The organism is Streptomyces sp. NPDC090108 (assembly GCF_044747185.1).
Classification (GTDB): Bacteria; Actinomycetota; Actinomycetes; order Streptomycetales; family Streptomycetaceae; genus Streptomyces.
Map to the genome: position 1 here is coordinate 260,852 of NZ_JBIVDQ010000008.1, position 55,444 is coordinate 316,295.

General features: G+C 71.6%; 53 protein-coding genes, 1 tRNA gene, 1 pseudogene and 1 riboswitch (1 of these 56 only partly in view). Of the genes and pseudogenes, 23 read left to right on the forward strand and 32 right to left on the reverse strand.

The features are described from left to right. The 3 genes and pseudogenes from ACIPRD_RS27535 to ACIPRD_RS27545 all read right to left on the reverse strand — a co-directional run. On the reverse strand, window positions 1-1,036 hold a 1,036-nt coding region (locus ACIPRD_RS27535; protein WP_401566849.1), incomplete at its 3' end, for a hypothetical protein. Between the two features lie 682 nt (window positions 1,037-1,718). After that, complete coding sequence (locus tag ACIPRD_RS27540) at window positions 1,719-2,807, reverse strand: ROK family protein (protein ID WP_401567052.1); 1,089 nt, start codon at window positions 2,805-2,807, stop codon at window positions 1,719-1,721. A gap of 288 nt (window positions 2,808-3,095) precedes the next feature. After that, window positions 3,096-3,257 (reverse strand): annotated as a pseudogene (locus ACIPRD_RS27545) (ROK family transcriptional regulator); the annotation flags it as partial. An 83-nt stretch (window positions 3,258-3,340) separates the two neighbouring features. Between ACIPRD_RS27545 and ACIPRD_RS27550 the strand changes: the two are divergent. The 3 genes from ACIPRD_RS27550 (at window position 3,341) to ACIPRD_RS27560 (ending at window position 5,902) form a co-directional block, all read left to right on the forward strand. After that, on the forward strand, window positions 3,341-4,408 hold the full coding sequence (locus ACIPRD_RS27550) for a Gfo/Idh/MocA family oxidoreductase (protein WP_356396824.1): 1,068 nt from the start codon (window positions 3,341-3,343) through the stop codon (window positions 4,406-4,408). Next, window positions 4,408-4,908 carry a heme-degrading domain-containing protein gene (locus tag ACIPRD_RS27555; protein WP_356396821.1) on the forward strand — a complete coding sequence of 167 codons (501 nt, stop codon included), beginning with the start codon at window positions 4,408-4,410 and terminating at the stop codon, window positions 4,906-4,908. The genes ACIPRD_RS27550 and ACIPRD_RS27555 overlap by 1 nt, the downstream gene beginning before the upstream one ends. Window positions 4,909-5,008: 100 nt before the next feature. Continuing rightward, entirely contained in the window at window positions 5,009-5,902 is an 894-nt protein-coding gene (locus ACIPRD_RS27560) for an LLM class F420-dependent oxidoreductase (RefSeq protein WP_401566853.1), read from the forward strand. Between the two features lie 197 nt (window positions 5,903-6,099). On the opposite strand, the gene ACIPRD_RS27565 is transcribed toward ACIPRD_RS27560, so the two are convergent. The 4 genes from ACIPRD_RS27565 to ACIPRD_RS27580 all read right to left on the reverse strand — a co-directional run bounded on the left by ACIPRD_RS27565 (window position 6,100) and on the right by ACIPRD_RS27580 (window position 9,265). Then, on the reverse strand, window positions 6,100-7,101 hold the full coding sequence (locus ACIPRD_RS27565; protein ID WP_401566856.1) for a fumarylacetoacetate hydrolase family protein: 1,002 nt from the start codon (window positions 7,099-7,101) through the stop codon (window positions 6,100-6,102). 163 nt (window positions 7,102-7,264) lie between these two features. Then, window positions 7,265-7,993: a membrane protein insertase YidC gene (gene yidC, locus ACIPRD_RS27570; protein ID WP_356396812.1), complete on the reverse strand. Its 729-nt coding sequence runs from the start codon at window positions 7,991-7,993 to the stop codon at window positions 7,265-7,267. A 151-nt stretch (window positions 7,994-8,144) separates the two neighbouring features. Further along, window positions 8,145-8,435, reverse strand: a complete 291-nt coding sequence (locus tag ACIPRD_RS27575; RefSeq protein ID WP_356399018.1) for a DUF6412 domain-containing protein — start codon at window positions 8,433-8,435, stop codon at window positions 8,145-8,147. Between the two features lie 302 nt (window positions 8,436-8,737). Beyond that, a complete protein-coding gene (locus ACIPRD_RS27580; protein WP_356396809.1) occupies window positions 8,738-9,265 on the reverse strand; it encodes a helix-turn-helix domain-containing protein in 528 nt (175 codons plus the stop codon). A 68-nt stretch (window positions 9,266-9,333) separates the two neighbouring features. On the opposite strand from ACIPRD_RS27580, the gene ACIPRD_RS27585 reads away from it, so the two are divergent. From ACIPRD_RS27585 to ACIPRD_RS27600, 4 genes are all read left to right on the forward strand, one after another. Continuing rightward, window positions 9,334-10,809, forward strand: a complete 1,476-nt coding sequence (locus ACIPRD_RS27585; protein WP_401566859.1) for an MFS transporter — start codon at window positions 9,334-9,336, stop codon at window positions 10,807-10,809. A 273-nt stretch (window positions 10,810-11,082) separates the two neighbouring features. Beyond that, entirely contained in the window at window positions 11,083-12,099 is a 1,017-nt protein-coding gene (locus tag ACIPRD_RS27590; protein WP_401566861.1) for an SEC-C domain-containing protein, read from the forward strand. A 163-nt stretch (window positions 12,100-12,262) separates the two neighbouring features. Continuing rightward, complete coding sequence (locus tag ACIPRD_RS27595) at window positions 12,263-12,718, forward strand: very short patch repair endonuclease (protein ID WP_401566864.1); 456 nt, start codon at window positions 12,263-12,265, stop codon at window positions 12,716-12,718. Between the two features lie 327 nt (window positions 12,719-13,045). Continuing rightward, on the forward strand, window positions 13,046-14,419 hold the full coding sequence (locus tag ACIPRD_RS27600) for a DNA cytosine methyltransferase (protein ID WP_401566867.1): 1,374 nt from the start codon (window positions 13,046-13,048) through the stop codon (window positions 14,417-14,419). A gap of 96 nt (window positions 14,420-14,515) precedes the next feature. Here ACIPRD_RS27600 and ACIPRD_RS27605 read toward each other — a convergent pair whose 3' ends face one another. From ACIPRD_RS27605 to ACIPRD_RS27620, 4 genes are all read right to left on the reverse strand, one after another. Then, window positions 14,516-15,295 carry a protein NO VEIN domain-containing protein gene (locus tag ACIPRD_RS27605; RefSeq protein WP_401566869.1) on the reverse strand — a complete coding sequence of 260 codons (780 nt, stop codon included), beginning with the start codon at window positions 15,293-15,295 and terminating at the stop codon, window positions 14,516-14,518. Beyond that, window positions 15,276-17,105, reverse strand: a complete 1,830-nt coding sequence (locus ACIPRD_RS27610) for a DEAD/DEAH box helicase (RefSeq protein WP_401566871.1) — start codon at window positions 17,103-17,105, stop codon at window positions 15,276-15,278. Before ACIPRD_RS27610 ends, ACIPRD_RS27605 begins: the two co-directional genes overlap by 20 nt. Continuing rightward, complete coding sequence (locus ACIPRD_RS27615; protein ID WP_401566874.1) at window positions 17,102-18,517, reverse strand: transcriptional regulator; 1,416 nt, start codon at window positions 18,515-18,517, stop codon at window positions 17,102-17,104. Before ACIPRD_RS27615 ends, ACIPRD_RS27610 begins: the two co-directional genes overlap by 4 nt. A 90-nt stretch (window positions 18,518-18,607) precedes the next feature. After that, complete coding sequence (locus ACIPRD_RS27620) at window positions 18,608-19,288, reverse strand: hypothetical protein (RefSeq protein ID WP_401566875.1); 681 nt, start codon at window positions 19,286-19,288, stop codon at window positions 18,608-18,610. Between the two features lie 766 nt (window positions 19,289-20,054). On the opposite strand from ACIPRD_RS27620, the gene ACIPRD_RS27625 reads away from it, so the two are divergent. After that, complete coding sequence (locus ACIPRD_RS27625; protein WP_401566878.1) at window positions 20,055-20,357, forward strand: hypothetical protein; 303 nt, start codon at window positions 20,055-20,057, stop codon at window positions 20,355-20,357. Between the two features lie 197 nt (window positions 20,358-20,554). Continuing rightward, complete coding sequence (locus ACIPRD_RS27630; RefSeq protein ID WP_401566881.1) at window positions 20,555-20,857, forward strand: hypothetical protein; 303 nt, start codon at window positions 20,555-20,557, stop codon at window positions 20,855-20,857. A 103-nt stretch (window positions 20,858-20,960) separates the two neighbouring features. Here ACIPRD_RS27630 and ACIPRD_RS27635 read toward each other — a convergent pair whose 3' ends face one another. Both ACIPRD_RS27635 and ACIPRD_RS27640 read right to left on the reverse strand, forming a co-directional pair. Next, window positions 20,961-22,412, reverse strand: a complete 1,452-nt coding sequence (locus ACIPRD_RS27635) for an MFS transporter (protein ID WP_401567056.1) — start codon at window positions 22,410-22,412, stop codon at window positions 20,961-20,963. Between the two features lie 813 nt (window positions 22,413-23,225). Next, window positions 23,226-24,572 carry a DUF445 domain-containing protein gene (locus tag ACIPRD_RS27640; protein WP_401566883.1) on the reverse strand — a complete coding sequence of 449 codons (1,347 nt, stop codon included), beginning with the start codon at window positions 24,570-24,572 and terminating at the stop codon, window positions 23,226-23,228. A 198-nt stretch (window positions 24,573-24,770) separates the two neighbouring features. On the opposite strand from ACIPRD_RS27640, the gene ACIPRD_RS27645 reads away from it, so the two are divergent. Further along, window positions 24,771-26,105, forward strand: coding sequence for an SGNH/GDSL hydrolase family protein (locus tag ACIPRD_RS27645; RefSeq protein WP_356396770.1), 1,335 nt, complete (start codon window positions 24,771-24,773; stop codon window positions 26,103-26,105). 158 nt (window positions 26,106-26,263) lie between these two features. After that, entirely contained in the window at window positions 26,264-26,866 is a 603-nt protein-coding gene (rdgB, locus tag ACIPRD_RS27650) for an RdgB/HAM1 family non-canonical purine NTP pyrophosphatase (RefSeq protein ID WP_401566886.1), read from the forward strand. Window positions 26,867-26,937: 71 nt separating this feature from the next. On the opposite strand, the gene ACIPRD_RS27655 is transcribed toward rdgB, so the two are convergent. Together ACIPRD_RS27655 and bcp are read right to left on the reverse strand one after the other, a co-directional pair. Beyond that, window positions 26,938-27,020 (reverse strand) — tRNA-Leu (locus ACIPRD_RS27655). A gap of 190 nt (window positions 27,021-27,210) precedes the next feature. Then, a complete protein-coding gene (gene bcp / locus ACIPRD_RS27660; protein ID WP_356396765.1) occupies window positions 27,211-27,678 on the reverse strand; it encodes a thioredoxin-dependent thiol peroxidase in 468 nt (155 codons plus the stop codon). A 96-nt stretch (window positions 27,679-27,774) separates the two neighbouring features. Here bcp and ACIPRD_RS27665 point away from each other — a divergent pair, with 96 nt between their 5' ends. The 3 genes from ACIPRD_RS27665 (at window position 27,775) to ACIPRD_RS27675 (ending at window position 29,091) form a co-directional block, all read left to right on the forward strand. Further along, window positions 27,775-28,104, forward strand: a complete 330-nt coding sequence (locus ACIPRD_RS27665; protein ID WP_356396762.1) for a DUF3618 domain-containing protein — start codon at window positions 27,775-27,777, stop codon at window positions 28,102-28,104. Window positions 28,105-28,278: 174 nt separating this feature from the next. Then, window positions 28,279-28,581, forward strand: coding sequence for a co-chaperone GroES (locus tag ACIPRD_RS27670; protein ID WP_356399002.1), 303 nt, complete (start codon window positions 28,279-28,281; stop codon window positions 28,579-28,581). Window positions 28,582-28,667: 86 nt separating this feature from the next. Continuing rightward, a riboswitch (guanidine-III (ykkC-III) riboswitch) is annotated at window positions 28,668-28,735 on the forward strand. Between the two features lie 35 nt (window positions 28,736-28,770). Continuing rightward, a complete protein-coding gene (locus ACIPRD_RS27675) occupies window positions 28,771-29,091 on the forward strand; it encodes a multidrug efflux SMR transporter (protein WP_356396759.1) in 321 nt (106 codons plus the stop codon). Between the two features lie 91 nt (window positions 29,092-29,182). Here ACIPRD_RS27675 and ACIPRD_RS27680 read toward each other — a convergent pair whose 3' ends face one another. Next, window positions 29,183-31,726, reverse strand: a complete 2,544-nt coding sequence (locus ACIPRD_RS27680; protein WP_401567059.1) for a transglycosylase domain-containing protein — start codon at window positions 31,724-31,726, stop codon at window positions 29,183-29,185. Between the two features lie 1,483 nt (window positions 31,727-33,209). On the opposite strand from ACIPRD_RS27680, the gene ACIPRD_RS27685 reads away from it, so the two are divergent. The 4 genes from ACIPRD_RS27685 (at window position 33,210) to ACIPRD_RS27700 (ending at window position 36,813) form a co-directional block, all read left to right on the forward strand. Next, window positions 33,210-34,010 carry an ABC-2 family transporter protein gene (locus ACIPRD_RS27685; RefSeq protein WP_356396756.1) on the forward strand — a complete coding sequence of 267 codons (801 nt, stop codon included), beginning with the start codon at window positions 33,210-33,212 and terminating at the stop codon, window positions 34,008-34,010. A gap of 187 nt (window positions 34,011-34,197) precedes the next feature. Next, complete coding sequence (locus tag ACIPRD_RS27690; protein WP_401566890.1) at window positions 34,198-34,989, forward strand: ABC transporter permease; 792 nt, start codon at window positions 34,198-34,200, stop codon at window positions 34,987-34,989. A gap of 3 nt (window positions 34,990-34,992) precedes the next feature. Continuing rightward, window positions 34,993-36,066 (forward strand): ATP-binding cassette domain-containing protein, encoded by a 1,074-nt coding sequence (locus tag ACIPRD_RS27695; protein ID WP_401566892.1) that lies wholly within the window; start codon window positions 34,993-34,995, stop codon window positions 36,064-36,066. A gap of 9 nt (window positions 36,067-36,075) precedes the next feature. Next, entirely contained in the window at window positions 36,076-36,813 is a 738-nt protein-coding gene (locus ACIPRD_RS27700) for a DUF1707 domain-containing protein (RefSeq protein WP_356396750.1), read from the forward strand. A 49-nt stretch (window positions 36,814-36,862) separates the two neighbouring features. Here the strand turns inward: ACIPRD_RS27700 and ACIPRD_RS27705 are convergent, their stop codons facing one another. The 3 genes from ACIPRD_RS27705 to ACIPRD_RS27715 form a co-directional block, all read right to left on the reverse strand. After that, window positions 36,863-37,270: a hypothetical protein gene (locus ACIPRD_RS27705; RefSeq protein ID WP_401566894.1), complete on the reverse strand. Its 408-nt coding sequence runs from the start codon at window positions 37,268-37,270 to the stop codon at window positions 36,863-36,865. A 148-nt stretch (window positions 37,271-37,418) separates the two neighbouring features. Continuing rightward, entirely contained in the window at window positions 37,419-38,156 is a 738-nt protein-coding gene (gene rph, locus ACIPRD_RS27710; protein WP_356396744.1) for a ribonuclease PH, read from the reverse strand. A gap of 78 nt (window positions 38,157-38,234) precedes the next feature. Then, entirely contained in the window at window positions 38,235-38,468 is a 234-nt protein-coding gene (locus ACIPRD_RS27715) for a PTS glucose/sucrose transporter subunit IIB (RefSeq protein WP_356396742.1), read from the reverse strand. A gap of 181 nt (window positions 38,469-38,649) precedes the next feature. Here ACIPRD_RS27715 and ACIPRD_RS27720 point away from each other — a divergent pair, with 181 nt between their 5' ends. Continuing rightward, a complete protein-coding gene (locus ACIPRD_RS27720) occupies window positions 38,650-39,960 on the forward strand; it encodes a PTS transporter subunit EIIC (protein ID WP_401566898.1) in 1,311 nt (436 codons plus the stop codon). Window positions 39,961-40,043: 83 nt separating this feature from the next. Here ACIPRD_RS27720 and ACIPRD_RS27725 read toward each other — a convergent pair whose 3' ends face one another. Beyond that, window positions 40,044-40,796 carry an MBL fold metallo-hydrolase gene (locus ACIPRD_RS27725; protein WP_356396736.1) on the reverse strand — a complete coding sequence of 251 codons (753 nt, stop codon included), beginning with the start codon at window positions 40,794-40,796 and terminating at the stop codon, window positions 40,044-40,046. A gap of 285 nt (window positions 40,797-41,081) precedes the next feature. On the opposite strand from ACIPRD_RS27725, the gene ACIPRD_RS27730 reads away from it, so the two are divergent. Continuing rightward, the gene (locus tag ACIPRD_RS27730) at window positions 41,082-41,540 is read left to right on the forward strand and encodes a type II toxin-antitoxin system PemK/MazF family toxin (protein ID WP_356398996.1); all 459 of its coding nucleotides are present in this window, start codon (window positions 41,082-41,084) and stop codon (window positions 41,538-41,540) included. A 49-nt stretch (window positions 41,541-41,589) separates the two neighbouring features. Here ACIPRD_RS27730 and ACIPRD_RS27735 read toward each other — a convergent pair whose 3' ends face one another. From ACIPRD_RS27735 to clpS, 9 genes are all read right to left on the reverse strand, one after another. Then, complete coding sequence (locus ACIPRD_RS27735) at window positions 41,590-42,144, reverse strand: hypothetical protein (protein ID WP_401566902.1); 555 nt, start codon at window positions 42,142-42,144, stop codon at window positions 41,590-41,592. 144 nt (window positions 42,145-42,288) lie between these two features. Further along, window positions 42,289-44,085 (reverse strand): hypothetical protein, encoded by a 1,797-nt coding sequence (locus tag ACIPRD_RS27740; protein ID WP_356396730.1) that lies wholly within the window; start codon window positions 44,083-44,085, stop codon window positions 42,289-42,291. Between the two features lie 308 nt (window positions 44,086-44,393). Then, window positions 44,394-45,344: a cysteine synthase gene (locus ACIPRD_RS27745; RefSeq protein ID WP_356396727.1), complete on the reverse strand. Its 951-nt coding sequence runs from the start codon at window positions 45,342-45,344 to the stop codon at window positions 44,394-44,396. Window positions 45,345-45,361: 17 nt separating this feature from the next. Further along, on the reverse strand, window positions 45,362-45,640 hold the full coding sequence (locus tag ACIPRD_RS27750) for a MoaD/ThiS family protein (protein ID WP_356396724.1): 279 nt from the start codon (window positions 45,638-45,640) through the stop codon (window positions 45,362-45,364). 98 nt (window positions 45,641-45,738) lie between these two features. After that, window positions 45,739-45,834 (reverse strand): putative leader peptide, encoded by a 96-nt coding sequence (locus ACIPRD_RS27755; protein WP_356396721.1) that lies wholly within the window; start codon window positions 45,832-45,834, stop codon window positions 45,739-45,741. 123 nt (window positions 45,835-45,957) lie between these two features. Next, entirely contained in the window at window positions 45,958-46,380 is a 423-nt protein-coding gene (locus tag ACIPRD_RS27760; RefSeq protein WP_356396719.1) for a M67 family metallopeptidase, read from the reverse strand. Window positions 46,381-46,524: 144 nt separating this feature from the next. Beyond that, window positions 46,525-47,943 (reverse strand): amino acid permease, encoded by a 1,419-nt coding sequence (locus ACIPRD_RS27765; RefSeq protein WP_356396716.1) that lies wholly within the window; start codon window positions 47,941-47,943, stop codon window positions 46,525-46,527. A gap of 341 nt (window positions 47,944-48,284) precedes the next feature. Further along, entirely contained in the window at window positions 48,285-48,896 is a 612-nt protein-coding gene (locus ACIPRD_RS27770; protein WP_356396713.1) for a DUF2017 domain-containing protein, read from the reverse strand. A gap of 12 nt (window positions 48,897-48,908) precedes the next feature. Further along, the gene (clpS, locus tag ACIPRD_RS27775) at window positions 48,909-49,226 is read right to left on the reverse strand and encodes an ATP-dependent Clp protease adapter ClpS (protein ID WP_356396710.1); all 318 of its coding nucleotides are present in this window, start codon (window positions 49,224-49,226) and stop codon (window positions 48,909-48,911) included. 57 nt (window positions 49,227-49,283) lie between these two features. Here clpS and ACIPRD_RS27780 point away from each other — a divergent pair, with 57 nt between their 5' ends. Both ACIPRD_RS27780 and ACIPRD_RS27785 read left to right on the forward strand, forming a co-directional pair. Next, window positions 49,284-50,630, forward strand: coding sequence for a nicotinate phosphoribosyltransferase (locus tag ACIPRD_RS27780; RefSeq protein ID WP_356396707.1), 1,347 nt, complete (start codon window positions 49,284-49,286; stop codon window positions 50,628-50,630). Window positions 50,631-50,755: 125 nt separating this feature from the next. Further along, a complete protein-coding gene (locus ACIPRD_RS27785; protein WP_356396704.1) occupies window positions 50,756-51,349 on the forward strand; it encodes a nicotinamidase in 594 nt (197 codons plus the stop codon). Window positions 51,350-51,642: 293 nt separating this feature from the next. On the opposite strand, the gene ACIPRD_RS27790 is transcribed toward ACIPRD_RS27785, so the two are convergent. Together ACIPRD_RS27790 and ACIPRD_RS27795 are read right to left on the reverse strand one after the other, a co-directional pair. Continuing rightward, entirely contained in the window at window positions 51,643-51,975 is a 333-nt protein-coding gene (locus tag ACIPRD_RS27790; RefSeq protein ID WP_356396701.1) for a hypothetical protein, read from the reverse strand. Window positions 51,976-52,096: 121 nt separating this feature from the next. Then, on the reverse strand, window positions 52,097-54,451 hold the full coding sequence (locus ACIPRD_RS27795) for an immune inhibitor A domain-containing protein (RefSeq protein WP_401566909.1): 2,355 nt from the start codon (window positions 54,449-54,451) through the stop codon (window positions 52,097-52,099). A 359-nt stretch (window positions 54,452-54,810) separates the two neighbouring features. Between ACIPRD_RS27795 and ACIPRD_RS27800 the strand changes: the two genes are divergently transcribed. Then, on the forward strand, window positions 54,811-55,113 hold the full coding sequence (locus ACIPRD_RS27800) for a hypothetical protein (RefSeq protein ID WP_356396695.1): 303 nt from the start codon (window positions 54,811-54,813) through the stop codon (window positions 55,111-55,113). Window positions 55,114-55,249: 136 nt separating this feature from the next. Here ACIPRD_RS27800 and ACIPRD_RS27805 read toward each other — a convergent pair whose 3' ends face one another. Next, window positions 55,250-55,444 carry the 3' end of an RDD family protein gene (locus ACIPRD_RS27805; RefSeq protein WP_401566912.1) on the reverse strand. Its footprint extends 600 nt past the window's final position, so only the last 195 of its 795 coding nucleotides appear in the window; its start codon lies off the right edge, out of view — the gene reads right to left on this strand; it ends in the stop codon at window positions 55,250-55,252.

Below are 55,444 nucleotides of genomic sequence, written 5' to 3' on the forward strand. Positions count from 1 at the left end.
CGGTACGGGCGAGTTCCCGGGCGCGCTGCCCTGCCTCCTGCGCCTCCTGCGCGAGCGGGAGCGCGGGGGCCGGGGCGGTGCCCGTGGCGGAGGGCGCGGCGGAGGGCGTGGCGGAGGGGGAGCCGCTGGGGCGGGGGGCGGCGGCGGAAGCGCCGGGTGACGCCGTGGCCGCCGTACCGGAGTCGTCCTGGGTACGGCCGCCCTGGGTGCGGCCGCCCTGGGGGTGGTCCGTCCGCCCGTCGTCGGCGCGGGGCTGTCCCGTCCGGGTGGCACCGCCGGACTCCCGGCCGGCCGGGTCCTCTCCGGTCGGGTCCTGGCCGGCCGGGTCCTGGTCGGCAGGCGTACGGCCGCTCTGGGCCGCGCCGTCCGGGACGGTGTCGTTCCGGGCGCTGTCGCCCTGATCCGTGCCCGGCGGATCCGGGGCGTCGGCCTTCTCCGAGGCGCCGGCCTCCTGGTCTCCCCCGTCCTCCTGGTCGCCGTCGGCAGCGATGGCGAACCGGTAGTCGTTGGACTCGCCGACCCACTCGCCGTCCTCGCCCCGGCGCTGGACGACGGCCGCGTTGATGGTGGCCTTCTCGGGAGCGGTGCCGGAGGCGAGGGAGAACCGGACCTTGACGGTGACGGTCTTCCCGGGCGCCACGGTGAACCCGGCGAACCCCTGCGCGTCGAACACGCCGACCAGTTCCTGTTCGTCGGTGCTCTCGAAGCGCACGGGCAGGGCCTTGGCGCGGTCGAAGAAGTCCAGGCGGGGCTGGGCCGGTTTCAGGGTGTGCGCGTCGTCGGCGATGACGACGACCGGGTGGACGCCGGTGCAGGGCCGGGTGGTGGTGTTGGTGAGGTCGATGTACCAGTTGGCGTACTCGCCGCCGGCCGCGTAGGACGAGGGGCCGCCGTGGATGCGGGTGGCCAGCGGGAAGGCGCGGTCGCCGGGGGGCGCGCAGGACGGGGTCGCGTCGGCGGGGGCGGCGACCGGCGCGGTGACGCCCAGGAGGGCGCCTGTGGTGAGGCAGAGGGACAGGGACGTACACAATCGCATGAACACATGACCATGCCGGTCCCGTGCGGTTTCCCCGGGCAGCCGCTCCGTCCACGCACCCCAAGTCCGCTCGATCAGCGCAGGCGCGTGACTCCCGGGGGTGGGCGGCACGGTTGATCAGGGGCGCGAGGACCAGCGGGCCCTGCGCCCCGGCGCGCCCCTGACGAGGCCCGGAGCCAGAGGGCCTGGGGGGGGAGGGGGCAGATGGCTTGAGTGGCAGGGGCCAGAGGGCATGAGGACACGTCACTTCAGGGGCGTGGGGCACGCGTCTCGGGGGCGCGGGAAACGGTGCGCCGAGCGCCCCGGCGCACCCTCAGCAGGGCCCGGGATCAGGAGGCTCTGAAGGTCTGTCATCTGGGGGCGCGGAAGCAGCACGCCCAGCACCCCCGCACACCCTCAGCAGAGCCCGGGACCAAGAGGCTCTGAAGGTCTGTCATCTGGGGGCACGGAAGCAGCACGCCCAGCACCCCCGCACACCCTCAGCAGAGCCCGGGACCAGGAGGCCCTGAAGGTCTGCCATCTGGGGGCACGGAAGCAGCACGCCCAGCACCCCCGCGCACCCTCAGCAGAGCCCGGGATCAGGAGGACCCTGAAGGTCTGTCGCCTCAGGGGGCGCGGGGAACAGCGCGAGAGGCCCCCGCCACCCCCGTCCGGTAGACGCCCGCAGCCCCGAGGGCACCCCTCACCCGTCCGCCCGCCCGAACATCGGCGCCAGCAACAGCTGGGCGGCCCCCTCGGCCACCCCCCGTTCCCCGCCCGGGGCCACCCGTACGGGAACCGTGCCGCCAGGCGCCCCCTCCCGCCGGGCCCGCGCGGCGAGAACCCCGGCGACACCGCTCACGTACGCCTCCGGCGCCCCGGCCACGGTCCGGCCGCCGAGCAGGACGAGGTCGATGTCCAGCAGGCCGGCCAGATTCCCGGCGCCCACCCCCAGCACCCGGGCCGCCTCCGCCACGTCGCCCCGCTCCACGGCCGCGAGGCACAACGCCTCCATGCACCCCCGGTCCCCGCATCCGCACGGCACCCCGTCCAGTTGGAGCACCTGGTGCCCGAACTCCCCCGCCCCGGTGCGCGTCCCGCGGTGCACGCTCCCGCCGATCACGAGGCCGGCCCCGAGTCCCGTACCGAGGTGCAGGTAGGCGAACGAGCCGCCCTCCCCGCCCACGGACAGCCCGAGCGCCGCCGCGTTCGTGTCCTTGTCGACCACCACGGGCACCCCGAGCCGCTCGGCGAGCGCGTCGCGCAGCGGGAATCCCTCCCATTCCGGGAAGCCGGTGACCCGGTGCAGCACCCCGCCGACGTGGTCGAGCGGGCCGGGCAGCGCGACCCCGACCCCGAGCAGCGTTCCGACACCGGCGAGCCCGTGGACACCGCCGCCCCCGACACCGCCCGCGCCACCGTGGCCCGCGTCGCCCGTTCCGGGGGCGTACCCCGACCCGTCCGCGCCCCCCTCTTCGCCCGCGCCGCCGCCATCGCCACGGCCGTCGCCATCGCCACCGTCGTCGCCGTCGTCGCCGTCGTCACCGAGGACCTCGGCCACCAGGCCCGCGATCTCCCGTGCGACCGCCGCCACCACGTCCTCGGCCCGCCCCCGCGCCGATTCCCCGGCCGCACCGGAAACCTCGCCGTCGCCCGCAAGGGACGACACACCCCTGCGCCCGGCCTCAGCGTCGACCCCGGCCCCCGACCAGGCCGGGCCCTCGACCCCGACCTCGGCCTCAGCACCAGCACCAGCACCAGCAAGGGCACCGGCACCGGCACCGGACGCCACGCGGTGTCCAGACGTGCCGTCCCCCGACCGCGCCCCCGCGTCGGCCCCGGCCCCGGACCCCGCCGCGAAACCGAGCCCGACCGCCACCCGCCGTTCCCCCACCACCGTGCCGTCGAGGTCGACCAGCACCAGCCGCAGCTCGTCCCGGTCCAGGTGCACCCCCACCGCGTGCCCGGCCTCCGGCACGAGACGCAGCACCGTGCGCGGCTTGCCGCCGGTGGACGCCCGGCGCCCGGCCTCGGCCGCGAGGCCCGCCTCCCGCAGCCGCGCGGTGATCTTGCTGACGGCCTGCGGGGTCAGCCCGGTCCGCTCGGCCAGCTCCAGCCGGCTGATCCCCTCCGCCCCCGCGCCGCGCAGCAGATCGAGCACGAGCGCGGTGTTGTGGGACCGCAGCGCGAGCAGGTTGGCCCCCGCGGGACCGCTCGTCGTCCGGTTCCCGGTCCTGTTCACGCGATGCCGCCGTTCGTCCTGTTCACACGACCCATTGTCCCCGCCGCTTGCACTTTGGCAACAGCGTTGCGAAAGTAGGAGGCATGACTGGTACCCCCCTTCGCGTCGGCCTCATCGGCTACGGCCTCGCCGGCTCCGTCTTCCACGCCCCGCTGATCGCGGCCACCGAGGGCCTCGCCCTGGACACGATCGTCACCGCGAACCCGGAGCGGCAGGAGCAGGCCCGCGCCGAGTTCCCGGACGTCCGCATCGCCGGCACCCCCGAGGAGCTGTTCGCCCGCGCCGACGAGCTGGACCTGATCGTCATCGCGTCCCCGAACAAGACGCACGTCCCGCTCGCCACCACCGCCCTGAAGGCGGGTCTGCCGGTCGTGGTGGACAAGCCGATCTCCGGCACCGCCGCCGAGGCACGCGAGCTGGCCGCCCTCGCCGAGGAGCGCGGCCTGCTGCTGTCGGTCTTCCAGAACCGCCGCTGGGACAACGACTTCCTGACCCTGCGCGAGCTGATCGAGGAGGGCGCGCTCGGCGACGTCTGGCGCTTCGAGTCCCGCTTCGAGCGCTGGCGCCCGCAGCTCAAGGGCGGCTGGCGCGAGTCCGGCGACCCGGCGGAGATCGGCGGTCTGCTGTACGACCTCGGCAGCCACGTCGTCGACCAGGCCCTGGTCCTCTTCGGCCCGGTCACCGAGGTGTACGCCGAGACCGTCGCCCGCCGCGCCGGCGCGGAGACCGACGACGACACCTTCATCGCGCTGACCCACGCGAGCGGCGTCCGCTCCCACCTGTACGTCTCCGCCACCACCGCCCAGCTCGGCCCGCGCTTCCGCGTGCTCGGCTCGGAGGCCGGCTATGTGAAGCACGGCCTGGACCCGCAGGAGGCGGCGCTGCGCGAGGGCCTGCGCCCCGGCCCCTCCTGGGGTGCGGAGCCGGAGACCCTGTGGGGCCGGATCGGCGCCGGCGAGTCCCCGCTGACCGACGGGGGCCGTCCGGTGAAGACCGTGGCCGGCGACTACCCCGCGTACTACGCGGCCGTGGCGGCCGCCATCACCGGCGGCGGCGCCAACCCGGTCACCGCCCTGGAGGCGGCCGACGCCCTCGACGTGCTGGAGGCGGCCGCCCGGTCCGCCCGCGACAAGGTGACGGTGACCCTCTGATGCATCACCCGCAGATCACCCCGAAGTTCGCCCCCGAGATCACCCCGAGCGTGGAGGAGCTGGAGGCGCAGGAACGCCGTCTGGTCTTCCCCGGTTTCACGTACGAGGACGCGTGGGCCCTCGGCTCGCTCCTGGTCGAGATGGGCCGGGAGCGCCAGGCGCCGATCGCCATCGACATCCACCGCGCGGGCCAGCAGCTCTTCCACGCGGCGCTGCCCGGCTCGACCCCGGACAACGACGCCTGGATCGCCCGCAAGCGCCGGGTGGTGGAGCGCTACAACGCCGCTTCCTACCTGGTCGGCGCCCGGTTCCGCGCCAAGGGCACGACGTTCGAGGACTCCTCGCGGCTGGACGCCGACACCTACGCGGCCCACGGCGGCTCGTTCCCGATCCACGTCGAGAACGCGGGCGTGGTCGGCTCGGTGACCGTCTCCGGTCTGCCCCAGCTGGAGGACCACCGCATGGTCGTCGAGGCGCTGGAGCGGTTCCTGGGCCTGTAGCCCGCCCGGCGGCTCCACCGCGCGGCTCCCTCCGGCGGGAGCGGGCGTGTCCGACGATCAGGTCGGCACAGCACGTACCCCACCGGAGGGAAGGGCCCCGATGAGCGAGTCGGCGGACAGCACGAGCGGCACGGGCATCAGCAAGGAGGCGATCGGCCGGTACGGCGTCTGGAGCATCGGGCTCCGCTCGGACGACCCGGCCCGGCGCGGCGAGATCGCGCAGGCCGCCGCGGAACTGGAGGAACTGGGCTACGGCACCGCCTGGCTCGGCGGCAGCAGCGCGCCCCTCAACGCCCTCCCGCTCCTGGAATCGACGTCCCGTCTGATCGTCGCGACCAGCATCACGAGCATCTGGCAGCACAACGCCGCCGCCAGTGCGGGCGGTTACTCCGACGTGGACGCCGCGCACCCCGGCCGCTTCCTGCTCGGGCTCGGCATGAGCCACGCCAAGCTGGCCGAGCAGTACCGGCGCCCCCTGTCGGCGCTCGTCGCCTACCTGTACGAGCTGGACGGGGCCGGTGTCCCGGCGGACCGCCGTGTCCTCGCGGCCCTCGGCCCGAAGGCGCTGATGCTGTCCCGGGACCGTTCCCTAGGCGCGATCCCCTACCTGACCACGCCGGAACACACCGCCCACTCCCGCGAACTGCTGGGCGCGGAGCCGCTGCTCGCCCCCGAGCTGGGGGTCGTCCTGGAGAGCGACCCGTCCCGCGCCCGCGCCCTGGCCCGCGAGCACCTCGCCTTCTACCTCACGCTCCCCAACTACACCAACAACTTCAAGCGCCTCGGCTTCACCGAGGAGGATCTGCGCGACGGGGGCAGCGACCGCCTGATCGACGCGCTCTACGCCTGGGGCGACGACGACCGCGTCCGCGGCCACGTCGACGCCTTCCTCGACGCGGGCGCCGACCACGTGGCCCTCCAGGTGGTGGACGACAACGCCCCGGAGGATCTTCCCCGGGAGGCATGGCGGAGGCTGGCGGACCTGCTGGGCTGAACGGCCCCTGCCGCGAACCGCGCGGGGAACCCGCCGCCGGTCCTGGTCCTGGTGCCGGTCCTGGTGCCGGCCTTGGTCCCGGCCTTGGTCCCGGCCTTGGTCCCGGTGCCGGTCACAGCCCGGGGCTGGCCGGGGGGCTGGGGCCGGGGGCGCGGGATCGGCCGGGGCGCTCTCCCGCGAACGCCGCGAGCGGAGCGCTACGCGTCCGCGAACTCCTGGCGCTGGCGCCCCAGTCCCTCCACCTCCAGTTCGACGACGTCCCCGGCGCGCAGGTACGGCTTCGGTTCGGGGTGGCCCAGCGCGACCCCGGCGGGGGTCCCGGTGTTGATGACGTCGCCGGGGTAGAGGGTCATGAACCGGCTGACGTACCGCACGACCTCGCCCACGGGAAAGATCTGCCCGGCCGTCGAACCGTCCTGCTTCAGCTCGCCGTTCACCCACAGCCTGAGCGAGAGCCGCTGCGGGTCCGGCACCTCGTCGGCCGTCACCAGCCAGGGCCCGAGCGGGCTGAACGTCTCGCAGTTCTTCCCCTTGTCCCAGGTGCCGCCCCGCTCGGCCTGGAACTCCCGCTCGGACACGTCGTGCGCCACCGTGTACCCGGCGACATGGGCGAGGGCCTGCTCGGCCGACTCCAGGTAGCGCGCCGTCCGCCCGATGACCACGGCGAGCTCCACCTCCCAGTCGGTCTTCACCGAACCGCGCGGCACGAGCACGGTGTCGTTCGGCCCGACGACCGTGTCCGGCGCCTTGAGGAACACGACCGGCTCGGCGGGCGGTTCGGCGCCGGTCTCGCGGGCGTGGTCGTGGTAGTTGAGCCCGATGCACACGATCTTGCCGATCCGGGCGAGCGGGGGCCCGATGCGCGGGCCTGGTGCGTACGGGGCGTGCGGGGCGTCCGGGGCATCCAGGGCGCCCGGGGTGTCCGGGGCCTGCGGGGTGCCCCCGGCATCTGAGGCGGCCCGGGCGGACGCCGTGTCCGTCGCGCCCGCCGCGCCTGCCGCCGGTGGAGCGAGCAGCACGGGCAGTACGGGCAGCTCACCGGCCGCCTCCGCCGCCCTGATCCGCGCGAGCGCGGCGTCGTCGGCGAGGAGCGCGCCGTCGATGTCGTCCACGAGGGCCGACAGATCGCGCAGGACGCCCCCGGCGTCGAGCAGCGCGGGCCGCTCCGCTCCGGCCGTACCGACTCGCAGCAGCTTCATCGTTCGTCCCGTCCTTCTCGCTCGCACGCACCGGCGCCCCCGTGCCGTGCGGTCACCGGGGACCGGTCGATCCTCTGGTCCGGCCGTCCGCTCCACAAGACCCCGTTCACGTACTGGACCGGGGACGGCCCGGCGGCAGGAGCGGGCGGCGGGGGCCGGCGGCTCAGCGGTACAGCACGGCCCGTTCCACCGTGCTCCAGAGCGTGCTGGTGACGACGTAGAGAGCGGCCGCGAGCGGCACCACCGCCACGGTGACGAGCGTGAAGAAGGACATGAACGGCATGACCTTGCCGACCGCGGCCAGCCCCGGCACGGCGTCCCCGCCCGCGGCCGCGCCCCCGGCCGGGACGGCCATCGCGCTGTCGGCCATCGTCCGCCTGGTGCGCCGGTAGTTGAAGGCGGCCACGGCCGCGACGAGAGCGAAGAGGCCGAGGTAGACGACGCCGGCCGCCCCGAACACCCCGCCGGTGTCGAGCGCGTCGGAGAAGTGGCCGCCGAGCGGGGCGGCGAACAGCCGGTGCGTCAGCAGTCCGCCGTGGCCGCCGTCGGCCGCGGGGCGGGAGAAGAGGTGGTAGAGGACGAAGAACGCGGGCAGTTGGAGCAGGCTGGGCAGGATTCCGGAGAACGGCGACACCTTCTCCTCCCGGTGCAGTTCCAGCACCGCCTTCTGCAGCCGCTCGGGATTCTTGGCGTGCCGTACGCGCAGTGCGGCGATCCTCGGCTGGAGCGCGGCGCGGGCCCGCTGCCCCCGCGCGGCGGCCCGGGACAGGGGGTGCACGAGGAGTCGTACGAGTGCGGTGAACAGGACGATGGCGGCGGCTGCCGCCGAGGCGTGGAACAGCGGCTGGAGCAGGTCGGCGAGCTGCTCGACCAGGCGGGCGACAACGGACATGGCGGAGACCTCCGTGCAGGGGTGCGTCGTACCGGGTGACACCGGGGTGGTGTGCCGGGCGGCATGACGACCGCGCGGGGGCAGGCGGGTGGAACCGGTGGGACCGGTGGGCCGGGGCGGCTCCGGTTCAGCGGAAAGAGTGCGGGGTGCCCTACGCGCGGAACGTCGCGGGGGCGTGTCCGGGTGCCCGGGGCCGGCGGCGGCCCCGCGCGTCGGGGTCGCGTTGGGGCAGGAAGGCCGTACGCCGGTCCCGGTCGCGTATCGCCGTGCGTACGGCGGTGGGCGGGACGGCGGGCGCGCAGCGGGCGGCGACGAGCGAGCGGACGGCGAGCGCGGAACCGGCCACGGCGGTCGCGGCCAGCGCGACGGCGGCGGACAGGCTCCCGCCGCCTGTACCGAGAAGGGCTGCCTGCAGCAGGAGCAGTTGGGCCAGGAGCAGCAGCCCGACGACGGTGACGGGGGCGGTGCCGGGGCGCGTCGACGGCACGGTCCGCACGGACGGCACGGCCCGTACGGGCCGCTCAGGACGCCCGAACCGCTCAGGACGCACGAGCCGCTCGGGACGTACGACGGCGAAGGCGGCGAAGGCAGCCGCGGCGGGGCGCATGACGGCGGCACCACTGCGCACCTGCACCATCACCTGCTCCCCTCCCCTCGCCTGCGCCGCTCCGGCCTGCCCGACCCGGCTCACTGCCCCTCTTCCCGTCCCCCGCACCGGCGCCCGGTCCCCCGGACGCCTCTGCCCTACGCCGGATCGATCTCCAGCGGCTCCAGGAGCCGCTTCGGCCTGAGCAGTGCCCGGCTGACCGGATCCGCCGGTTCGGGATCGAGTCCCGGACCCGGCACCATGACAACGTCCGTGACGGGCACGATGGTTCCGCACGCGGGACATTCGCCGTAGGAACCGAGTTCGGTGCCGCAGTCGGCGTGCCGGAAGTACCGCAGCTGGGCCGCCCGGAAGTTCTCGCGCCCCCACCGCGACAGCGCCCGCAGCGTCGGCCACAGGGCGATGCCGCGCTCGGTGACGACGTACTCGTCGCGCGGCGGCGACTCCTGGTACCGCCGCTTCTCCAGGATGCCCTCCTCGGTGAGCGCCTTGAGGCGGGCGGAGAGAACGGCCCGGGGGATGCCGAGGTGGACGAGGAAGTCGTTGTAGCGCCGTACGCCGTAGAGCGCGTCGCGGACGACGAGCAGCGTCCACCGCTCACCGACGACCTCGAGCGCGCGGGCGATCGAGCATTCCTGCGTCGCGTAGTCCTTGCCCAGTGCCATGCGGTCCACTGTAACCATTCCCGACAGCAGGGTTCAATGAACGAACCTACTCGTGTACGCTGCGAGGCATGGCTAGGTTCAATGAAAGAACCCTCAAGGCGGCAGTGTCGGCAGCGGCGGCGGAGCCGGAGGCGCCCGACGCCGGTGCGCCCCCGCGGCCCGCACCGCCCGGGGCCTCCCCGGCACCCGCACCGCGCCCCTCGCCCGCGGGTTCCCCGCACGCCCGCGCCACCCTGGCCCTGACCAGCGCGGCGACCGCCGTGGCCCTGATGACGTACACGGCCCCGATGGTCACGCTCCCGGACACGGCCGCGGCCCTGCACACCCCGCTCTCCGCGCAGGCCTGGCTGCTGAACGGCACCCCGCTGGGGCTGGCCGCCCTGCTGCTGGTGGCCGGCAGCCTGGCCGACGACTACGGCCGCCGCCGCGTCTTCCTCGCCGGCACGCTCGCCCTCGGCCTGACCACGGCCCTGGGCGGCCTGGCCGGCTCGACCTGGCTGTTCACCCTCGCGCGCATCGCCCAGGGCGCGGCGAGCGCGGCGATCCTGGCGAGCAGCCTCGGCCTGCTGGTGGCGGCCTTCCCGAGCCCGCGCGGCCGGCTGCACGCGACAGGCGTGTGGGGCGCGTTCGTGAGCGGCGGGATAGCGGCCGGGCCGCTGATCGCCGGCGCGCTGCCGTCCTGGCGGATCGCCTACGGCACCCTCGGCGCCGCGGCCCTGCTGGTGGCGGCCCTCGGCGTCCGCCCGCTGACGGAGTCGAAGGCGCCCCGGGGCGGTCGCCCCGACATCCCCGGCGCCCTGACCTTCGGCGCGGCGCTGGTGGCCCTGGTGGCGGCGCTGACCCTGGGGCGGGACGGCTGGCTGCGCACCCCGGTGGCGCTGCTGCTGGTGGCGGCGGTCGCGCTGGGTGCCCTGTTCACCCTGGTGGAGCGGCGCACCCGGACCCCCATGATCGACCTGTCCCTCCTGCGCCGCCCCCGCTTCCTGGCCTCCTCGGCCGGCGGGCTGTTCACCGGCCTCACGGTCATCGGCCTCTTCAGCTACCTGCCCGCCCTCCTCCAGCAGACCCTGCGCCTGTCCCCGATGAACACGGCCTGGCTGCTCCTGCTCTGGTCCGGCCTGTCCTTCACGGTGGCCCTCCAGGCCAAGCGGCTGGCGGGGCGGATCACCCCGGGCCGCCAGCTGGCCATGGGCTTCCTCCTGCACGCGGCGGGCGCCCTGACGATGCTCGGCGCGACGGCCTCGGGCTCCTGGGTACGGCTGCTGCCCGGCCTGCTGATCGGCGGCGTGGGCAGCGGCCTGCTGAACGCCGCGCTCCCGCTCCTGTCCGTGGAGTCGGTCCCGCCCGCCCGCGCCGCGATGGGCTCCGGCGCCCAGCAGACCTTCCGCTACATCGGCTCCTGCGCCGGCGTGGCCCTGACCATCGCCCTGGTCACCTCCTCGGGCGGCGACCTGGCACGCGGCGCGAACGTGGCGATGGCGGTGTCGGCGGGCCTGGCCGTGATGGGGGCGGTGTGCGTGACGGTCCTGCGGGAGGAGGCCTGAGGGGGCGTCGGGGGACCGCGCGGGCGGCCCCGGAGATCGGGACCGCAGGGGCGGCCCGGGAGACCGGGACCGCACGGGCGCCGTCGCCGGGTGCACACGCGCCGACCCCTGCCCCTGCCCGCCCCTGCGCCTGCCCCGGCACCACGGAAGAGCCGTCGCCCCTACCCGGTGAGGGCGAACAGACAACGAACGAAGGGGCACGAACGAGCCCCGGGGCCGGGAGAGGCAGCGCACACTCCTCCTGTGTCACCCCTCGGCAGTACGGTGTCACCCATGCGCCCCGACACGCCTGCCGAGAACGTCGACCACACCGCCGAAGCGGCACGCCTGGAGCGGACCGCCGGCCTGTACCCCGAGGACACCGAGGCCCTGCTGCTGCGGGCCGCGGCCCATCTGGAACTCTCCGGCGACCGCCCCGCCGCCACCGCGCTCTACGACCGCCTGCTCTCCGACGCCGCCGCGCTCGACGACCCCCACCTGGTACGGGCCCTGAAGGCCTCCAACCTCTGGGAGTACGACCACGAGGCCGAGGCCCGGGCGATCATCGACGGCATCCGCCTGTCCGCCCCGCGCGACCCGGCCCCCTGGGTGATCGTCGCGGAGTCCCTGGAGGCCCACGACGAGCTGGAGGCGGCGGCGGAGACGTACACGGAGGCGGCCCGCCTGCTGCTGACGGACGGCGCGGAGCCGCCGCACGCGACGCATCCCGTGCTCTACGGCCGCCACCGGGTCCGCCGCATGCTGGGTCTGGAGCACGACGACTGGGACACCCTGGCGGACACCCTGCACCACGCGCCGGTCTCCCTGGACGAACTCCACGACCCCAAGCGCGTCTGGTCCCTCGGCTCGGACAACCCGGCGGAGCTGGAGGCGGAGATCTCCCGCCTGCGCGCCGAACTCGGCGCCTACCGCGAGCAGTTGTCCCGCCCCTTCCCGGTGGCGGTGCTGCACTGGCCGGCGGGCGAACTGACGGAACTCCTCGCGGCCTACCCGGACCTCACCACGGAGTACCCCTCCCACGAGGAACACCTCGCGACCATAGAGTCCTCCCTCCGCGAACTCTCCGCCTCCGGCACCCCCAACCTGGGCATCGTCACCGGCACGGTCCCGTCGTACGAGGCGTTCGCGGCCTCGGAGAGCTCCTCCCCCTCGGACACGACCCTGCTCCCGCAGTACGCCACCACCCTGGCGGCCCGCGGCCGCGCGGAGGGGTGGCCGCCGGAGCGGGGGGAGACGTGCTGGTGCGGCACGGGGCCTCGGTACGGGGAGTGCCACGGAGCTAGCCGGTGATCCGTTCCGGACGCCCGGTGCCGCCCACGGCAGCCGGCACCGGACCCGCCCCGGCGAACCTGCCGAGCGCCTGGGCATCACACCCTTCCGCAGACGCGTAGCGTGGGTTGCAGTCGGCAGGACAGCTGGATCCAGTGCCCGCCACGCTCCGCAGGAGTCAGCAGTGAACGATCCGCAGCCCTGGACCCCACCCGAGGGGTCCTGGGCGTCCTCCGCAGCGAGACGCCGCAACATGCAGGCCATCCGGAGCCGGGACACCAAACCAGAACGCCTCGTCCGGCGGCTTGTGCACGCTCAAGGCCTGCGTTACCGAGTGGCGGCACGACCACTGCCCGGCCTTCGCCGGACCGCGGACATGGTCTTCCGGCCGGCGAAAGTCGCCGTATTCATAGACGGGTGCTACTGGCACGGCTGCCCAGTTCACTACGTGTCCCCGAAGACCAATCCGGGGTACTGGTCGGAGAAAGTCGCGCGCAATATCGACCGCGATCGCGACACTAATAGGCAGCTGGAGGCGGCAGGATGGCTGGCCCTGAGGTTCTGGGAGCACACACCCGTCGAGGAAACCGCGGCCGCGATTATCCGTCTGGTCATCGAACGACGTAACTCTCCCCCGTGACACGTCCAGGCAGAGCCCGGAAAACGGGCGGCACAGACCGACTGTCACCCTCTGCTCGCCGGTGCTCGCATTCTGTCGCTGACGGGATTGCCTTCCGGTCCGAGGCACGATGAGGCCAGGCACTTGAAACGACAGAGATTCGGGCAACCCAGTGGGGCGCCGTTAGACTTCGTAGCCCCATCCGGCTAGCTGTCCCGATCAGCTGCCACCGCCGAAGACCGACGGCTACTGTGCTGCCACAAGGCAGCCGGATGCACGCTGTGAACATGCGGCCGAACCCCGCGGCCCCCGCGCTGGCTCAGCCTGCGCGTCTGGAAGGAGATCGGAATGTCAGCGCCGGAGGGCACAAAGCCGCTCAAGGTTGTCGAAATCTGCGCCGGCGCCGGAGGCCAGACACTCGGGCTGGAGCGGGCCGGCTTCCGCCATGATCTCGCCGTGGAGCTCGACCACAACGCCGCCACGACGCTCAAGCACAACCTGGTGAAGTTCCTCGGCTACAGCGAGGACGAGGTGAAGGACACCGTGCGGGTCGGGGACGTAGCTGACACCGCAGTCTGGGATCCAGCGCAGTACACGGACAAGGCCATCGATCTTCTGGCGGGTGGTGTCCCGTGCCCGCCCTTCAGCATCGCCGGAAAGCAGCTGGGCGCCAACGACGAGCGTGACCTGTTCGCCTGGGCGGTAGAGCTCTGCGGGAAGATCCAGCCGAAGGCTCTGCTTCTTGAGAACGTGAAGGGGCTGAGCGCCAACCGATTTGCCGCCTATCGCCAGCACGTCCTCGATAAGCTGCGGGAATACGGCTACATCGGCGAGTGGAAACTCCTGCAGGCCAACGAGTTCGGCGTATCCCAGCTCCGCCCCCGCTTCGTACTCGTCGCCCTCCGGCCTGAGTACGCCCAGTACTTCAGGTGGCCAGAACCGCACGCCGAGCCGGCCCCGACGGTGGGAGAGCTCCTCGAAGACCTCATGGGCAGCAACGGGTGGGAGCAGGATCAGGTCGAGAAGTGGGTCGAGAGGGCCAACGCGATCGCTCCCACGATCGTCGGGGGCTCGAAGAAGCATGGCGGCGCCGACCTCGGCCCGACCCGCGCCAAGCGTGCGTGGGCTGAGCTCGGGGTGGACGCGATGGGCGTGAGGAACACCCCGCCGGAGAAGGGGTGGCAGCCCGCGGACGGTGTGCCTGGTCCCAAGCTCACCACTGCCATGGTGGCCCGCATCCAGGGCTGGGACGATATCCAGCCGGTGGCGACCGATGGTTCCGAGGAGATCAAGGAGTTTCACTGGGAGTTCCCCGGCCGCAAGACCGCCGTATACCGCCAGATCGGTAACGCCTTCCCCCCGCCTGTCGCGAAGGCGCTGGGGGAGTCCATCCGCGATGCGATTCTGCAGGTAGGTGAGCCGCGACTCCTCGTGGAAACGACGGATGCGGTTCTGGACCCCGTGTACAAGCTGCTTCGCGGTGAGCTCCGGGCGCTGACGGTCGAGCAGATCATCGACAGGCTGGCCAAGCAGGGGACTCAGATGGACCCGCCAGCCGTCGAGCGCCATCTGAATCACCTCAGCCACGACTTCGAGCTGATGACTGAAACCCGGTCGAACGGGGCGGCCGCTTACCGCGTTGGGGAGTTCAAGGCGTTCACCGGCCAGGAGGACCACCAGCGGCACGACCGGTTCGCGCAGCACCGCGCCAGGATCAGCTGATTCAAGGGCGGCACCGTCGCAAGACGGCTCTCGGACCGCCTGTCAGTGAATACTTCTGCGAGCCAGTGCAGCCGCCAGGATCGCGGCTGCACTGGCTCACACCGGCAACGCCGGCCGAGTCTGCGGCAAACCCCAGACGGACATGAACGGGGCGATCGCCTCAGGGACCAGCGTCCGGCCGCCGGTACCCAGAATGCCGGGCACGACCGCGTGCTCCGGGATACTGAACCGCGCCGACTCCCAGTGCGCGTGGCGGTCCCGGTCCTTCGGGGCGGCCGTGCTGAGCCAGTCACGGCAGACTGTCACCACGTTTAGCGCGCAGCCATCCGAGCCGACCAGTACGGCCGTGAGCAGCCAGTCGGGATCCCTGCGCATCACCTCGTACTCAGGCCGGGTGAGGTGAACGACCAGACGTGTTGGATCAGTTGTCGCTTTGACTTCAATATGCCCGACAGCTCCGTCCCGCAACTCCGCATGGACGTCGTATCCGTAAGCGTCAGAGATCGCGGCCACATGGACGGTACGGGCCGCACCGCTCCGTTCCAGGAGCTGGACAATCGCACGTTCGCCAGCAATGCCGGTCTCCCTGCGGGCAGCCTCCACGTCGGGAGTCCACCGCACCTGGGCGATATGCAGAGCTGCGTCCCGGTCATGCTGCTCAGACGGATTCACCTTGATCAGCGAGCGGCCGCCCGGCGTGATGAGACCCCGGCTGACCAACCAGGCCAGCCCGTCCGCGTACTGAACCGGCGTGAGGTCCGAGTAATCAGGATGATGAGTGAACAGTGACCGCACACGCGGGATATCAGCCACGTCGAGATACTCAAGCCAGCGCAGTGCGGCACGGCGCGTCCCTTCACCTGGCGCCATGCGCATCCATGTGCTTCAGCAGTGCGCGAACGTCGGCCATGTCCATCCCCGCTGCCAGAGCTGGTTCCTCCTTAAGGTCTGCCAGCTGCTGCACAGAGGAGTCATCCAGGATCTGCCCCATGAACGCGAGCTTGTCCTCCAGCCGGTGCGCGACCACCTCATCAATCGTGGCTTCGGCGGCAAGCACCGTGACGCGCGTCTCCGTGCCGGGGGCGAGCCCGAGCCGGTGAATTCGGTCGAGACTCTGCAGGAAGCGCCCTGCCATGAAGTCCCGGTCCACGTAAACGGCGTCGTGGCAGACGTGATGGAGACTGATGCCTTCTCCGAGGGTGGCCGGATTCGACAGCAGCACATGGCAGTCAGGGTCGCTGCGGAATCGCTGGATCTGCTCCTCCCGGTCGGGTGTGCTGCCGTGGACGACCGCGGGCTGGTAGCCGGCGAAGAGCTTCTCCATCGTCGTCAGGCTCCGGACGAACGTCGACCAGACCAGGGTCTTCCGGCCCATCGCGGCGTTCTCGGCGACGATACTCAGCGCCTCCTTGTACTTGGGAGACAGCTCGTAGTCCGGCAGCCGGTGCAGCAGCGAGTACAGCGAATCGGTCTCGGGTACAGCGAGCGGCGGTACCAGGTACGAGAGCGGCGAGTACCGGCTCTCCCCCTCTGCCAGGAGTGCAGGACTGGTCGCCGCCATGAGGAGGCGCAGGGTCGCCTTGCCGAGTGCGTCGAAGTCGGAGCGCCCCGCTTCGGCACGCGCGGTGAAGTTTCCAATCAGCGCGTCGTACAACTCGCGGTGGAGATCGGGCAGCTGGACATAGCGAATGCGCGTCTCAAAAGGAGGCAGGCCCAGTTCGCTCTTGGTGGTACGCGTGAACATCGGCCTCAGCACGCTGCTTGCGTAAGCCAGATCACCGCCGGCCACTGCCTGGGTAACGACCCGCCGCCCATGACCTGGCCAGACGAAGGACAGCAGGTTCTCCAAGTCCCGGGCACCATTGGGAGCGGGCGTGCCTGTCAGGATGAGACGCCGCCGGGCGAGCGGCCCCAGCGCCATACAGGCGCCTCCGTAGGTACCCTGAGCTCCCAGTTTCATCCGGTGTGCTTCATCGAGGATGAGCACCGCGGGTGCCGCACGGAGCCAGGATGCCAGGGCGTTCAGGGAGCGGTCGAGACGCTCGTAATTGACGATGAGCACGTCCGTACCCGGGTCCGGGGCCCCATCCATGACTCGTACGGTGAGGGGCTCCTTGAAGCACGTCTCACTCTCGAATCGCCACGATTCATAAGCCGACTTGGGGCTCACCACAAGAAGCCGGCGGGCATCGCCTCTCGCGCGCATCGCCGCGAACACCGCCAGCCCGACGCGTGTCTTGCCGGCTCCCGGTACGGAGAAGTTCGCGCCGTGCTGCATGGAAAGCAGCTGAGCGATGTCCCGCCGCTGGAAGTCCGTGAGTTCAGCGCACCAGTCCAGGCCGAGGTGCTGGATTACCTCGTCTGGTGTGACAAGGTGCGTAGCTCCCGGGTTGGCGAGAAGCTCCTCGGCTCGGTCCGCGTCGTCGAGTACCTCGCCGACAAGCGTGACAAGATCCGGGTCCCACTCGACCGACTCGGTGTGCGGCCATGCGGTCAGGGCGTCGAGCCCTGTCAGAAAGTCGTCGAGGTCGATCTCTACGGCCAGCGAGGTCCGCTGTCCGCCCGCCGGGAAGCGGATGGACAGCCTCGCGAAGTCGCTTTCCAGCCCCGGGGCCGCCCTCAGCACCGCCCGGGTACGGGTGGCGTCGAAGGCGATCCGCAGGGTCGGCTCCGTGGTCACGGTCACGCGCCCTCCTGGCGCACCGCGTCCAGGAGCCACGAAACACCGTCTCCCGGAGCCTTGATGCTGCGCTGAGTCGCCACCGCGAGCTTGGTCAGCGACTGCCGCAGGACGAGCACTGCCTCATCGAAGGCTTCCTCGTCCAGGCTGTTGGATGCTTTGGCGAGAGTGAGATCGGTGACGCACTGGTCGATGTCCTGGCATGCGTCAGCGATCCGGTCCGGCGCCGCCTGCTTCCGCTTCCGCACCCGGGCGTCCTTGCCAGCGGGCTCCAGCGCGGCCTCAACCGCGTCCTTCACCGTCGAGAACGCTCTCGCTGCCGCCGTCCCGCGTTCGGTGAACTGCCCGTCCTCAGCGGCCCCGACGGCCTTGGCCTTCAGCACAGCGTCCGTAAGCGCCTTGGCCTCGGCGACCTTGGGAGCCGCGGACTTCACCGTCCGGTTGAGTCCCGGAATAGCCACAGCTGTCGTGACGGACGCTTCAGGCTTCAGTGAGGCGGGCAGCCGCTGATCCAGGTACCGTGCCCGGAAGTCGGGCTCGATGAGACGGACGTCCGTCTTGGAGAAGCCCAGAACAATCGCGGCGAGACGATTTTCCTTGAGCATCTCCGCGTTCTCACGGTTGCCCGCGACTTCTTTGGCGTAGCGGCGGTGGAGTTCGCGGAGCTTTTCCTGGTGCTGCTCGAAGTCCAGAAGGCGAAGCTGGGCGTCTCCGTCCCTGGACCGGTCGATCAGGTCACGCAGGCAGGAGAGGATCCACAGGTCCTGCTCACAGGTAGACGTGCGGATCCGGAACTCACGGGCGATATCCGCCATGCCGCGTCCCAGCAGATGCTGCTCCTCGATGGCGAGCAGCCGGTTGATGTAGGAGTAGTCCCGGCGCTGGTCCGGACGGAGCTGAAGCGAGAGCTCAACCGCGTTGATGTCGTCCCAGGTACAGGATTCAGGCAGCACGCCGACCCGGATGTTCGCGACACCCAGCTCCTTGAGCGCCGCTCTGCGGGTGTTGCCGTTGACGAGGATCCCGTCGCGCGTGATGAGGCCGGGCTCGTTCTGCCGGTACTCGCGCAAGCTCTCCGCGAGATTCTCGAACTCCGGATCCTTCTTCGACGGATCCGCCGGCAGCGCCATGAGAAGGAAGTGCAGGTAATCCTGGCTCTCAGGGCTCCACGGGTCCTCGTCAAGCCTCAGATCCTGTGCCGGATCGTGGCTGCGCTGAGCCCGGATGCGATGCGTTCCCGGGTTGTAGTAGAGAGAGTCCACCGGCATGTCGATGACCTCGACGTGCATCGGCTTGGTGCGCCACTCCACGGTCAGGGTTTCACGGATGCCACCACCGCTGGTGGCCTCCTTCAGTCTCTTCTCAACCAGCGTCTGGTTCTGCTGTGCCAGCGGCGGCCGGCCGAAGTCCTTGCTCACGGAAGCCTTCTCCTGCGGAAGTGTCTGTCAGATCCTCCCGGTGAGGCCGGCCCGGGGCCGGCCTCACCGGGAACTGTGCTGCTGCGAGTGTCAGTCGCCGGACGAAAGCGCCTGGCGGATCCTCGCCCGCGACTCCTCGGGGAGCGTGCGGTAGTCCGCCCAGATCAGCTCCACCCTGCTGAACTCGCGCTTATCCGCGTCGATCCAGTCCGTGAGCATCCTGCGTTCCATGCCACTGAGGCCCTCGGCGCCGGCAAGAACCTTCCCGGCGTCCGCCGTCAGCCCGCGCCCCCCGACCCGGCACCTGTTGCACTCTGCGACGAGTTCGACGGCCTCGCTGCCGTCCGGCTGCCGCACTACCCGGCGTGCGATGTCCAACTGTGCCGACTCGTAGGTGCCGGCGTAGATTTCTCCCGGGGCGATACCGCAGGAGCGGCAGAAGTGCCCGTCCTTCGCGAGAACATCGCGACGCTGGGTCTGAGTGATCGTCGCGCTAGGCCGCGTCCCCTTGCCCGGCTCCCACACCGGCTCTCCCTGCCGGACGAAGCGCTGCTCGTGCTGGCCGAGGGAAGCGTCCTCCCGGTTGGTGTCGATCTGCCAGCCGTGATCGCGCAGATCCCGTACCCGGCGATCCGCCTGGCTTACGCCGGGGAAAACCGCCTTGACGGCCTCCTTGGTGAAGATGTTGCCCTCCCCCACCTCGGTCACGAGCCAGAGCGCCGCGCGCTTCATCGTGCCGAGCTTGGTGTCCTCGTACGACGGAAGAGTCATTCACGTTCCCCTTACGCAAGATCCTCTGAAACCGCTGCTGGCCAGACGGCGGTGGCCGCCGCGACCCAGCCGAGCGAGGCTCCACTGTCACCCGGGCAGCACCCAGAAATCCAGGGCTGCAAGACCTTCACGGGAAACGCGTACGTCACATCCGCCATGGAACCTTCACGACTGATACCTCGTCACTCACACTTGAGACACGCAAGGTGTGACGTCTGAGGAAGGGACAGGTGTGACCGGCAGAACACAGAAGTGGAAGGACATACCGAGTCAGTACTCCCCCGAGCTCAGGGAGTTCGTGGCCGGTATGCGTGAACTGAAGAAGTCCACATTGCTGACGCAGGGGGAGATCGCAGCGGCCGCAGGGGTAGCGGCAAGCACGTACTCCAGCTACCTCAACGGCTGGAGACTGCCCCGGGAGAAGGATCTGCGGACGATCTACGAGGTCATCTCGAAGGACGTCCGGCGGCGGGGCACGGCTTTGCCGAGCTCTCTTGGCGACCTTCGCACGCTTCGCGAACGCGCGTCACGCTGCGCTTCCTGCACTCGGCGCACAGGAGGTACTGAGGCTCCCGCCCCCGAACCGCCCTCTGGAGAAGCTCCCCCGGCCGCGCGGCCTCAGCCGGCTCCCCGGCCTGTTCGAAACCGGGTGCGAAAGCAGCTGCGCAGGCGGGTACGCAGATACGGCAGCCGCCACACGACGTCCGTGCCGCCGCGTACGGAGGTGCCGGTCCCCCTCACCGGGGGGGACCGGCACCTGACACCCGTGGAGAGCCCCGCACTTGCCGCCGAGCTCGCACTCCTTCACCGCAATCAGGCCGCAGGGCGCGTTCGCGACAGCTACATGCTGGTGTGGAACAAGGCCCGGAGGATCGCGCCGGGAGACTTCCCCGGGACTGTGGCCGCGTATCGGGCGTCCGGGCTGGAGGAGGCGGCCGAAGCGCTGGTGCGGACTGTCGCCGTCGAGCGCGATGTGCACGCTGTGCTCAACATCGTGGCCGCGCTCCACGACAGCCGTCAGTACACCGACGCACAGGCCGTACTGACGGCAGCCCGTACGGACCTCTGACCGGCCGCCGGCCAGCCCGGGCCGGGGCAGCGGGCACGGGCGTCACGCGGCGCGCATCTGAGGCTGCATGAGGAGCTCTCGCCGTAAAAGTTGACAAGCCTCGACTCAAGCACAATGAACCCTCGTGTCCGGCGTTAGCCTCACCTCAGCCCAATAGGGCAGACAAGGACAGACGAACACATACGAGGAGGCCCCTCATGGCCAAGGTCCCCAGTGCGGTGGTGGCTGCCACCGGGCTCGTCGGCGGTTACGGCGTCGCTCGCTGGACCAAGAAGCGGCAGCTCGGTGGGGCCGTGCTGGCCGTCGCGGGGGTCGCTGCCGCGCGGCAGTGGCGTACGCAGGCCGGCGGGAAGGCGGCCAGTGCGCTGACCGCCGCGTACGTCGCCGCGTTCGCCGGGTCCCACCCGCTGGCCAAGAAGGTCGGTGCCTGGCCGGCGGTCTTCGGCGTCGCGGGCGCCGTGGCCGCCGCTTCATGGGCCGTCGCCGACCGCCGGGGCTGAGGCCGAGGTGGCCGCCGACCGCCGGGGCTGAGGCCGGGGTAAGCCGGGGTGAGGGGAAGGGTGCCATGGAGCGCCCCCCCTTCCCCCATCGGCCCCGGGCCGGTCAGGCCGGTGTCTTCTCGGCTCCCTGGGTCGCCGTCAGCGGTGTCGCGATGTCCTCCAGTGAGCGGCGTTCCGCTCGTACCGCCAGTGCCGCCGCGACCAGGCCCGCCGCGCACATCAGGGCCGCGCCGATCTGGAACGCCAGCACCGTGTCGCCGACCTTGCCCGTGCCGGTGAGGTCGGCGAAGAGCAGGGGGCCGCTGATGCCGCCCGCCGCGGTGCCGATGGCGTAGAAGAAGGCGATGGACATCGCCCTGGTCTCCATCGGGAAGATCTCCGAGACCGTGAGGTACGCGCTGGAGGCGCCCGCCGAGGCGAAGAACAGCACCACGCACCAGCAGGCCGTCAGCGTCACCGCGTCCAGCGAACCGTTGCCGAACAGCCACGCCGTACCGAAGAGCAGCAGCCCGGACAGCAGGTAGGTCGAGGAGATCATGATCCTGCGGCCGACCGTGTCGAAGAGCTTGCCCAGCACCAGCGGGCCGAAGAAGTTGCCGACGGCGATGACGGCGAAGTAGTAGCCGGTACGGTCGGCGGGCACGTCGAAGAACCGGGCCAGGATCGCGCCGAAGCCGAAGGTGATGGCGTTGTAGAGGAAGGCCTGGCCGATGAAGAGCGAGAAGCCCAGGACGGCACGCCTGCGGTACCGGCCGAAGACGGTACGGGCGATCTCCCTGAAGCTGACGCTCCCCCGCTGATGGATCTCCAGCACGCCCGCCGGCTCGGCGAGCGGCTCCCCCTGCTCCGCCTCGATGCGGCGTTCGATGCCGCCGACGATCTCCTCCGCCTCCCGGTCCCGGCCGTGGATCAGCAGCCAGCGCGGGCTCTCCGGCACATGCCGTCGTACGAGGAGGATGACCATGGCCAGTACGGCGCCCAGGGCGAAGGTCAGCCGCCAGCCGATGTTCGCCGGCAGCAGCGCGGTGTCCAGCGCCACGATCGACAGCAGCGACCCGCCCACGGCGCCGAGCCAGAAGCTGCCGTTGATGATCAGGTCCACACGGCCGCGGTGGTCGGACGGGATCAGCTCGTCGATCGCGGAGTTGATCGCCGCGTACTCGCCGCCGATGCCGAAGCCGGTCAGGAACCGGAACAGGAAGAACCACCACGCCTCGGTCGACAGCGAGGTCAGCGCCGTCGCCGCGAGGTACACCGCCAGCGTGATCATGAACAGGTTCTTGCGGCCGAAGCGGTCGGTCAGCCGGCCCCAGAACAGCGCGCCCACGCAGGCACCCGCCACGTACAGCGCCGCGGCGGTACCGGTGACCTGCTCGGAGGTGATCGACAGACCGCTGCCCGGTTCGGAGAGGCGGCCGGCGATGTTGCCGACGACCGTGACCTCCAGGCCGTCGAGGATCCACACCGTGCCCAGACCGATCACGATCGTCCAGTGCCAGCGGGACCAGGGCAGGCGGTCGAGCCGGGCGGGGATGTCGGTGGTGATGGTCCGCAGTCCGCCCTCGTTGCGGCCGGCCTCGCCCCCGGGGCTCCCGGCTCCCGCGACCCCACCCCGGGCGCCATCACTCCGGGCGCCCCCACCCCGGGCGCCGTCATTCCGGGCGCCGTCATTCCGGGCGCCGTCATTCCGGGCGTCCCCACTCCCGCCCCCACCGCGTGAGGTCCCACTCCCGGCGCCCCCACCGCGGGAGGTCCCGCTCCGGGCGGGCACGTCGCTGGGGGGCCCGGTTTCCGGAACCCCGCTCCGGGACGTCCCGGCTTCCGCCGCTCCGCCTCCCCTCCCGCCGGTACGACCGGTACGGCCGCCGGCGATCCCGTCTCCCGTGGTCCCACCGGGCTCCGGCCTCGGCTTCTCGGCTGCGCTCATTCGGGCTCCCTCCGCTCCGAAGGACGGATATCGGGTGCCCGCGTCCCGCCGGAACAGACCACGCGGCACGCCCCGGCACACCACCCGTAAGGGGCGGGAGAACTGCTCGTAAGGGTGCGAGGAGGACGGCGAGAGCCGGCTCCCGCAGCCCAGGGCCTCTACCCGGAGGGCCGGGCTCCCGCAGCCCAGGGCCCCTACCCGGAGGGCCGGCTTCCCTCGCCTCAGAGCCCCGCCCGGAGGGCCTGCATCAGCCGTCTCCGGCCCCCACCCGGAGAGCCGGGCTTCCCCCGCCTCAGGGACCCACCCGGAGAACCGGCTTCCCCAGTCCCAGGGCCACGCTCCGGCGGCCGTCGCCCCGGTCACCGGCCCGCAGGCCGCCACCCCGGTCACCGGCCCCGCGCCCTCACCCCCGCCCCCTCACCCCCTCACCCCCTCACCCCCTCACGCCCCCACTCCCCGCGACACCGCGTAGATCACCAGGCCCGCGAGCGACCCCACCACCGTGCCGTTGATCCGGATGAACTGCAGGTCCCGGCCGATGTGCGCCTCGATCTTCCGCGTGGTGTGCTCCGCGTCCCAGCCGGCCACGGTCTCCGTGATCAGGGAGGTGATCTCCTTGCGGTAGGTCGTCACGACGTGGACGGCCGCGCCCTCCACCCAGCTGTCGACCTTGTCCTGCACCTTCGGGTCGGTCGCCATCCGCGAGCCGAGCGAGAGCAGGGCGGCCCGCACCCGCAGCCGCAGCTCGCTGCGCTCGTCCTCCGCGGCGGCCACGATCATGGACCGGACGGCCGTCCACGCGGACGCGATGAGGTCCTGCACCTCGCCGCGGCCCAGCACCTCGCTCTTCAGCCGCTCCACCCGCGCCCGCGTCTCCGTGTCCGACTGGAGGTCGGAGGCGAAGTCGGTGAGGAAGCGGTCGAGGGCGCCGCGCGCCGGATGCGAGGGCATGTCGCGCGTCTCGGCCACGAAGCGCAGCAGTTCCCGGTAGACCCGTTCGCCGACCTTGCGGTCCACGAAGCGCGGGGTCCAGCCCGGCGCGCCGCCCTCCACGGCGTTCATGACGTCGTGCCGGTGCAGCTCCAGCCAGTCGTGGGCGCGCGTGACGACCAGGTCCACGAATCGGCGGTGGCCGCCGTCGGCGACGATCCTGTCCAGCATCTTGCCGAGTCCGGGGGCGATCTCCCGGGCGTCGGCCCGGCGCGTGATCGCCTCACCGACCACCGCCTGCACGTCGGAGTCCCGCAGCACGGTCAGGGCGCCCCTGAGCGCGGTCGCCAGTTCGGCGGTCACCCGGTCGGCGTGCGCCGGTTCCGCGAGCCACGCGCCGAGCCGGCTGCCGATGCCGACGCTGCGCAGCCGCTGTCGTACGACGTCGGCGGAGAGGAAGTTCTCGCCGACGAACTCGCCCAGCGAGACGCCCAGCGCGTCCTTCTTCGTGGGGATGATCGCGGTGTGCGGGATCGGCAGGCCGAGGGGGTGCCGGAAGAGCGCGGTCACCGCGAACCAGTCCGCGAGCGCGCCCACCATGCCCGCCTCGGCGGCCGCGGCCACGTAGTCCGTCCAGGCGCCCGCGCCCTGGTGCGAGGCCCACTTCGCCAGGACGTACACCACCGCCACGAGGAGCAGCAGCCCGGTCGCCGTCAGCTTCATGCGCCGTACCCCGCGCCGGCGTTCCTCGTCGGCCGGGGTGAAGGCGGTCATGGTCCGGTAGGACTCCGTCCGGGGCCCGCGGGACCCGGGCGCCCCCTCCGGCTCCGGCCTTTCCGTCTCTTCCGCGCTTTCCATCTCACTCCGCCCGTTCGGTGATTCCGCACACACATTGTCCCTTCAGAGACGACTCCCGGAACGGAACAGGAGTTCCCCGCGTCTGTGCGGACGGGGGTACGGGCAGGGCCCTGTCGGACCGCCCGCGACCATGAAGCATCATGTGTTCATCGGATCGGAGCCCCCACGCTCCCATCTCCCGAGGAGAACAACACCAGCGTGACCAAGCGCCATGGTTATGCCCTGCTGAGCACGATCGCCGCGCTCGTCGTGGCTCTGTCAGCCGTCATCTACATCACCGTCGCGGGTGACGACGGCGGCACACGCAGCACCGTCGCCGACGGCCGCCCCCACCGCGACGCCAGCGCCGCCCCTGCCTCCACCGGTACCTGGGTGGGTTCCTGGGCCACCGCGCCCGTGGGCGGGGAACCGGGCACGGAGACCGCCGGTCTGGCCGGCAGCTCCGTGCGCAACGTCGTCCACGCCGGCACCGGGGGGACCGGCGCCCGTGTCACCCTGTCCAACCTCTACGGGCAGTCCCCGCTGACGATCACCCACGCCTCCCTCGCGCTCTCCGCCGGTGCCGGTACCCCCGCCGCCACCGCTGAAACGATGCGGCGCCTGACCTTCGACGGCGGCACCGGCGTCGTCATACCGCCCGGCGGCCAGGTCGTCAGCGACGCGGTACGGCTGACCGTCCCGCACGACACCGACGTGCTGATCACCACCTACTCCCCCACGCCCTCCGGCCCCGTCACCTACCACCCGCACGCACGGCAGACGTCGTACGTCGCCCGGGGCGACGCCACCGAGGACGCGACCGGCAGCCCGTACACCGAGCAGACGCCGTACTGGCGCTATGTGACGGGCCTCGACGTGCTGAGCAACGAGGCCGACGGCACGGTCGTCGTCTTCGGCGACTCCATAACCGACGGCATCACCTCCACCGCCGGCGCCGACCGCCGCTGGACCGACGTCCTCGGCGGGCGTCTGCGCACCGCCCTGCGGAGCGGTGAGCCGCTGCCGCGCTACGGCGTCGTCAACGAGGGCATCAGCGGCAACCAGGTCCTCGCCGACGGCCTCGGCCGGCCCGCCGAGAACCAGAGCGGCCTCGGCCGCTTCGGCCGCGACGCGCTCTCGCGCACGAACGCCAAGGTCGTCGTCATCGACCTCGGCATCAACGACATCCTGCGCAACCCGAAGCTCGCCGACCCCGACAGCATCACCGGCGGCCTGCGCACCCTGGTCCGCCAGGCCCACGCCCGCGGGCTGCGGGTCGTCGGCACCACCCTGATGCCCTTCCGCGGCCACCGCGGCTGGACGCCCGCCCGGGACGCGGTGCGCGAGCGGGTCAACGCCGAGATCCGGGCCGGCGGTGTGTTCGACGCCGTCGTCGACTTCGACAAGGCCCTCCGGGACCCCTACGACCCCCGGCACCTGCGCCCCGACTACGACTCCGGTGACCACCTGCACCCCAGCGACCTGGGCTTCCGGAAGATGGGCGACACCTTCGACCTGCGCCTGCTGAAGGGCGCGGGACAGGCCGAGCTGTAGCCCCCGCCCCCGGCGGTCCCGGCCCCGGCGGTCCTGGTCCCGGCCGCCCCGCCGCCGTCCACGGCGGCCTCCCGCCCCGCGACTCCCCCTGGGTTCGCGGGGCGGCCCATGGGGCCTGGCGTCCGCCAGGGGGCTCCGGTCCGGGAATACTGGCCCCCATGACCCGCTTGATCCTCGCCACCCGCAACGCCGGAAAGATCACCGAGCTGAGGGCCATCCTCGCCGAGGCCGGCCTGCCGCACGAACTGATCGGCGCCGACGCCTTCCCCGACGTCCCGGACGTCAAGGAGACCGGCGTGACCTTCGCCGAGAACGCCCTCCTCAAGGCGCACGCCCTCGCCCGGGCCACCGGCCTGCCCGCGGTCGCCGACGACTCCGGCCTCTGCGTCGACGTCCTGAACGGCTCGCCGGGCATCTTCTCCGCCCGCTGGGCCGGCCGCCACGGCGACGACAAGGCCAACCTGGACCTGCTCCTGGCCCAGCTCTCCGACATCGACGCGGAGCACCGGGGCGCGCACTTCGCCTGCGCGGCCGCGCTGGCCCTGCCGGACGGCACCGAGCGGGTGGTCGAGGGACAGCTCCGCGGCGTCCTGCGGCACACCCCCGCCGGCACGAACGGCTTCGGCTACGACCCGGTCCTCCAGCCGGAGGGCGAGAGCCGGACCTGCGCCGAGCTGAGCCCGGAGGAGAAGAACGCGATCAGCCACCGCGGGAAGGCGTTCCGTGCGCTGGTGCCGGTGGTGCGGGACCTGCTCGGCTGATCCTCGGAAGGGCTTCGCGCCCGCCTGAAAAGGAACGGCTCCGCACCTTTGAATCCAAGGTGCGGAGCCGGTGCGGCCGGTGGGATTCGAACCCACACGGGATTTCTCCCACGGGCTCCTAAGGCCCGCGCGGCTGCCGTTACGCCACGGCCGCCCGACACGGTCGACGGGGTCGACCGGCAGCGTTCAGTGTAAGGGCAGCGCAAGTCGTGCGGCGAGAGGGGTTTTGCTCCCCCGCGAGCACCAAGGTGCGCGCCGGAGAATGGCAGTTGGGACACGGGGGCACGGGTTCACCCGGCCCACCGCGGCCCGCCCTTCCCCGGGCACACCGGCACCGGACGGGATCAGATGCCCAGGTCCTTGATGATCTTGGCGACGTGGCCCGTGGCCTTGACGTTGTACAGGGCGCGCTCGACCTTGCCCTCCTCGTCGACGACCACCGTGGAGCGGATCACGCCGACGACCGTCTTGCCGTAGAGCTTCTTCTCGCCGAAGGCGCCGTAGGCCTCCAGGACCTCCTTGGCGGGGTCGGCGAGCAGGGTGACCTGGAGGGACTCCTGGTCACGGAACTTGGCCAGCTTCTCGGGCTTGTCGGGGGAGATGCCGATGACGTCGTAGCCGGCGCCGGCCAGCAGCGAGAGGTTGTCGGTGAAGTCGCAGGCCTGCTTGGTGCAGCCTGGTGTCAGCGCGGCGGGGTAGAAGTAGACGATGACCTTGCGCCCCTTGTGGTCCGCAAGGGACACCTCGTTGCCGTCGGCGTCGGGCAGGGTGAAGGCGGGGGCCACGTCCCCGGGCTGCAGTCGCTCGCTCATCGGGCCAGCCTAACCGGGGGCCCTTGCCGTGCGGTGAGGCCAGAAGCTGACAGACTGTTCAGGAAAGCATCAGCAGACCACTTCGGAGGCCGTACGGTGGCGGAGACGTCGGACACCAGAACACCGGCGCAGATCGAGGCGGACATCAAGCGCCGTCGCGACGTGCTGGCCGAGACGCTCGACGAGATCGGGGTACGGGTCCACCCGAAAACGATCGTCGGGGATGCCAAGGCGAAGGTCGTGGCCGATCTCGATCACACCTTCGGACGGGCGTACGTCACCGTCAACGGGCTGCTCAGCGAGGTGCGGGAGCAGTTCGTCGACGACGAGGGCGAGCCCCGGCTGGACAGGATCGTGCCCGCCGCGCTGGTCGTGGTGGGAGTGGTCGGGCTGATCGCCCTGGGCTCCCGCCGGCGCAAGCGCTAGGCCACCGGGACACGGGCCCCGACACGGGCCCGAGGGCCTCGGTCCGGATGTGCGGACCGGGTGGCGCCATGCCACCCGGGCGCGTGCGCGTGTCCCGGAGACAGGTAGGTTCAGGGCGTGAGCGCCAACAGAAACCAGCAGGGCACCTCCCATCACGACAAGCTGCCCATCCGGATGCTGCACGACCGCGTCCTCGTCCGGCAGGAGACCGGTGAGGGCGAGCGCCGGTCCGGCGGCGGCATCCTGATCCCCGCGACCGCGGCGGTCGGGCGGCGGCTGGCCTGGGCCGAGGTCGTGGCGGTCGGCCAGAACGTGCGGACGGTGGAGCCCGGCGACCGGGTCCTGTACGACCCCGAGGACCTGGCCGAGGTCGAGGTGCGGGGCGTGGCGTACGTGCTCATGCGCGAGCGTGATCTGCACGCGGTGGCCGCGGACCGCTTCGAGGGGTCGGAGGACTCCACCGGGCTGTACCTCTGAGCGCCTGAGCGCGGGGCCGCGGCGGCTCGCCGACGACGGCGGAGGGGCCGGTGACCATCGTCACCGGCCCCTCCGCCGTCGTTTTTGTTAGGTTCGAAGGAGCAGCAGCCCGACGAGACGCGCCGTACCGGGACGCAGGAAAAGACGACGCACCCCAGTGAAGAGTCGTCCGTCCCGGAGGTGCCTGTCATGGCGTGGGTTCTGCTTGTCGTCGCCGGTCTGCTCGAAGTGGCCTGGTCGATCGGGATGAAGTACAGCGACGGGTTCACCCGCCCCGTGCCCAGTGTGCTCACCGGCGCCGGGATCGTCGCCAGCATGGTGCTGCTGTCGTACGCGGCCCGCACTCTTCCCATCGGTACGGCCTACGGCGTGTGGGTGGGGATCGGGGCGGCCGGGGCGGCGGTGCTCGGCATGGTGGTGCTGGGCGAGCCGGTCACACCGGCCAGGGTGTTCTTCGTGTGCCTGCTGCTGGTCGCCGTGGTGGGGCTGAAGGCGACCAGCGGTCACTGACGAGGTCCGGCCCCGGCACGGAACGGACGGGAACGGAACGGGTCCCCGGCGGAGAACCGCCGGGGACCCGTCGTGTCGTGCGGGCTCGATGTCAGTCGAGGAACCCCTGGCCCACCGGTCCGGCGGTGGTGCCCGCCGTCCCCGTGGCGCCCGCTGTGGCTCCGCCCTGAGCCCCGCCGCCGCCTCCGCCGGCCGCGGCTCCGCCGCCGGCCGCTCCGCCGCCGCCCGTCGGGTCGCCCCCTCCGGTGGCGGTGGCTCCGCCGGCCGCCGCGCCTCCGCCGGTCGCGTCCGCGCCGCCGGTGGTCGTGGTGGCGCCGCCGTCGGTGGTGCCGCCGCCCGGGGGCGTGGTGCCGCCGTCACCCTGACCGCCGTCGGCGGGCGAGGTGCCGGTGGTCGGCGTGCTCGTGGCACCGCCGGCGTCCTGGCCGGCGGTGGCACCCGGGGTGGCCGGGGCCAGGGTCGGGGGCGCCTCGACCTCGGCGCCCTTCTGGAGCTCCAGCTCGAAGTCGGCGGCCGGCTTCCCCTTCAGCGCGTCGCGCGTGTACTGGGCCCAGATCGCGGTCGGGGGGCCACCGCCGTTCATGCGGGGCTGGTTGAGCGCGTAGTACAGCGACTTGTGCTGGGCCGTGACCGGGTCCTGGCCCATGACCGAGACCACCGTGGCCAGGTCGGGGGTGTAACCGGCGAACCAGGCGGCCTGGTCCAGCTCGGCGGTGCCGGTCTTGCCGGCGGCCGGGCGGCCGGCGGCCTTGGCCGCGATGGCGGTGCCCTTGTCGACCACGCTCTGCAGCACGGAGGTGGTGGTGTCGGCGGCCTCGCGGCTCACGACCCGCCGGGTCTTCTGCGCGGGCAGCGGGACGTCCTCGGCGCCGTTCTTGGTGATCTTCTCGATCATCGTGTACGTGGCGCGCTTGCCGTGGTTGGCGACGGTCGCGTACGCCTCGGTCATGTCCAGGACGCTGGCGGTGGAGGTACCGAGGGCGATGGACGGGGTGGGAGAGAGGTCCGGGGTGTCGGCCGGGATGCCGAGGTCGATGGCGGTCTGCTTGACCTTGGCACCGCCGACGTCGGCGGCCATCTGCGCGTAGACGGAGTTGATGGAGAGGTCGGTGGCCATACGGACGGTGACGTTCTTGCCGTAGGACTTCTGGTCCTCGTTCTCCGGGTTGTAGACCCCGCCGTTCCAGCCCTGGACGACGCGCTTGTTGGTGCCGTCGTAGTAGGTGTTCGGCGTGATCGGCTTGCCGCCCTGCGTGGTCGAGCCGTTCTGGATCGCCGCGGTGAACACGAGCGGCTTGAAGGTGGAGCCGACCTGGAAGTCACCGCGGGTGGCGCCGTTGGTGTACTGCTGCACGTAGTCGATGCCGCCGTACATGGCGACGATCTTGCCGGTCCGGGGGTCGACGGAGGCACCGCCGGCGCGGACGTAGCTGTCGGCCTTGTTGGTCTTCTTGTGCAGCTTGGACATCAGCTGGTCGTCGACGGCCTTGACGAATGCGTCCTGCTTCGGCTTCTGGAAGGTGGTCGTGATGCGGTAACCACCGCCGCGCAGCTCCTCCTTGGTGAGGATGTGGTGCTCGGTGATGTAGTCCTTGACCGCCTCGACGAGGTAACCCCGCTGCCCGGACAGGGCGGTGGAGACCGTCTGCTGCTTCGGCATGGGGAACTTGATGCCGGCGCGGTCGGTCGCGCTCAGCCAGCCCTTGGTGACCATGCCGTCGAGGACGTAGTTCCAGCGGGCCAAGGCCGCGTGCTTGTTCTCGGGGTGGGCGACGATGTCGTACTCGCTGGGCGCGTTGACGAGCGCCGCGAGGTAGGCGGCCTTGCCCGGGTCGAGGTCGATGGCGTCCTGGCCGTAGTAGGCCTGGGCGGCGGCCTGGATGCCGTAGGCGTTGCGGCCGAAGAAGCTGGTGTTGAGGTAGCCCGCGAGGATCTCGTCCTTGGACTTCTCGCGGCCCAGCTTGACCGAGATGAAGAACTCCTTGGCCTTGCGGGAGAGGGTCTGCTCCTGGGCCAGGTAGTAGTTCTTCACGTACTGCTGGGTGATCGTGGAGCCGGACTGCTTGCCCTTGCCGGTCGCCGTGTTGAAGGCGGCGCGGAGCATCGCCTTGGGGTCGACGGCGGGCTCGGTGTAGAAGTCGCGGTCCTCGGCGGCGAGTACGGCGTGCTGGGCGTTCTTGGAGACCTCGGCGAGACCGACGTTCTCGCGGTTGACCTGGCTGTCGCGGGTGTCGCGGGCGATCTGCGAACCGTCGGCGTAGAGGTAGACGTTGGCCTGCCGGGTGGCGAGGGCGTTGGCCGGCGGGATCTTCACCATCGAGTAGCCGACGAAGAAGAGGGCGACGAGGGCCACGGCACCGAGCACGAAGGTGGAGAGCACCATGCGCCAGGTGGGGACGAGCCGCCGCAGGCCGGTGCGCTTCGGGCGCTTGGGCTTCTTGCCCTTGCCGCCGCCGCTGCCACCGCCGTCGCCGCCCTTGCCGCTGCCGCCGCCGTTGCCGGAGGCGCCGCCGGTGGAGGCGGAGGCGGACGTGGTGGAGGACGTGGTGGTGGCGGAGGCCGGAGCGGCGCCGGTGGTGGAGGAGGACTCACCGGTGGCCGCGGCGGCGGTCGCCGCCTCGAGCATGCTCGCCATGGCGGCCTTGCGTGACTGCGCGGGACCGCCCGGCCGTGCACCCGGCGCACCGGCACCGGACGCGGCACCGGCGGCAGCGGCGCCTGCGCCGGAAGCGGCGCGGGAAGCGGCTGCCGCTCCGGTACCGGCGGCACCCGCGGCTCCGGCGGCAGCACCGGCACCCGCGGCGCGGGCCGCTCCGGTGCCCGTACCGGACGCCTGCGCGGGTCCGGAGGGCGTCCCGCCGCTCTGGCCGCGACGCGTCGGATCACCCTGACGGGGTGCGTCGCCCTTGCGGGGCGCGTTCACCCGGCGCAGGACCTGGGTCGTCTCAGGAGTCTGTGCCTCTCCGGCACCGCCCTGGCCGGGACCGCCCTGGCCGGGACGGCCCGGCTTGGCGCCCTGCGGAGGCTTGATGCGCCGCAGGACCTGCGTGCTCTCCACCGACTGCCCGCCGTCGGCCGCCTGAGCACCGCCGGACCCGGAGCCCCGGTTCTGCTGGGCGCCCTGGTTCTGCTGGGCACCCCGGTTCTGCTGGGCGCCCTGAGCCTGCTCGGCGTTCGGACGGCCCGCGTCGGACCGGCGGTCGGTGCCGCCCTGACCCGTCTGACCCGTCTGGCGCGGCTGACCCGTCTGGCGCGGCTGACCCTGCTGACCCGTCTGCCCCTGACGGCCCTGCTGACCCGCTTGGGCAGCCGGACCCGGCTGGCCGGTCGGGCCCGCCTGCGCCGGGCGGCGCGTCTGGTCGGGGCGGTCGGCACGGGGGGCCGGAACACCGCCGCCGGGCGCGGTCCGGGAACCGGCTCCCTGCGCGGTACCGGACGACGCCTGGGGCGCCGAAGGTGCCGTGCCGTCACCCGGACGGCCTATGCCGGACCGGCCCGTCCGGTCACCGTCGTCACCACGGCCGGCCCGGTCCGTCGCCGGTCCCTGGCCCTCGGGCGCGCGGCCCGGACGGTCGCCGGGCCGGCCGGCCCCACGCTCCTGGCCGGCGGCCTCGCGACCCTGACCGCCCTGGTTGCCCTGGCCGCCCTGGTTGCCCTGGTTGCCGTGGCTGCCCTGGGCGGCACCGCCGTCGGTGCCCCGGGCGCCGGTGCGCTCGTTCTCGCGGCCCTCGCGGCCGGTGTTCCCGCCGGTCCCGCCGGCCGTGGGCGCAGCCCCCTGGTCCCCCTTCGCGGCCTGTTCGGCCCCCTGTGATGTGGCCGGGACATCCCGGCGGCCGGGCCCACCGGGCCCTTCAGCCCGCAGCGGTTGTCTTGACGCCCCGCCCTCGTTGGGCTGCTGCGGCTGCGGCTCGTCGCTCATGTCGTGCACGGACTCCTGTTTCGTCGTACGTTCCCGTACGCCTCGTACGCCTTCTGCGCCCCCTGGTTGAAGACTCTCGCACCTGGCATTCCGTTCCCGGATTCCGGCACGCTTCTGGCACGAAAACGCGTGGCCGTCGGCCGGGCTCCGGACTAGGCTCCTGCGCTTCGGTGCGAGCAGTCCGAGGAGGTGGACACGCGTGGGCGCTGGACGGTTGTACGCGGCTGTCGCGGCAGGGGGATTCAGACGGTACGCGACGTACCGGATCGCCACTGCGGCAGGGGTGTTCACCAACACGGCCTTCGGGCTGATCCTCGTCTACACCTACCTCGCGCTGTGGAACGAGAAGCCGCATCTGGGCGGATACGACCGTTCCCAGGCCATCACGTACGTGTGGCTGGGGCAGGCGTTCCTGTCGACGCTCGCGCTCGGAGGCGGCGGCGTCGAGGACGAGTTGATGGAACGCATCCGTACGGGGGACGTGGCGATCGACCTGTACCGGCCCGCCGACCTCCAGTTGTGGTGGCTGGCGGCCGACATCGGCCGCGCCTGCTTCCAGCTGCTGGGGCGCGGGCTGGTCCCGTTCGCCTTCGGCGCGCTGCTGTTCCCGGCGTATCTGCCGCGGGACGCGGGCACTTGGGCGGCCTTCGCGGTGTCCGTCGTGCTGGCGATGCTGGTCGGGTTCGGGATCAGGTACCTGGTGGCGCTGAGCGCGTTCTGGCTGCTGGACGGTGCCGGGGTGTCCCAGATGACCTGGCTCGTCGGGTTCTTCTGCTCGGGGATGCTGCTGCCGCTGAACGTCTTCCCCGGCGCGCTCGGCGAGACCGTACGGCTGCTGCCGTGGTCCTCGCTGCTCCAGGCTCCGGCGGACCTGCTGCTGGGGAAGGCGGATCCGCTGCCCACCTATCTGTTCCAGGGGGCGTGGGCGGTGGCCCTGCTGGGCGCGGGACGGCTGGTGCAGTCCGTGGCGACACGACGGGTGGTGGTCCAGGGTGGCTGAGGACGTCCGCGTACGGCAGGCCCCCGACCCCGAGCCGCCCGGGGCCGGGTCACCCGACCCGGAGCCGCCCGGTCCCGCTTGGTCCGGCCCAGCGCGGTCCGGCCCCGCGTGGTCAGGCCCCGGGTGGTCCGGCGCGGAGTCGCCCGGCTTCGGGCCCGCCGGGCGGCGCGCGCAGGTGCGGGCGGGCGTGCGGACCTATCTGCTGGTCGCGGGGATGTGGATGCGGTCCACGATGGCCTACCGGGCCTCCTTCGTGATGACCGCGTTCGGCAACTTCACGGCGACCTTCTTCGACTTTGTCACGATCATGCTGATGTTCTCGCAGGTGAAGGCGCTCGGCGGGTACTCGCTGCCGGAAGTGGCCTTCCTGTACGGGCTGTCGGCGGTGTCCTTCGGACTGGCGGACCTGGCGATCGGCTCGATGGACCGGCTGGGACGGCGGGTGCGGGACGGCACGCTGGACACGCTGCTGGTGCGGCCCGCGCCGGTGCTGGCGCAGGTGGCGGCGGACCGGTTCGCGCTGCGCCGGCTGGGCCGGGTGACGCAGGGATCGCTGGTGCTGGGCTGGTCGCTGTCCCGGCTGGACGTGGACTGGACGGCGGTGAAGCTGGCGCTGATCCCGGTGACGGTGGTCAGCGGGTTCGGGATCTTCTGCGCGGTGTTCGTGGCGGGCGCGGCCTTCCAGTTCGTGGCGCAGGACGCCTCGGAGGTGCAGAACGCCTTCACCTACGGGGGTACGACACTGCTGCAGTACCCGCCGACGGTGTTCGGCCGGGAGCTGGTGCGCGGGGTGACGTACCTGCTGCCGCTGGCCTTCGTGAACTGGCTGCCGGCCGGCTATGTGCTGGGGCGGCCGTATCCGCTGGGGCTGCCGTCGTGGGTGGCGTTCACACCGCCGCTGGTGGCCGTGGGGGGCTGCGCGCTGGCGGGGCTGGCGTGGCGGGCGGGACTTCGTTCGTATCGGAGCACAGGGAGCTGACGGATGCGGGACGGCGACGTCACCGGCCTCGCCACGCAGGACGGCGCGGCCACGGACGGCAAGAGCGGCAAGGACGACAGGGACGGCGAGGACCACAGGCGCGCCCCGGACACAGCGGGCGGATTCATCGCGCTGGAGAAGGTCGAGAAGGTCTTCGAGGTGCGCAGGAAGACCGGGTTCCTCAAGCGGGAGCGGCGGCAGGTGCGGGCCGTGGACTCGATCTCGTTCACCGTGGCGCGCGGCGAGATGGTCGGGTACATCGGCCCGAACGGCGCCGGGAAGTCGACGACGATCAAGATGCTGACCGGCATCCTGACCCCGAGCGCCGGCCGGCTGCGGGTGGCGGGGATCGACCCGTCACGGGAGCGGGCACGGCTGGCGCACCGGATCGGGGTGGTGTTCGGGCAGCGCACGACGCTGTGGTGGGACCTGCCGCTGATCGACTCCTACCGGCTGGCCCACCGCATGTACCGCATCCCCGAAGCCCGTTACCGGGAGAACCTGGACCGCTGCGTCGAACTGCTCGAACTGGCCGACCTGTTGGACGTGCCCGTGCGGCAGCTGTCGCTGGGGCAGCGGATGCGCGGGGACATCGCGGCGGCCCTGCTGCACGATCCGGAGGTGCTGTACCTGGACGAGCCGACGATCGGGCTGGACGTCGTCTCGAAGGCCAAGGTGCGGGGATTCCTCAAGGAGTTGAACACCACGCGCGGCACGACGGTGCTGCTGACGACGCACGATCTCCAGGACATCGAGCAGCTGTGCTCACGGGTGATGGTGATCGACCACGGGCGGCTGATGTACGACGGCCCGCTGGCCGGGCTGCACGAGGCCGGGGACGGCGAGCGGACGCTGGTGGTGGACCTGGAGCGGGAGCTGCCGCCGATCGAGGTGCCGTCGGCGCGGGTGGTGCGGGTCGAGGGGCCCCGGCAGTGGCTGGCGTTCCCGGCGGGCCAGTCGGCGGCGCCGCTCGTGGCGCACATCGCGGCGGGGTATCCGCTGGTGGACCTGTCGGTGCGGGAGCCGGACATCGAGGCGGTCATCGCGAAGATGTACGCGGGGAAGGCGGTCTCGTAGGCTGCTGCCATGACCGACGACGCCCGTCCGGACCGCCGCACTTCCGATGCCGTACCGGACCGCCGCGCCTCCGAAGCCGTACCGGATCTCCGTGCCTCCGACGCCGATCGCGAGCGTGTCGCCGAGGTGCTGCGGGACGCCGTCGCCGAAGGGCGCCTGGACATGGAGGAGTTCGAGGAGCGGCTGGACGCGGCGTACAAGGCGCGTACGTACGCCGAGCTGGCGCCGCTGACCCGCGACCTGCCGGCGTCCGGGGTCCCGGCGCCTCCGGTCTCCTTCACCAAGGATCCGGTGGAGAGCGGGAATTGGGCGGGTCGGATCGTCGGCGGCGAGGGGTCGTCGACAGGCGCGGTCGCCGTCATGTCGGGCTTCCAGCGCAAGGGCCGCTGGACGGTGCCGAAGCGGTTCACGTGCCTGGCGTTCTGGGGCGGCGGGGAGATCGACCTGCGGGACGCGGACTTCGCGGACCGCGAGGTCGAGATCAACTGCTTCGCGGTGATGGGCGGCGTGCAGGTGACGGTGCCGCCGGGGGTCGAGGTCGTGGTGCGCGGCATCGGCGTCATGGGCGGCTTCGAGCATCCCCGGTGGGACGAGCGCGGTGAGCCGGGCGCGCCCCGGGTGGTCGTCGGCGGCTTCGCGTTCTGGGGCGGTGTGGGAGTGGAGCGCAAGCTCCCCCGTGCCGAGCGGCAGCGGCTGAAGGAACAGCGCCGCCGGGAGCGTCTGGAACGCGGGCGCGGGGAGGACTGAGCGGGTCCGCTCGCGGGCGCCCGCTCCTTCCGCGCGTCCCGGCTCGGCTCTACGGCGTGCACACCTTCGTCAGTTCGCCCGCCGCGTCGGTGACGGGGCCGAGGTCGGGAGTGCTGTCGCCGTTCCTGAGCGCGGTACGGACGTCGGCGACGGCCTCGTCCAGGTGGTCGACCGCCTGGTCGACGTCGGCGTCGCCGGTCCTGTCGCCGATCTTCCTCAGGTCGCTCTCGATGGAGTCGAGGGAGGCGTCGGCCCCGGCCGGGTCGTCCGCCGCGTTCTCCACGGTCTGCTGGAGGCGGGTGACGCTGTCGGCTATCGAGTCGGCGGTCTGCACGCAGTCCAGGGCCCTGTGCACGGCGTCGCAGCCGGTGGCGAGCCCCACGGTGAGCGCCGTGAGGGCGGTGAGCGCGGTGAGCGCGACGGCGGTGGTGCGGCCTCGGCGTCGACTGGCGGCCATGGCGGTGTTCCCCTCCCCGGTACGGCTGGCCGGGCGCGCGGCGGCGATCCGGGCACCCGTACGAAGAGGGACGCCGGGGAGGGGGCGGAGGTTGCCGCCCCCCTCGGGGGGCGACGGCGCTTCCGCCCCTCCTGGGCGGGGGTGAGGCCTACTTCTCCAGGGTGGCGGCCAGGGCCGCCTTCTGGAGGGCGGCGAGTTCGGTGCAGCCGCCGACGGCGAGGTCGAGCAGGGAGTCGAGCTCGGCGCGGTCGAAGGGCGTGGCCTCGGCGGTGCCCTGGACCTCGACGAAGCGGCCGTCGCCGGTGCAGACGACGTTCATGTCGGTCTCGGCGCGCACGTCCTCCTCGTAGCAGAGGTCGAGCAGGGGGACGCCGCCGACGATGCCGACGGACACGGCCGACACCGTGCCGGTGAGCGGCTGCCGGCCGGCCTTGACCAGCTTCTTGCCCTGGGCCCAGGCGACGGCGTCGGCGAGGGCCACGTAGGCGCCGGTGATGGCCGCCGTGCGCGTGCCGCCGTCGGCCTGGAGGACGTCGCAGTCGAGGACGATGGTGTTCTCGCCGAGCGCCTTGTAGTCGATGACGGCGCGCAGGGAGCGGCCGATGAGGCGGGAGATCTCGTGGGTGCGGCCACCGATCTTGCCCCGGACCGACTCGCGGTCGCCGCGGGTGTTGGTGGAGCGGGGCAGCATGGAGTACTCGGCGGTGACCCAGCCCTCGCCGCTGCCCTTGCGCCAGCGCGGGACGCCTTCGGTGACGGAGGCGGTGCAGAAGACCTTGGTGTCGCCGAAGGAGACGAGGACGGAGCCCTCGGCGTGCTTGCTCCAACCGCGTTCGATGGTGACCGGGCGGAGCTGTTCGGGCGTGCGGCCGTCGATTCGAGACATGGGCACGAGCCTATCCGCACTCGCGCGGCGGCCTCCGCCCCCGGCGGGAGGAGCCCCCGCCGGGGGGCGGTCCGGGGCTCACATCATGTCCTCGATCTCCCCGGCGACGGGGTCGGCGTCGGTGCCGATGACGACCTGGACCGCGGTGCCCATCCGGACGACCCCATGGGCGCCGGCGGCCTTCAGCGCGGCCTCGTCGACCAGTGAGGGGTCCGCGACCTCGGTGCGCAGGCGGGTGATGCAGCCCTCGATCTCGACGATGTTGTCGATGCCGCCGAGCCCGGCGACGATCTTCTCAGCCTTGCCGGCCATGCTTGTCGCTCCCTGATCCGATCCGGTTTGTCGCAGTAACCCACAGTCGGACCGCGTTCGCGAGCATTCGGGCCGTACGTGCCGCATGATGGCGATTCCGCCGGGGCGGCGGCCCCGGCCACCCCCGGACCCCGCCCCGCTCTCCCCCGGCGCCGGCCGGGCGGATCCCCAGGAGGACGTTGTGACCACGGCGACCGCCGTTCCCCCGGCCGCGAAGAACAAGGGCGCCGGGGTGATGCCCGTGCTCCAGCGCATCGGCCGCAGCCTGATGCTGCCGGTCGCGGTGCTGCCCGCCGGCGCCCTCCTGGTGCGCCTCGGCCACGAGGACATGCTGGGCCGTGCCTCCTTCCCGGCGCCGGTGACGCGGGCCGCGTCGTTCATGGCGGCGGGCGGCGAGGCGATCCTCGGCAACATGGCGCTGCTGTTCGCCGTCGGTGTCGCGGTCGGGTTCGCGCGGAAGTCGGACGGTTCGACGGCGCTGGCGGCGGTCGTCGGCTATCTGGTCTTCCGGAACGTGCTCGGCACGTTCACGGACGGAAACCTGCCGAAGGTGGCGACGGCCGTCGGCGGCAAGGTCGTCATGACGGCCGCCCCGGTGGACGCCAAGGTGCTCGGCGGTGTGGTGATGGGGCTGGTGGTGGCGCTGCTGTTCCAGCGCTTCCACCGCACGCGGCTGCCCGACTGGGCGGGCTTCTTCGGCGGCCGGCGCCTGGTGCCGATCCTGTCGGCGTTCGCGGGTCTCGCCCTGGGCGTCGTCCTCGGCTTCGTGTGGCCGGTCCTCGGCACGGGGCTGCACGGGCTCGGCGAGTGGCTGGTGGGCTCGGGGGCGGTCGGCGCGGGTGTCTTCGGCGTCGCCAACCGCGCGCTCCTGCCGGTCGGCATGCACCACCTGCTGAACTCGTTCCCCTGGTTCCAGGCGGGCGAGTTCCACGGCAGGAGCGGCGACATCCAGCGCTTCCTCGCCGGTGATCCGACCGCCGGCCAGTTCATGACCGGCTTCTTCCCGATCATGATGTTCGCCCTGCCGGCCGCCTGCCTGGCCATCGCGCACTGCGCCCGGCCGGAGCGCCGCAGAGCCGTCGGCGGGATGATGCTCTCCCTCGCCCTGACGTCGTTCCTCACGGGCGTCACCGAGCCGGTCGAGTTCACCTTCATGTTCATCGCGCCGGCGCTGTACGCCGTCCACGCGCTGCTCACCGGTGTCTCGATGGCGCTGACCTGGGCGCTGGGCATGCGGGACGGCTTCGGCTTCTCCGCGGGCGCGGTGGACTTCGGGCTGAACCTGGGCATCGCCTCGGACCCGTGGGGCCTGGTCCTGGTGGGCCTGTGCTTCGCGGCCGTCTACTACGCCGTCTTCCGCTTCGCCATCGTCCGGTTCGACCTGCCCACCCCGGGCCGCGAGCGGGACACGGAACCGGGCGCGGACCCCGGGGAAGGGGGCGAAGGGGACGGGGCGTCAGGGGAACCGGGCGGGGCCGGGCGGGCCGGGTAGCACCCCGCCCCCGCGGCGGCCGGGCCCGCGGGGGCGGGGCCGCCGCGGGGCGGGGGCGGGGGTGTGCGGGGCGGAAGGGGCCGTCAGATCTCGTAGACCGTTCGCGGGACGGCCAGTTCCACCGGTCCGCCGAACGCCTCGCGCGCGTCCGCCAGGTTGACCAGCGGGTCGGTCCACGGAGGGATGTGGGTGAGCACCAGCAGCCCCGCGCCGGCACGGGCCGCGGTCTCCCCCGCCTCGCGGCCGTTGAGGTGGAGGTCGGGGATGTTCTCCTTGCCGTGCGTGAACGCCGCCTCGCACAGGAACAGGTCGGTGTCCCGGGCCAGTTCCTCCAGCACCGGGCTGACGCCCGTGTCACCCGAGTAGGTCAGGGCCTTGCCGTCGTGCTCGACGCGGATGGCGTACGCCTCCACGGGGTGCGGGACGCGCTCGGTGTGCACGGTGAACGGGCCGATCTCGAACGTGGACGGCTTGACCGTGTGGAAGTCGAACACCTCGCTCATGGAGGAGGCGGAGGGCGTGTCGGCGTAGGCGGTGGTCAGCCGGTGTTCGGTGCCCTCGGGGCCGTAGACCGGGATCGGGTCGCAGCGGCCGCCTTCGTGGCGGTAGTAGCGGGCGACGAAGTAGGCCAGCATGTCGATGCAGTGGTCGGCGTGCAGATGGCTGAGGAAGATCGCGTCGAGGTCGTAGAGACCGCAGTGGCGCTGCAGCTCGCCGAGGGCGCCGTTGCCCATGTCGAGAAGCAGCCGGAAGCCGTCGGCCTCTACGAGGTAGCTCGAACAGGCCGATTCCGCGGACGGGAACGACCCCGAGCAGCCGACGACGGTGAGCTTCATGAAGCAGAAACCTCCGTTGGCCAGAACCGGTGGGCGGAGAGCGGGCGGATGAAGGGGAGCGAGGGAGCGGAGAGCCGGGAGAAGCGGGAAACGCGGTGCCGGAGACAGGGTGTGACGGGGAGAGTGCGGTTCGTCGAGCCTAAGGCGCGTGGGGGCGGGTGACTCCTCCGCCAGGGGCCGTTGTGGGCGAACTCACCTGTGGTGTCACCGGTTCGGCTGGACCCGGGGCGCATGGGATCCACAGAGGGCGCGCACGGCGAGGCGCGCGCCGGTAACGTCGTCCCTATGGACACGTCCTGGTGGCTGGCGCTCGCGGCGGTGATACTGCTCGCGCTGGTCGCCACGCTCGTCGACGGCTGGGGTCGCGGCAGCAGGCCCGGTGGACGGCGGTTGCGGCCGCCGGGGCGGCCTGAGCGGCGCGACCGCGCGGCGGGGCGTCCCCGTCCGGGCGACATCTGGTGGGCGAACGTGCCCTACGAGGACCGTCCCGAGGTCAAGGACCGGCCCTGTCTGGTGCTGTCCGTGCGCGGCGACCGCGCGACGGTCGCGAAGATCACCAGCAAGTACCACGACGAGCGCGCCGGGGTGATCCCGCTGCCGCCGGGCGCGGTCGGCGACGCCCAGGGCCGGCCGAGCTTCCTCCAGACCGACGAGCTGCGCGAGGTGCCGGTGGGCGACTTCCGGCGCCGGGTGGGCGTGGTCGACCCGGTCCTGTGGGACCAGGTACGGCACCTCGCGGGATAGCGGGACAGCGGGAGACACCCCCTGGGGATGTCTCCCCGGAACGCGGTCCTCAGGCCACGCGGACGGTGACGGTCCAGTCCTGGATCCCCTTGCAGGAGACCTGGCCGGGTGCCGTGGGCCGGGCACACAGCGGCCGGGAGGACGTCAGCCGGGTGGTGCCGGCCGCCTGGGCCCGGTAGGCCGCGGTCGCGTCGCCCGGCAGGACGGCGAAGCCCGCGTTGACCGCCCCCAGGGCGCCCCCGCTCGCCGCGACCGGCTTCCAGGGCCGGCTTCGGGTCCCGTCGAGGGTGAGCCGCAGCTCCCCGCCCTTGGTCAGGCAGACGGTACGGCCGTTGTCGGCGGCCGTCAGCTCCACGTGCCCGGTGCACCGGCCCGCGCCGGCCGGGGACGAGGGCGAGGAGGCGGGCGGAGAAGAAGGGGAGGACGCGGGGGGCGCGGTCGGTGCGGAGGAGGCGGCGGACGGCGACGGGGAGGAGGGGGAGGCGGCCGACGGGGACACCGTGCCGCCGTCCCCCTTGGCGTCGGCCCCGCCCGGGGAGCCGCAGCCGGTGAGGAGCAGTGCCGCCGCCGCGAGGACGGTGGCGATGGGTGTCGTACGGCGCATGGTGTCCGCCTCTCTGCCGTGGCCGGCCGGCCCCTGGTACGGATGTGACGTACCGGGTGCGGAAATGGATCCCTCCGCGACGTGCCCGGTCCCGCACGCGGACGGGTGTCCGGGTGCGGGACCGGGTGTGGTGCGGGGAGGAGGTCAGCTGGTCGCGACGGAGGTGTCGTCGAGGACGAAGCTGGTCTGGAGGGAGGTGTCCTCCACGCCGCTGAACTTCAGGGTGACCGTCTGGCCCGCGAAGGAGGACAGGTCGAAGCTCTTCAGGGCGTACCCGGTGGCGGCGTTGACGTTCGAGTACGTCGCCAGGGTGGTGGAGTTGGCGGTCACCGTCAGCTTGTCGAAGGCGCTGCTGCCGGTCTCGGCGGTGTCGACGTGCAGGTAGAAGGAGAAGGTGGCGTGGCAGCCGGCCGGGATGGTCACCGCCTGGGAGACGGTGTCGGTGTGGCTGGAGCCGTATCCGTCGAGCCAGGCCTTGTAGGAGCCGCCGTGCGCGGCCTCACCGGTGTCGTTGGTGATGACGCCGGTGCTGGCGGTCCAGACGGTGCTGCCGGACTCGAAGCCCGCGTTGCCGAGCAGCTGGGACGCGGTGCAGGTGCCGCCGCCACCGCCGGTGCCGGCGGTGAAGGCCGCGGTGCCGTTCGGGGTGCCCCAGCCGGTCGGGCCGTCGTAGCCGGCGCGCGCGGTGCAGAAGTACGAGGTGGAGCAGGTGCCGTTGTTGCCGGTGGTGACGTCGTTCAGGTTGGCGGTGTGGCTGTAGGGGTACTTCGCCGGGTAGTCGGTCGCGCCCGGGGTGCCCGCGAGGGCGTAGACGCCGGCGATGATCGGCGCGGAGGCGCTGGTGCCGCCGTAGACCGCCCAGCCGGAGCCGCCGTAGGTGTCGTAGACCGCGACGCCGGTGGCCGGGTCGGCGACGGCGGAAACGTCGGCCTCCATGCGCTTGGCGCAGCCGGTGTCGGTCTGCCAGGCGGGCTTCGGGTCGTAGGCGGAGCAGCCGGAGCCGGTGCCCTCGGTGGAGCTGGTGTGCCAGACCGACTCGCTCCAGCCGCGGGAGTTGGAGGCGGTGGTGAGCGCGGTGCCGCCGACGGCGGTCACGTACTGGGAGGTCGCCGGGTACTCGGCGCCGTAGGCCTCGTCACCGGCGGAGACGGTGATGGCGACGCCCGGGTGCTTGAAGTACTGCGTGTCCTCGGTGGTCTGGGAGGACGCCTCGGAGCCGCCCCAGCTGTTGGAGACGAACTTGGCGCCGAGGGAGACGGCCTCGTTCTCGGCTATGCCGAGGTCGCTGTCGTTGGCGGAGTTGGCCTCGACCAGGGTGATGTTGCAGTTGGGGCAGACCGCGCTGACCATGTCGATGTCCAGCGCCTCTTCACCCGCCCAGCCCGTGTCGTTGGTGGGCAGCGAGGTGGTGGAGCCGGTCTGGCTGACCTGCTTGAAGCAGCCGTTGGCCTTGGTGCAGGCGGACAGGCCGAAGGTCGAGCGGTAAGTGGCGAGGTCCGCTTCGGCGTTGGGGTTGTTGTACGCGTCGACGACCGCGACCGTCAGGCCCGAACCGCCGGTGGAGGGCAGGCTGTAGGCGCTGTGCAGGTTGGCCGGGGAGAGGCCGGAGGGCGCGGCGGCGGCGAGCGCCGTGGCGAGCCGCTGCTTGATGTCGGTGCGGCGCTGCGCGAAGCAGGACGCGTGGCCCGGCGCGGCGGTGGCGCACAGGTGGGTGGTGGGGACCTTCTGGCCGGCCTTGCCGGTGGTGTGGAAGATCTGCCGGTCGGCGGCGGTCAGGGCCTTGGCGTTCTGCGTGGACCGGGAGACGTGGGGTGCGGCGGCGCCGGGCTGGGCCCCGGCGGTCGGCGCGGCGGCGAGGCCGGCGACGGAGAGGGCGAGGGCGGGGAGGGCGACGGAGAGAAGTCTTCGCAGACTCCGCCGGCTCGTGCGTGACTCACGCATGGGGTGCTGCCTCCGTGGGGAAGGTGGGGGTTCTCGTACGGGGTGGGGCAGGGCCCGTGACGCGCGTAGCGGCGGCGACCGCGCAGTCATGAGCATGACACTCAGCGGCTGCTGAGCATTGCTGTTAAGGACATGACACTGTGCGCGAGGAACGTACGGCCGGCGGGCGGACGCACGGCAGTACCGGAGGGAATTCTTTGCCCCTCCATAGAATGCGGTTGGCCCCCTCATGAGAGGGGGCTGACGCGTTTTTGATCAAGAGACAGGCATGAAACCGCCTGCCCGGACGCCCCTAGGGGAGACGCCCCCTAGGCCCAGAGCTGGCCGTGCAGGGTCTCGATCGCCTCTTCGGTGGTGGCGGCGGTGTAGACGCCGGTCGAGAGGTACTTCCAGCCGCCGTCGGCGACGATGAACACGATGTCGGCGCTCTCGCCCGCTCTGACCGCCTTCCTGCCTACCCCGATCGCCGCGTGCAGGGCGGCGCCGGTGGAGACGCCCGCGAAGATGCCCTCCTGCTGGAGGAGTTCGCGGGTGCGGGCGACCGCGTCCTCGGAGCCGACCGAGAAACGGGTGGTGAGCACGGAGGCGTCGTACAGCTCGGGCACGAAGCCCTCGTCGAGGTTGCGCAGGCCGTACACGATGTCGTCGTAGCGCGGCTCGGCGGCGACGATCTTCACGTCCGGCTTGTTCTCGCGCAGGTAGCGGCCGACGCCCATCAGGGTGCCGGTGGTGCCGAGGCCCGCGACGAAGTGGGTGACCGAGGGCAGGTCCGCGAGGATCTCCGGGCCGGTCGTGGCGTAGTGGGCACCGGCGTTGTCCGGGTTGCCGTACTGGTAGAGCATCACCCAGTCGGGGTGCTCCGCGGACAGTTCCTTGGCCACGCGCACGGCGGTGTTGGAGCCGCCCGCGGCCGGGGAGGGGATGATCTCGGCACCCCACATGGCGAGCAGGTCCCGCCGTTCCTGCGAGGTGTTCTCGGGCATCACGCACACCATGCGGTAGCCCTTGAGCTTGGCGGCCATCGCCAGCGAGATGCCGGTGTTGCCGGAGGTCGGTTCCAGGATCGTGCAGCCGGGGGTAAGCCGGCCGTCCTTCTCCGCCTGCTCGATCATGTGCAGGGCGGGGCGGTCCTTGACCGAGCCGGTGGGGTTGCGGTCCTCCAGCTTGGCCCAGATCCGGACGTCGGGGGACGGCGAGAGCCGCGGCAGGCGCACCAACGGGGTGTTGCCCACCGCGGCCAGCGGGGAGTCGTAGCGCATCGGAGTACGACGGCCGGTCAGGCCATGCCGCCGGCGACGGCCGGCAGGATCGTCACGGTGTCGCCGTCCGACAGCTTGGTGTCGATGCCGTCGACGAAACGGACGTCCTCGTCGTTCAGGTACACGTTCACGAAGCGGCGCAGCTTGCCGTCCTCGACGATGCGCTCCCGGATGCCCGTGTGCCGGGTCTCGAGGTCGGCGAAGAGCTCGGCGAGGGTCTCCCCGGTGCCGTCGACGGCCTTCTCGCCGCCGGTGTACGTGCGGAGGATCGTGGGGATGCGGACCTCGATGGCCATGTTGCGGGCTCCTGTCGGAAAAGGGTCGTCGAATTCGTCGATGCGGGGCACGCGCGGCGGACCGCGCCGCGGCTCCCGGCCGCACGGCGGCGGGGACGTCAACAGATGGCGCTGTTCAGCCTGCACAGATCGACGTGGAGCCGCGCCACGAGCAGCATGCCCGGCGCCTCGTCGCTCACGTCGTTCAGAACCATGGGCTCATCGTATCGATTCCCGGTCCGGGTCCTGGAAGGCGATCTCGCATGGTGGATGAACACCGACCGGAGTGTGGGCGGCGCCCGCCGGGACCCGCGAGCCGCCCCGGCACCCGGCGGCGGTCAGTACGCCTCCACGATCCTGACCTCCTCCTCCGTGACCTCGCCGTCGACGATCCGGAAGGAGCGGAACTGGAACTCGCCGAGGCCGTCGGTGTCGGCGGTGGAGACGAGGACGTAGTGGGCGCCGGGCTCGCCCGCGTAGCCGATGTCGGTGCGGGAGGGGTAGGCCTCGGTCGCGGTGTGGGAGTGGTAGACGATCACCGGCTCCTCGTCGCGGTCGTCCATCTCGCGGTAGAGCCTGAGCAGGTCACCGGAGTCGAACTCGTAGAACGTCGGCGACATGGCCGCGTTGAGCATCGGGATGAAGCGCTCGGGGCGGTCGGAGCCCGCGGCGCCCGCGACGACGCCGCACGCCTCGTCGGGGTGGTCCTTGCGCGCGTGGGCGACGATCTGGTCGTGCAGGGCCTGGGTGAGGGTCAGCATGCGCGCCAGGATAGACAAGGGGCCGTCCCGTACCGGGATGTGGTACGGAACGGCCCGCATGCCGGACGTCCTGAGCGGCGGCCACCGGGAGTGCCACGAGTACTCCCGGCGGCCGGACGTCCTGGGGGTGGTCCCCCCGGAAGGTCAGCCGACCTTCTCCAGGGCCGGCTCACCGCGGTCGGTGATCTCGGGCGAACGGGACTTCATGAAGAACCATCCGATGCCGAGCACGAGTGCCCACGCCGCCATCACGTACAGGCAGATGCGGGAGTCGGAATCGTACGCGATCAAGCCGGTGACGAAGAGCAGGAAGGCGATGGCGATGTACGAGCACACCGCGCCGCCCGGCGCCGGGAAGGACGAGGCGGGCAGCCGGCCCGCGGTGACCGCGCGGCGGTAGCGGACGTGGCTGACCAGGATCATCAGCCAGGTCCAGATGCCGGCCGCGGTGGCGACGGAGGTGACGTACGCGAAGGCCTTCTCCGGGACGACGTAGTTCAGGACCACGCCGATGCCCATGAACAGCACGGACACGGTGACGCCGAACGCCGGGGTCTTGGTGGAGGACAGGCGGGCGAAGACGCGCGGGGCCTCGCCGTTGTCCGCCAGGGTGCGCAGCATGCGGCCGGTGGAGTACATGCCGGAGTTGCAGGAGGACAGGGCCGCGGTGAGGACGACGAAGTTCACGATGCCGGCGCCGGCCGGGATGCCGATCTCCGCGAACGCCTTCACGAAGGGGCTGACGCCCGGCGCGAACTCGGTCCACTTGACCACGCAGAGGATCACCGAGAGGGCACCGACGTAGAACAGGGCGATGCGCCAGGGCAGCGTGTTGATGGCCTTCGGGAGGGTCTTCTCCGGGTCTTCGGACTCGCCCGCGGTCACACCGACCAGCTCGACGGCGAGGTAGGCGAACATGACGCCCTGCAGCGTCATCAGCGAGGAACCGATTCCCTTGGGGAAGAAGCCGTCGAACTGCCACAGGTTGGACACGTGCGCGGTGTCGCCGGCGGCGCTGAAGCCGAAGGTGAGCACGCCGAGACCGATGACGATCATGCCGATCAGGGCGGTGACCTTGACCATCGAGAACCAGAACTCCAGCTCACCGAAGAGCTTGACGGAGATCAGGTTGACGCCGAAGAGGATCACCAGGAAGACCAGCGCCGTCACCCACTGCGGGACGGACGGGAACCAGTAGTTGACGTAGATCGCGGCGGCCGTCAGTTCGGCCATACCGGTGACGACCCACATCAGCCAGTACGTCCAGCCGGTGAAGTAGCCGAAGAACGGGCCGAGGAACTCGCGCGAGTACTCGGCGAAGGAGCCGGAGACGGGGCGGTAGAGCAGCAGCTCGCCCAGGGCCCGCATGATGAAGAAGATGATCGCGCCCGCGACGGCGTACATCAGGATCAGGCTGGGGCCGGCCTTGGCGATGTTCGCCCCGGCGCCCAGGAAGAGGCCGACGCCGACGGCGCCGCCGATCGCGATCATCTGGACCTGGCGGCTGCCGAGCCCTCGCTCGTACCCCTCCTCAGGGGCTGCGGAGACCTTTTCCGAGGCCATGTCTGGTGCGCCTTTCTCCATGCCGACCCGGGCCTTCAGTCGGCCTCGGGGCGGGTTTCGATCCCCCCGGATTGATGGAGCTGGACGGGTTTCGCGAGCCCGTCCATTGCCTGGCCGGCGGTCGCCGGCTCGGTGGCGCACCCGGCGGACAAGGGTGGTGTTCGCCGGGCGGTCGTGAAGATGTATCACGGCCGCACCGAAGAACGCAGAGCGTGGATGTGGCGCAACACACAGGAAGAACCGGACAAAGAGCGCCCGAATGCGACAAACCAGGCCGCAACGGTGACGGGATCGTTATCCGGATTTGAGCGTCCGCTGAGCGAACGCGAAATCGCCCCGAATCAGGACATGAGGGTGGAGACGAGGGTCTCCTGGAGGCCTCCGAGCCACAGATAGGCGAGCACCATCGGCTTGCGCGGGTCCTCGTCGGGGAGGTGGTAGAGGAGATCGGCGTCGTCCTCGTCGGTGATCTCCAGCCGGGCGCCGATCGCCAGCCGGAGGTCGTTGAGGGCGCCGAGCCACTGCCGGGACTCGTCCTGCGTCAGCTTCAGCACCGCCCCGCCGCCGTCGCCGGCCGCCGGGGCCAGCGCGTCCAGCGTGCGGATCACCACGAGGGCGGTCTCCCGCTTGCCGGCCCGGAGGTCGTTCTCGGTGTAGCGGCGGAACTCGGCGGAGTGGGCGCGCCGCTCCTCCGCGTCGAAGGGCGAGTCCGGCGCCTTCTCCGGGTCGCTGTAGGCGTCCGGGAAGAGCCGCCTGAGGACCGGGTCGGCCGGCGGCTCGCTCGGGCCCTCGGCGAACAGCTCGGCGAGCGGATCGGCCGGGGCGTCCTCACCGGGGCCGGGGCCGATCAGCTCCAGGAGCTGGACCGCGAGGGAGCGGATGATGGAGATCTCGACGTCGTCGAGCGCGACGGCCGCGCCGCCGCCGGGGAGCGGTTCGAAGTGTCCTGGCATATGACTGCGCTGCTACTTCCGGTCCTGCTGGAGGGTGGCCCACAGACCGTAGCCGTGCATCGCCTGCACGTCGCGTTCCATCTCCTCGCGACTGCCGCTGGAGACGACCGCCCGGCCCTTGTGGTGGACGTCGAGCATGAGCTTGGTGGCCTTGTCCTTGGAGTAGCCGAAGTACGACTGGAAGACGTACGTCACGTAGCTCATGAGGTTGACCGGATCATTGTGGACGATCGTGATCCAGGGGACGTCGGGTTCGGGTACGGCGAAGACCTCCTCCGCCGACTCGGTGCGTTCGATCTCTACGGGCGCGGGTGACGTCACAGTGCCCATGCTGCCACGCGTCCCACAAATCGTCACACTGACGAAATGGGAGTACCATCCCTCGTCATGAGCACAGCGGACCTAGGGCTGCCGGTGGACGTTCCCTCGACGGCTCTCTTCACGGACCAGTACGAGCTGACCATGCTGCAGGCCGCGCTGAAGGCCGGTACGGCCGGCCGGCGCAGCGTCTTCGAGGTCTTCACCCGCAGGCTGCCGAACGGGCGCCGCTACGGGGTGACGGCGGGCACCGGGCGTGTCCTGGACGCGGTCGAGAACTTCCGTTTCGACGAACGCCAGCTCGGCTTCCTGCGCGACCGGGGCATCATCGACGAGCGGACCCTGGAGTGGCTCGCCGGCTACCGCTTCGGCGGTGACATCTGGGGCTACCCCGAGGGCGAGGTGTACTTCCCCGGCTCGCCGGTCCTGCGGGTCGAGGGCAGCTTCGCGGAGTGCGTGCTGCTGGAGACCGTGATCCTCTCCATCCTCAACCACGACTCGGCCATCGCGGCCGCCGCCTCCCGGATGGCCTCGGCCGCGGGCGGGCGTCCGCTGATCGAGATGGGCGCGCGCCGCACCCACGAGCTGGCCGCGGTGGCCGCCGCGCGCGCCGCCTACGTCGGCGGCTTCGCGACCACCTCCGACCTGGCGGCGGGTTTCCGTTACGGCATCCCCACCGTCGGCACCTCCGCGCACGCCTTCACCCTGCTGCACGACAGCGAGCGCGACGCCTTCCGCGCCCAGGTGGACACCCTCGGCCGCGGCACCACGCTGCTGGTCGACACCTACGACGTCGCGGAGGCCGTCCGCACGGCGGTGGAGGTGGCCGGTCCCGAGCTGGGCGCGGTGCGCATCGACTCCGGCGACCTGCTGCTGGTCGCGCACCGGGTGCGGCAGCAGCTGGACGAGCTGGGCGCGCGGGACACCCGGATCGTCGTCACCTCCGACCTGGACGAGTACGCCATCGCCTCGCTGGCGGCGGCCCCCGTGGACGCGTACGGCGTCGGCACCCAGCTGGTGACCGGCTCCGGGCACCCGACCTGCTCCATGGTCTACAAGCTGGTCGCCCGCGCCGAGTCCGCCGACCCGGCGGCCCCGCTGGTGCCGGTGGCGAAGCGGTCGACCGGGGGCAAGACCTCCGTCGGCGGCCGCAAGTGGGCGGCGCGCCGGCTGGACGCGTACGGCGTGGCCGAGGCCGAGGTGGTGGGCACCGGACCGGTCCCCGAGGAGCTGGAGGGCCGGCAGCTGCTGGTGCGGCTGGTCAAGGGCGGCGAGGTGGTCGCGCGCGAGCCGCTCGACGCGGCACGCGAGCGGCACATCGCGGCGCGGGCGAACCTTCCGCTGTCCGCGACCCAGCTGTCGCGCGGGGAACCCGTCATTCCGACGGAGTACGTACACCCGGGTCCGGGTAACTAGAGCGGGACCGCCGTGCACCCCGTGAAGGCCCCCTCCCGCACCGGCCGCGAAGTCTCTAGGCTCAGACAATCGACACTCCCCCGAGTGCTCCGGGCGAGGGGGACCCCCACCGAAGGACACCCGCCATGCGCCGCGCCTTGATCGTCGTAGATGTGCAGAACGACTTCTGCGAGGGCGGCAGCCTCGCGGTGTCCGGTGGCGCGGACGTGGCCGCCGCCATCACCGAGCTGATCGGGCAGGCGGCGGGCACCGGGTACCGGCACGTGGTCGCGACCCGTGACCATCACATCGCGCCGGGCGGGCACTTCGCGGACAACCCGGACTACGTCCGGTCCTGGCCGGCGCACTGCGTCGCCGGTACCGAGGGGGTCGGCTTCCACCCGAACTTCGCGCCCGCCGTCGCGTCCGGCGCGGTGGACGCGGTCTTCGACAAGGGGGCCTACGCGGCGGCGTACAGCGGGTTCGAGGGGGCCGACGAGAACGGGGTGAAGCTCGGCGACTGGCTGCGCGCCCGGCAGATCGACGAGGTCGACGTGGTGGGCATCGCCACGGACCACTGCGTGCGGGCGACCGCGCTGGACGCGGCCCGGGAGGGCTTCCGCACCCAGGTCCTCCTGGATCTCACCGCCGGAGTCTCCCCCGGCACCACCGAGACCGCCCTGGAAGAACTCCGCACCGCCGGCGTGGACCTCACCGGCAAACCCGTCATCAACACCTGACCCCCACCCCCAGTCCCCCACCCCCCCAGGGGCGCGAGGAACTGCGCAACAAACCACCCCGCACCCGCACCCGAAAACGCACCCCAACCCCCCCCCACCCCGGGGGCGCGAGGAACTGCGCGACAAGCCACCACCGGCCGGCACGGCAAACCCCACCTCAGCCCCCACCCCCCAGGGGCGCGGGGAACTGCGCGACAAGCCACCCCGGGCCGGCGCGATAAAACCCACCCCGGCCCACCCCCAGGGGCGCGGGGAACTGCGCGACAGACCACCCCGCACCCGCACGGGAACCCTCATAGCTGCGGAGTCGCCACCCGTCCCCGCAACAACGCCCGGATCGGATGCCACAACTCGGTCGAAGCGACACCCTCCCCCCGGGCCGTCCGCCATATCAACCCGTCCGGATGATGCAGCACCGCCGTGATCTCGTCCGGCGAAGGCGGCGCCGAGTTCCCCCGCAGATACACCGCCCGCAACCCCAGATTCCGCAGCCGCGTCAACGCACGGGCCCGGTTCTGCGCGTGCACCAGCACCCGCACCCCGGGTGAGCCGTCGGCGCCGTGCGGCAGGTTCAGTGCCACCACCACCGTGCCGTTCGGCAGCTTGCTGAAGCCTCCTGCGGCCATGCGGTCACGTCCCCGTTCCGGTCGGTGTCAATAAGCGCGTCACAGGACGCACCTAAACACGATCGGCGGCAACCCGCCAGAGGGTTGCCGCCGATACGCTTCTGACCTGCGGAGTTACCGCTTACTTCACCGCAGGGCCGACCTCGAGCTCGATCGTCGAGCCGTTCCCGGCCTGCTTCGTGATCTTGATCTTCGTGTTGGTGTCAGTGACCTTGACACCACCGGTCGGGTTCGACGCGTCGTAGTAGGTGCTGGCGTGGTCGTTGAAGACCGGCACCCCCTTCTGCGACTTGATCTTCAGCGCGACGTCCGCCTTGTGCAGCGTGATGCCGTCCGTGGCGTCCAGGCCGAAGGGCGAGTCGTAGGCCTGGATCCGGTTGCGCAGCAGCGTGCCGTCGGCCCACTTCAGCGCGGTCGGGTGCGCGTCGACCGGCAGGATCAGACCGGTGCCCGGGTGCGCCTTGACGTTGGTGTTGTTGTCCGCCTGGGAGGTGTCCCACTTCCAGATCAGCAGGCCGTTCTGGTACGGGTAGTGCTCCACCCAGTCCGGACGCGACGCGAAGCCGAAGTTGTACGGGCCGACCTTGAGGGTCTTGTCGTACGACTGGTACTGGCGGTTCTCGGCGATGTAGTACTGCTTGTAGTCCTTGGTGAAGGACGCGCCGATGCGGGAGAAGCCCGAGGCGGTCCAACCGGCGTCCGCCGACTCGGCGTTGTCGGAGAACAGCGTCGAACCGTCCGCGGTGACCGCGATCTCGTCGGCCGCGAAGCCCTTCTGCGCGACGCCGCCGTCGGTCTGGTAGCGGAAGCGCAGCTGGACCTTCTGGCCCGCGTAGGCGTCGAGCGAGTACGACAGCTTCTTGTAGCCGTCCGCCGTACCGGTCAGCGCCGGCTTGCCGGAGCCGTCACGCGGGACGGGCTGGCCGTCCACCGTGCCGTCCAGGGCGTTCCAGTTGGCGCCGCCGTCGGTGGAGACCTCGGCGTAGAGGTAGTCGAAGCCGTTCTCGATGTCGTACCAGCCGTCCAGGCCCAGCGTGGCCGAGGACTTGCCGGTGAGGTCGACGGAACGGGTCAGCGTGTTCTTGAGGTTGTCACCGCTGCCGCTCCACCACTGCGTGGCGCCCTGGGCCGGGGTGACGATCTGGGTCGTGACCGCCTTGTCCGGCAGCGAGACGACCAGCCCCTGGCGGTACTTGGTGTTGTACTCGGCCAGGCCCAGCTTGTGCCACGAGGAGACGCCGGCCTTGGCGGTGTCGTAGGTCAGCCAGCCCAGCTGCAGCTTGTCCCAGGCGTTCATGTCGCCGGGCAGGTTGCCGATGGCCTCCTTGCCGGTGCCGAGCCAGGAGCCCGAGGACATGAGGGTCCAGAAACCGGTGGAGTTGTCGCCGCCGTTGGTGTCGTACTCGTCCGGCAGGCCGAGGTCGTGGCCGTACTCGTGCGCGAAGACACCGAGGCCGCCGTTCTCCGGCTGGATGGTGTAGTCGCCGACCCAGACACCGGTGTCGCCGACCTGCGCGCCGCCGAGCTTGTTGTCGCCCGGGCCGGTGGCACCGGCGTCGCTGCCGAAGGCGTACCAGCGGTGGGCCCAGATGGCGTCCGTGCCCTGCGCGCCGCCGCCCGCGGACTCGTCCTCACCGGCGTGCACGATCTGGAAGTGGTCGACGTAGCCGTCGGGCTCGTTGAAGTTGCCGTCGCCGTCGTAGTCGTAGCGGTCCCACTGGTCGTACTTGGCCAGGTCCGCCTTGATGTCGGCGTCGGACTTGCCGGCCGCCTTCTGCTTGGCGACCCAGGCGTTCAGACCGTCGCTGACGACGTTCCACACGCTGGTGCAGTTGGTCTGGCCGCAGGCGTTGTTGCCGTAACGGGCCTCGTTGTAGGGGACCTTGACCCAGTCCGAGACCTCACCGTCGACCGAGTAGCGGCCCGAGGACTGCGTCTCGTAGTACTTCTTCAGCGACTCGGTGTTCTTGCCGGTGCCGAAGTAGAGGTCCTGGAAGTGCTTCTGGTTGTAATCCGTCTGCCAGGCGGTGCTGTTGTCCTGCTTGCGGTCGGGCGCGGCGATCTTGTTGTGCAACGGGCCCGTGGTGCCGCCGTACTTGGGGTCCGTCTGGTCCCCGAACTCCACCAGGATGGTGAAGATCTTGTCGGTCTTCTCGCGGCTCAGCTCGACGTACTTGCTGTCGCCCTTGCGGCTCTTGAGCTGGACGACCTTCGAGCCGTCGCGGTCCTTGGCCTTGACCTTGCCCGCGATGAGCTGGTTCAGAGCCTCCTGCCGCTGGGCCTCCTGGGTCTTGCTCAGAGGTCCGTCGAGGTCGTGCTCCCGCTGCCCCACCGGGGCCGGGTCGTGCCGGTTCGCCACGGCGCCCCGGGCCGGGGTGCTCGCCTCCGCGACGGCGAACGTCGCGTAGGTGGCGGAGGCCGTAGCAAGCGCCACACCTATCGCGGCCGCTCTGAACGTCCAGGGTCTGATGGTCACTTGAGATCCTCCCCCGCGCCGCGCCCACGGACAGGAGATCCGGGTCATGGAAAGATCCGTGCGCGCACGATCAACGCGTGTAATCAAGTGACGACATTTGACTAGAGGTTTAGGAGAAAAGACAGACCTTGACTTGCACAGGACAACTGCACTATGCGGAGCGGTAGTTCGCTTTACGAACAGGGGAAGCTCCGCCAACGGGCGCGTGATCATGAGTACTTGGCGGCGCCATGACTCCGTGCGCCCCCCTGTGCACCGGCACAGCGGGTAAGGGCATGCTTACCGGGTATTCCGTTCGGGCATGCACGCTCATGGAGTCGAACGGCACCCCCTCTCCATCTTCCGAGGACACGATTGCCATGCCTCGTCCGACCACCGCACAGCTCGCCTACGGTTCGTCCACCGTGATCTTCTCGACGCTCGCCATGCTGCTGCTGTCGCAGACGGGTTCGGGCCTCGGGATCGCCGTCATCGCCCTGTCCGCCCTCGCGCTCGGGCTGCTCGTCGCCATGACGGTGCCGTTGCCCGCCCGCGCGGCACCCCAGGAGACGGACGGGGCGGAACAGGCGGCCCCCGCGGCCGGCCGGACGCGCGGGCGGGGGTCCGCGCGAGAACCCGTGGCCGCCGGCGCCGATCCGGCGCGCGAGCGCTCGGCCTCCTGAGGGACACACACGGAAGCGGCGGGTCCGGGCTTCGTGCCGGACCCGCCGCTCGCGTCGCTTCCGCCTCTTCGGGTGCTTCCGCCTCTTCGGGTGCCTCCGCCCGCGCGCCCGTGCCGCGCGCGTGTCAGCGGGTGCGTCAGCGGGTGCTGACCACGACCGTCTTGGCCGCCTTGTCGTCGAGCCCCTGCTTGTACGGGCGGTCGAAGTAGCTCCAGCCGCCGCAGATCGCGGTCCAGACGCAGGCGCAGCAGAACGCGAACGGGATCCACAGCACCAGGGCGCGGATCAGCGAGGTCTGGAAAGACGGCGTGGCCCCGTTGTCCAGGTTGGC

Bases quoted from the DNA above. Each gene is read 5' to 3' on its own strand.
- ACIPRD_RS27550 (WP_356396824.1), top strand. From the start codon at position 3,341: ATGACTGGTACCCCCCTTCGCGTCGGCCTCATCGGCTACGGCCTCGCC.
- ACIPRD_RS27555 (WP_356396821.1), top strand. From the start codon at position 4,408: ATGCATCACCCGCAGATCACCCCGAAGTTCGCCCCCGAGATCACCCCG.
- ACIPRD_RS27560 (WP_401566853.1), top strand. From the start codon at position 5,009: ATGAGCGAGTCGGCGGACAGCACGAGCGGCACGGGCATCAGCAAGGAG.
- ACIPRD_RS27565 (WP_401566856.1), bottom strand. From the start codon at position 7,101: ATGAAGCTGCTGCGAGTCGGTACGGCCGGAGCGGAGCGGCCCGCGCTG.
- yidC (WP_356396812.1), bottom strand. From the start codon at position 7,993: ATGTCCGTTGTCGCCCGCCTGGTCGAGCAGCTCGCCGACCTGCTCCAG.
- ACIPRD_RS27580 (WP_356396809.1), bottom strand. From the start codon at position 9,265: ATGGCACTGGGCAAGGACTACGCGACGCAGGAATGCTCGATCGCCCGC.
- ACIPRD_RS27585 (WP_401566859.1), top strand. From the start codon at position 9,334: ATGGCTAGGTTCAATGAAAGAACCCTCAAGGCGGCAGTGTCGGCAGCG.
- ACIPRD_RS27590 (WP_401566861.1), top strand. From the start codon at position 11,083: ATGCGCCCCGACACGCCTGCCGAGAACGTCGACCACACCGCCGAAGCG.
- ACIPRD_RS27600 (WP_401566867.1), top strand. From the start codon at position 13,046: ATGTCAGCGCCGGAGGGCACAAAGCCGCTCAAGGTTGTCGAAATCTGC.
- ACIPRD_RS27605 (WP_401566869.1), bottom strand. From the start codon at position 15,295: ATGCGCATGGCGCCAGGTGAAGGGACGCGCCGTGCCGCACTGCGCTGG.
- ACIPRD_RS27620 (WP_401566875.1), bottom strand. From the start codon at position 19,288: ATGACTCTTCCGTCGTACGAGGACACCAAGCTCGGCACGATGAAGCGC.
- ACIPRD_RS27630 (WP_401566881.1), top strand. From the start codon at position 20,555: ATGGCCAAGGTCCCCAGTGCGGTGGTGGCTGCCACCGGGCTCGTCGGC.
- ACIPRD_RS27640 (WP_401566883.1), bottom strand. From the start codon at position 24,572: ATGGAAAGCGCGGAAGAGACGGAAAGGCCGGAGCCGGAGGGGGCGCCC.
- rdgB (WP_401566886.1), top strand. From the start codon at position 26,264: ATGACCCGCTTGATCCTCGCCACCCGCAACGCCGGAAAGATCACCGAG.
- bcp (WP_356396765.1), bottom strand. From the start codon at position 27,678: ATGAGCGAGCGACTGCAGCCCGGGGACGTGGCCCCCGCCTTCACCCTG.
- ACIPRD_RS27670 (WP_356399002.1), top strand. From the start codon at position 28,279: ATGCTGCACGACCGCGTCCTCGTCCGGCAGGAGACCGGTGAGGGCGAG.
- ACIPRD_RS27675 (WP_356396759.1), top strand. From the start codon at position 28,771: ATGGCGTGGGTTCTGCTTGTCGTCGCCGGTCTGCTCGAAGTGGCCTGG.
- ACIPRD_RS27680 (WP_401567059.1), bottom strand. From the start codon at position 31,726: ATGGCGAGCATGCTCGAGGCGGCGACCGCCGCCGCGGCCACCGGTGAG.
- ACIPRD_RS27695 (WP_401566892.1), top strand. From the start codon at position 34,993: ATGCGGGACGGCGACGTCACCGGCCTCGCCACGCAGGACGGCGCGGCC.
- ACIPRD_RS27700 (WP_356396750.1), top strand. From the start codon at position 36,076: ATGACCGACGACGCCCGTCCGGACCGCCGCACTTCCGATGCCGTACCG.
- ACIPRD_RS27705 (WP_401566894.1), bottom strand. From the start codon at position 37,270: ATGGCCGCCAGTCGACGCCGAGGCCGCACCACCGCCGTCGCGCTCACC.
- rph (WP_356396744.1), bottom strand. From the start codon at position 38,156: ATGTCTCGAATCGACGGCCGCACGCCCGAACAGCTCCGCCCGGTCACC.
- ACIPRD_RS27715 (WP_356396742.1), bottom strand. From the start codon at position 38,468: ATGGCCGGCAAGGCTGAGAAGATCGTCGCCGGGCTCGGCGGCATCGAC.
- ACIPRD_RS27725 (WP_356396736.1), bottom strand. From the start codon at position 40,796: ATGAAGCTCACCGTCGTCGGCTGCTCGGGGTCGTTCCCGTCCGCGGAA.
- ACIPRD_RS27730 (WP_356398996.1), top strand. From the start codon at position 41,082: ATGGACACGTCCTGGTGGCTGGCGCTCGCGGCGGTGATACTGCTCGCG.
- ACIPRD_RS27735 (WP_401566902.1), bottom strand. From the start codon at position 42,144: ATGCGCCGTACGACACCCATCGCCACCGTCCTCGCGGCGGCGGCACTG.
- ACIPRD_RS27740 (WP_356396730.1), bottom strand. From the start codon at position 44,085: ATGCGTGAGTCACGCACGAGCCGGCGGAGTCTGCGAAGACTTCTCTCC.
- ACIPRD_RS27745 (WP_356396727.1), bottom strand. From the start codon at position 45,344: ATGCGCTACGACTCCCCGCTGGCCGCGGTGGGCAACACCCCGTTGGTG.
- ACIPRD_RS27750 (WP_356396724.1), bottom strand. From the start codon at position 45,640: ATGGCCATCGAGGTCCGCATCCCCACGATCCTCCGCACGTACACCGGC.
- ACIPRD_RS27755 (WP_356396721.1), bottom strand. From the start codon at position 45,834: ATGGTTCTGAACGACGTGAGCGACGAGGCGCCGGGCATGCTGCTCGTG.
- ACIPRD_RS27760 (WP_356396719.1), bottom strand. From the start codon at position 46,380: ATGCTGACCCTCACCCAGGCCCTGCACGACCAGATCGTCGCCCACGCG.
- ACIPRD_RS27765 (WP_356396716.1), bottom strand. From the start codon at position 47,943: ATGGCCTCGGAAAAGGTCTCCGCAGCCCCTGAGGAGGGGTACGAGCGA.
- ACIPRD_RS27770 (WP_356396713.1), bottom strand. From the start codon at position 48,896: ATGCCAGGACACTTCGAACCGCTCCCCGGCGGCGGCGCGGCCGTCGCG.
- clpS (WP_356396710.1), bottom strand. From the start codon at position 49,226: ATGGGCACTGTGACGTCACCCGCGCCCGTAGAGATCGAACGCACCGAG.
- ACIPRD_RS27780 (WP_356396707.1), top strand. From the start codon at position 49,284: ATGAGCACAGCGGACCTAGGGCTGCCGGTGGACGTTCCCTCGACGGCT.
- ACIPRD_RS27785 (WP_356396704.1), top strand. From the start codon at position 50,756: ATGCGCCGCGCCTTGATCGTCGTAGATGTGCAGAACGACTTCTGCGAG.
- ACIPRD_RS27790 (WP_356396701.1), bottom strand. From the start codon at position 51,975: ATGGCCGCAGGAGGCTTCAGCAAGCTGCCGAACGGCACGGTGGTGGTG.
- ACIPRD_RS27800 (WP_356396695.1), top strand. From the start codon at position 54,811: ATGCCTCGTCCGACCACCGCACAGCTCGCCTACGGTTCGTCCACCGTG.